Origin of the sequence: Parasphingorhabdus sp. (assembly GCF_036963805.1) — a bacterium.
In the GTDB taxonomy this organism is placed as follows: Bacteria; Pseudomonadota; Alphaproteobacteria; order Sphingomonadales; family Sphingomonadaceae; genus Parasphingorhabdus.
The window spans coordinates 1-57,671 of the sequence record NZ_JBALUN010000002.1 but is presented as its reverse complement, the minus strand read 5'-3'; the positions used below and the strand labels follow the sequence as shown (position 1 = coordinate 57,671).

General features: G+C 51.4%; 51 protein-coding genes and 2 tRNA genes (1 of these 53 running past the window's edge). 22 read left to right on the top strand and 31 right to left on the bottom strand.

Going from position 1 to position 57,671, the window contains the following annotated elements; genetic code table 11:
* Both polA and V7676_RS07020 read right to left on the bottom strand, forming a co-directional pair.
* Positions 1-1,999: the 5' portion of a DNA polymerase I gene (gene polA, locus V7676_RS07025; RefSeq protein ID WP_335658979.1), read on the bottom strand. It extends 842 nt beyond the left edge of the window; only the first 1,999 of its 2,841 coding nucleotides appear in the window; the start codon lies at positions 1,997-1,999; its stop codon lies off the left edge, out of view.
* Positions 2,000-2,079: 80 nt separating this feature from the next.
* Positions 2,080-2,919, bottom strand: a complete 840-nt coding sequence (locus V7676_RS07020; RefSeq protein ID WP_335658978.1) for a GGDEF domain-containing protein — start codon at positions 2,917-2,919, stop codon at positions 2,080-2,082.
* Between the two features lie 364 nt (positions 2,920-3,283).
* Here V7676_RS07020 and V7676_RS07015 point away from each other — a divergent pair, with 364 nt between their 5' ends.
* Entirely contained in the window at positions 3,284-3,799 is a 516-nt protein-coding gene (locus tag V7676_RS07015; RefSeq protein WP_335658977.1) for a DUF1993 domain-containing protein, read from the top strand.
* Positions 3,800-3,825: 26 nt separating this feature from the next.
* Here the strand turns inward: V7676_RS07015 and rimO are convergent, their stop codons facing one another.
* On the bottom strand, positions 3,826-5,193 hold the full coding sequence (rimO, locus tag V7676_RS07010; RefSeq protein ID WP_335659536.1) for a 30S ribosomal protein S12 methylthiotransferase RimO: 1,368 nt from the start codon (positions 5,191-5,193) through the stop codon (positions 3,826-3,828).
* Between the two features lie 138 nt (positions 5,194-5,331).
* Here rimO and V7676_RS07005 point away from each other — a divergent pair, with 138 nt between their 5' ends.
* Entirely contained in the window at positions 5,332-5,739 is a 408-nt protein-coding gene (locus tag V7676_RS07005; RefSeq protein WP_335658976.1) for a DUF1761 domain-containing protein, read from the top strand.
* Between the two features lie 19 nt (positions 5,740-5,758).
* Here the strand turns inward: V7676_RS07005 and V7676_RS07000 are convergent, their stop codons facing one another.
* From V7676_RS07000 to serS, 4 genes are all read right to left on the bottom strand, one after another.
* Complete coding sequence (locus V7676_RS07000) at positions 5,759-6,820, bottom strand: potassium channel family protein (RefSeq protein ID WP_335658975.1); 1,062 nt, start codon at positions 6,818-6,820, stop codon at positions 5,759-5,761.
* 7 nt (positions 6,821-6,827) lie between these two features.
* Positions 6,828-7,895 carry a M23 family metallopeptidase gene (locus tag V7676_RS06995; RefSeq protein WP_335658974.1) on the bottom strand — a complete coding sequence of 356 codons (1,068 nt, stop codon included), beginning with the start codon at positions 7,893-7,895 and terminating at the stop codon, positions 6,828-6,830.
* Between the two features lie 163 nt (positions 7,896-8,058).
* A complete protein-coding gene (gene surE, locus V7676_RS06990; protein WP_335658973.1) occupies positions 8,059-8,826 on the bottom strand; it encodes a 5'/3'-nucleotidase SurE in 768 nt (255 codons plus the stop codon).
* On the bottom strand, positions 8,826-10,109 hold the full coding sequence (serS, locus tag V7676_RS06985) for a serine--tRNA ligase (protein WP_335658972.1): 1,284 nt from the start codon (positions 10,107-10,109) through the stop codon (positions 8,826-8,828). The genes surE and serS overlap by 1 nt, the downstream gene beginning before the upstream one ends.
* A gap of 11 nt (positions 10,110-10,120) precedes the next feature.
* Here serS and V7676_RS06980 point away from each other — a divergent pair, with 11 nt between their 5' ends.
* The 5 genes from V7676_RS06980 (at position 10,121) to V7676_RS06960 (ending at position 14,156) form a co-directional block, all read left to right on the top strand.
* A complete protein-coding gene (locus V7676_RS06980) occupies positions 10,121-10,693 on the top strand; it encodes a hypothetical protein (RefSeq protein ID WP_335658971.1) in 573 nt (190 codons plus the stop codon).
* A gap of 12 nt (positions 10,694-10,705) precedes the next feature.
* Positions 10,706-11,122 (top strand): hypothetical protein, encoded by a 417-nt coding sequence (locus V7676_RS06975; protein WP_335658970.1) that lies wholly within the window; start codon positions 10,706-10,708, stop codon positions 11,120-11,122.
* Between the two features lie 816 nt (positions 11,123-11,938).
* On the top strand, positions 11,939-12,400 hold the full coding sequence (dksA, locus tag V7676_RS06970; RefSeq protein WP_442955415.1) for an RNA polymerase-binding protein DksA: 462 nt from the start codon (positions 11,939-11,941) through the stop codon (positions 12,398-12,400).
* Between the two features lie 222 nt (positions 12,401-12,622).
* Positions 12,623-13,033 carry a PilZ domain-containing protein gene (locus V7676_RS06965; RefSeq protein ID WP_335658969.1) on the top strand — a complete coding sequence of 137 codons (411 nt, stop codon included), beginning with the start codon at positions 12,623-12,625 and terminating at the stop codon, positions 13,031-13,033.
* Positions 13,034-13,115: 82 nt separating this feature from the next.
* Positions 13,116-14,156 carry a CaiB/BaiF CoA transferase family protein gene (locus tag V7676_RS06960; protein ID WP_335658968.1) on the top strand — a complete coding sequence of 347 codons (1,041 nt, stop codon included), beginning with the start codon at positions 13,116-13,118 and terminating at the stop codon, positions 14,154-14,156.
* Here the strand turns inward: V7676_RS06960 and V7676_RS06955 are convergent.
* From V7676_RS06955 to V7676_RS06945, 3 genes are read right to left on the bottom strand one after another with little or no spacing between them, the layout of a single operon-like run.
* Positions 14,153-14,872 (bottom strand): LytR/AlgR family response regulator transcription factor, encoded by a 720-nt coding sequence (locus tag V7676_RS06955; protein WP_335658967.1) that lies wholly within the window; start codon positions 14,870-14,872, stop codon positions 14,153-14,155. The two genes, V7676_RS06960 and V7676_RS06955, sit on opposite strands and share 4 nt — an antisense overlap.
* Before the next feature lie 8 nt (positions 14,873-14,880).
* Positions 14,881-16,044, bottom strand: a complete 1,164-nt coding sequence (locus V7676_RS06950) for a sensor histidine kinase (RefSeq protein ID WP_335658966.1) — start codon at positions 16,042-16,044, stop codon at positions 14,881-14,883.
* 32 nt (positions 16,045-16,076) lie between these two features.
* Positions 16,077-17,297, bottom strand: a complete 1,221-nt coding sequence (locus tag V7676_RS06945; protein ID WP_335658965.1) for a DUF2891 domain-containing protein — start codon at positions 17,295-17,297, stop codon at positions 16,077-16,079.
* A gap of 184 nt (positions 17,298-17,481) precedes the next feature.
* Here V7676_RS06945 and V7676_RS06940 point away from each other — a divergent pair, with 184 nt between their 5' ends.
* The 5 genes from V7676_RS06940 (at position 17,482) to V7676_RS06920 (ending at position 22,767) form a co-directional block, all read left to right on the top strand.
* Positions 17,482-18,768 carry an MATE family efflux transporter gene (locus V7676_RS06940; RefSeq protein WP_335658964.1) on the top strand — a complete coding sequence of 429 codons (1,287 nt, stop codon included), beginning with the start codon at positions 17,482-17,484 and terminating at the stop codon, positions 18,766-18,768.
* Positions 18,769-19,009: 241 nt separating this feature from the next.
* Positions 19,010-20,374 carry a cell wall hydrolase gene (locus V7676_RS06935; RefSeq protein ID WP_335658963.1) on the top strand — a complete coding sequence of 455 codons (1,365 nt, stop codon included), beginning with the start codon at positions 19,010-19,012 and terminating at the stop codon, positions 20,372-20,374.
* A gap of 119 nt (positions 20,375-20,493) precedes the next feature.
* Complete coding sequence (locus V7676_RS06930) at positions 20,494-21,867, top strand: class II 3-deoxy-7-phosphoheptulonate synthase (RefSeq protein ID WP_335658962.1); 1,374 nt, start codon at positions 20,494-20,496, stop codon at positions 21,865-21,867.
* A gap of 3 nt (positions 21,868-21,870) precedes the next feature.
* Entirely contained in the window at positions 21,871-22,104 is a 234-nt protein-coding gene (locus V7676_RS06925) for a hypothetical protein (RefSeq protein ID WP_335658961.1), read from the top strand.
* 201 nt (positions 22,105-22,305) lie between these two features.
* Positions 22,306-22,767, top strand: coding sequence for a hypothetical protein (locus V7676_RS06920; RefSeq protein WP_335658960.1), 462 nt, complete (start codon positions 22,306-22,308; stop codon positions 22,765-22,767).
* Between the two features lie 8 nt (positions 22,768-22,775).
* Here V7676_RS06920 and V7676_RS06915 read toward each other — a convergent pair whose 3' ends face one another.
* The 6 genes from V7676_RS06915 to V7676_RS06890 form a co-directional block, all read right to left on the bottom strand.
* Positions 22,776-25,052 carry a CHASE2 domain-containing protein gene (locus V7676_RS06915; RefSeq protein WP_335658959.1) on the bottom strand — a complete coding sequence of 759 codons (2,277 nt, stop codon included), beginning with the start codon at positions 25,050-25,052 and terminating at the stop codon, positions 22,776-22,778.
* Positions 25,053-25,112: 60 nt separating this feature from the next.
* A complete protein-coding gene (locus tag V7676_RS06910) occupies positions 25,113-26,486 on the bottom strand; it encodes a FecR family protein (RefSeq protein ID WP_335658958.1) in 1,374 nt (457 codons plus the stop codon).
* Positions 26,483-27,178, bottom strand: coding sequence for a response regulator transcription factor (locus tag V7676_RS06905; RefSeq protein WP_335658957.1), 696 nt, complete (start codon positions 27,176-27,178; stop codon positions 26,483-26,485). The genes V7676_RS06910 and V7676_RS06905 overlap by 4 nt, the downstream gene beginning before the upstream one ends.
* 336 nt (positions 27,179-27,514) lie before the next feature.
* Entirely contained in the window at positions 27,515-28,180 is a 666-nt protein-coding gene (locus tag V7676_RS06900) for an SDR family NAD(P)-dependent oxidoreductase (RefSeq protein WP_335658956.1), read from the bottom strand.
* A gap of 217 nt (positions 28,181-28,397) precedes the next feature.
* Positions 28,398-28,472, bottom strand: a tRNA-Gln gene (locus V7676_RS06895).
* Between the two features lie 80 nt (positions 28,473-28,552).
* The gene (locus V7676_RS06890) at positions 28,553-29,650 is read right to left on the bottom strand and encodes a branched-chain amino acid aminotransferase (protein ID WP_335658955.1); all 1,098 of its coding nucleotides are present in this window, start codon (positions 29,648-29,650) and stop codon (positions 28,553-28,555) included.
* 93 nt (positions 29,651-29,743) lie between these two features.
* Between V7676_RS06890 and V7676_RS06885 the strand changes: the two genes are divergently transcribed.
* Entirely contained in the window at positions 29,744-30,256 is a 513-nt protein-coding gene (locus V7676_RS06885; protein WP_335658954.1) for a MarR family winged helix-turn-helix transcriptional regulator, read from the top strand.
* A 171-nt stretch (positions 30,257-30,427) separates the two neighbouring features.
* Here the strand turns inward: V7676_RS06885 and V7676_RS06880 are convergent, their stop codons facing one another.
* The 4 genes from V7676_RS06880 to V7676_RS06865 form a co-directional block, all read right to left on the bottom strand.
* Positions 30,428-31,270, bottom strand: coding sequence for a pyrroline-5-carboxylate reductase family protein (locus tag V7676_RS06880; protein ID WP_335658953.1), 843 nt, complete (start codon positions 31,268-31,270; stop codon positions 30,428-30,430).
* Between the two features lie 3 nt (positions 31,271-31,273).
* Positions 31,274-31,780: a YbjN domain-containing protein gene (locus tag V7676_RS06875; protein ID WP_335658952.1), complete on the bottom strand. Its 507-nt coding sequence runs from the start codon at positions 31,778-31,780 to the stop codon at positions 31,274-31,276.
* Positions 31,781-31,941: 161 nt separating this feature from the next.
* Complete coding sequence (locus tag V7676_RS06870; protein WP_335658951.1) at positions 31,942-32,292, bottom strand: accessory factor UbiK family protein; 351 nt, start codon at positions 32,290-32,292, stop codon at positions 31,942-31,944.
* A 43-nt stretch (positions 32,293-32,335) separates the two neighbouring features.
* Positions 32,336-32,884, bottom strand: a complete 549-nt coding sequence (locus V7676_RS06865) for a TspO/MBR family protein (protein WP_335658950.1) — start codon at positions 32,882-32,884, stop codon at positions 32,336-32,338.
* Between the two features lie 311 nt (positions 32,885-33,195).
* Here V7676_RS06865 and V7676_RS06860 point away from each other — a divergent pair, with 311 nt between their 5' ends.
* Positions 33,196-35,025, top strand: a complete 1,830-nt coding sequence (locus V7676_RS06860; RefSeq protein WP_335658949.1) for an ABC transporter transmembrane domain-containing protein — start codon at positions 33,196-33,198, stop codon at positions 35,023-35,025.
* 319 nt (positions 35,026-35,344) lie between these two features.
* On the opposite strand, the gene V7676_RS06855 is transcribed toward V7676_RS06860, so the two are convergent.
* From V7676_RS06855 to V7676_RS06840, 4 genes are all read right to left on the bottom strand, one after another.
* Positions 35,345-35,797 carry an ExbD/TolR family protein gene (locus V7676_RS06855; RefSeq protein ID WP_335658948.1) on the bottom strand — a complete coding sequence of 151 codons (453 nt, stop codon included), beginning with the start codon at positions 35,795-35,797 and terminating at the stop codon, positions 35,345-35,347.
* Positions 35,798-35,839: 42 nt separating this feature from the next.
* The gene (locus V7676_RS06850) at positions 35,840-36,364 is read right to left on the bottom strand and encodes an ExbD/TolR family protein (protein ID WP_335658947.1); all 525 of its coding nucleotides are present in this window, start codon (positions 36,362-36,364) and stop codon (positions 35,840-35,842) included.
* A gap of 132 nt (positions 36,365-36,496) precedes the next feature.
* Positions 36,497-37,264 (bottom strand): MotA/TolQ/ExbB proton channel family protein, encoded by a 768-nt coding sequence (locus V7676_RS06845; RefSeq protein WP_335658946.1) that lies wholly within the window; start codon positions 37,262-37,264, stop codon positions 36,497-36,499.
* Positions 37,265-37,349: 85 nt separating this feature from the next.
* On the bottom strand, positions 37,350-38,015 hold the full coding sequence (locus V7676_RS06840; RefSeq protein WP_335658945.1) for an energy transducer TonB: 666 nt from the start codon (positions 38,013-38,015) through the stop codon (positions 37,350-37,352).
* 263 nt (positions 38,016-38,278) lie between these two features.
* Here V7676_RS06840 and V7676_RS06835 point away from each other — a divergent pair, with 263 nt between their 5' ends.
* The 5 genes from V7676_RS06835 to V7676_RS06815 all read left to right on the top strand — a co-directional run bounded on the left by V7676_RS06835 (position 38,279) and on the right by V7676_RS06815 (position 43,554).
* Positions 38,279-39,130: a hypothetical protein gene (locus V7676_RS06835; RefSeq protein ID WP_335658944.1), complete on the top strand. Its 852-nt coding sequence runs from the start codon at positions 38,279-38,281 to the stop codon at positions 39,128-39,130.
* Between the two features lie 124 nt (positions 39,131-39,254).
* On the top strand, positions 39,255-40,553 hold the full coding sequence (locus V7676_RS06830; protein ID WP_335658943.1) for a homoserine dehydrogenase: 1,299 nt from the start codon (positions 39,255-39,257) through the stop codon (positions 40,551-40,553).
* Between the two features lie 178 nt (positions 40,554-40,731).
* Positions 40,732-41,703: a class II fructose-bisphosphatase gene (gene glpX / locus V7676_RS06825; RefSeq protein ID WP_335658942.1), complete on the top strand. Its 972-nt coding sequence runs from the start codon at positions 40,732-40,734 to the stop codon at positions 41,701-41,703.
* A 3-nt stretch (positions 41,704-41,706) separates the two neighbouring features.
* A complete protein-coding gene (locus V7676_RS06820; protein WP_335658941.1) occupies positions 41,707-42,954 on the top strand; it encodes an alpha/beta hydrolase in 1,248 nt (415 codons plus the stop codon).
* The gene (locus V7676_RS06815; RefSeq protein ID WP_335658940.1) at positions 42,955-43,554 is read left to right on the top strand and encodes a uracil-DNA glycosylase family protein; all 600 of its coding nucleotides are present in this window, start codon (positions 42,955-42,957) and stop codon (positions 43,552-43,554) included.
* On the opposite strand, the gene V7676_RS06810 is transcribed toward V7676_RS06815, so the two are convergent.
* Positions 43,538-44,029, bottom strand: a complete 492-nt coding sequence (locus V7676_RS06810; RefSeq protein WP_335658939.1) for a flavodoxin family protein — start codon at positions 44,027-44,029, stop codon at positions 43,538-43,540. The two genes, V7676_RS06815 and V7676_RS06810, sit on opposite strands and share 17 nt — an antisense overlap.
* A gap of 65 nt (positions 44,030-44,094) precedes the next feature.
* Between V7676_RS06810 and recJ the strand changes: the two genes are divergently transcribed.
* From recJ to V7676_RS06795, 3 genes are all read left to right on the top strand, one after another.
* Complete coding sequence (recJ, locus tag V7676_RS06805; protein WP_335658938.1) at positions 44,095-45,861, top strand: single-stranded-DNA-specific exonuclease RecJ; 1,767 nt, start codon at positions 44,095-44,097, stop codon at positions 45,859-45,861.
* Between the two features lie 121 nt (positions 45,862-45,982).
* Positions 45,983-46,057 (top strand) — tRNA-Glu (locus V7676_RS06800).
* Positions 46,058-46,676: 619 nt separating this feature from the next.
* Complete coding sequence (locus tag V7676_RS06795) at positions 46,677-50,048, top strand: hypothetical protein (RefSeq protein ID WP_335658937.1); 3,372 nt, start codon at positions 46,677-46,679, stop codon at positions 50,046-50,048.
* A gap of 254 nt (positions 50,049-50,302) precedes the next feature.
* Here the strand turns inward: V7676_RS06795 and V7676_RS06790 are convergent, their stop codons facing one another.
* The 6 genes from V7676_RS06790 to V7676_RS06765 all read right to left on the bottom strand — a co-directional run bounded on the left by V7676_RS06790 (position 50,303) and on the right by V7676_RS06765 (position 57,575).
* Positions 50,303-53,008 (bottom strand): hypothetical protein, encoded by a 2,706-nt coding sequence (locus V7676_RS06790; RefSeq protein WP_335658936.1) that lies wholly within the window; start codon positions 53,006-53,008, stop codon positions 50,303-50,305.
* Entirely contained in the window at positions 53,001-54,311 is a 1,311-nt protein-coding gene (locus tag V7676_RS06785) for a hypothetical protein (RefSeq protein ID WP_335658935.1), read from the bottom strand. Before V7676_RS06785 ends, V7676_RS06790 begins: the two co-directional genes overlap by 8 nt.
* A 336-nt stretch (positions 54,312-54,647) precedes the next feature.
* On the bottom strand, positions 54,648-55,067 hold the full coding sequence (locus V7676_RS06780; RefSeq protein ID WP_335658934.1) for a hypothetical protein: 420 nt from the start codon (positions 55,065-55,067) through the stop codon (positions 54,648-54,650).
* A gap of 176 nt (positions 55,068-55,243) precedes the next feature.
* A complete protein-coding gene (locus tag V7676_RS06775) occupies positions 55,244-55,765 on the bottom strand; it encodes a hypothetical protein (RefSeq protein ID WP_335658933.1) in 522 nt (173 codons plus the stop codon).
* 437 nt (positions 55,766-56,202) lie between these two features.
* Positions 56,203-56,955, bottom strand: coding sequence for a hypothetical protein (locus V7676_RS06770; RefSeq protein WP_335658932.1), 753 nt, complete (start codon positions 56,953-56,955; stop codon positions 56,203-56,205).
* Between the two features lie 41 nt (positions 56,956-56,996).
* Positions 56,997-57,575 (bottom strand): hypothetical protein, encoded by a 579-nt coding sequence (locus V7676_RS06765; protein WP_335658931.1) that lies wholly within the window; start codon positions 57,573-57,575, stop codon positions 56,997-56,999.
* Positions 57,576-57,671: the final 96 nt, after the last annotated feature.

The following is a 57,671-nucleotide window of genomic DNA, read 5'->3' as shown; positions in this document are numbered from 1 at the left end:
AGTTAATCTGCTCCTGCAGTGCATCGGTATAGGTAGATTTAAGTTTGGACAACTGCCGCCAATCAACGATTTTTTGCGCAATCGGCTCACCAGTCCCCGCCAAGCGTTCAAGCACAGTGACATCCGTAGAATACTGCCCGCTTTTGCCCTTTTTTCCGCCCTTTAGGCCAAGTTTTCCAAAAAGAATCTCACCCAATTGCTTCGGGCTACCAATAGAAAAAGGCTCACCAGCCAGTTCGTGTATTTCCTTCTCCAAGACCGCCATATTTTCGGCGAAAATTTGCGATAATCGGGCGAGTTCCTCACGGTTAACCAGCACGCCGGTTTCTTCCATCTTAGCGATTACTGGCACAAGCGGCCGGTCAACCATCTCATAGACCCGCGTCGCCTGTTCCGGCACCATACGCAGACGTAATATCTCCCACAATCGAAGCGTAACGTCGGCATCTTCGGCGGCATATTCGGTCGCCTTGTCCAGCGGCACTTCAGCGAATGTAATCGCTTTCTTTCCCGTGCCGGTGAGCGATTTAAAACTGATACATTCATGGCCGAGATGAAGCTTGCTCAATTCATCCATGCCGTGACCGTGCAGGCCTGCATCCAGATCAAAGCTCATCACCAGCGTGTCATCAAACGGCGTGATTTTCAGATCATGCTGGGCAAGCACAGTCATATCATATTTAAGGTTTTGACCGATTTTCAGAATCGCATCATCTTCGAGCAAAGGTTTTAATCGCGCCAAGGCTTCTTCGGTCGGGATTTGTTTCGGCGATTCCGCAAACATATCCCCGCTACCGTGGCCAAGCGGGATATAACAGGCTTCATTGGGGCCGGTTGCCAAACAGACACCGACAACACGTGCGGTGACGCTTTCTAGGCTATCAGTCTCGACATCGACGGCAAGCACGCCCTTCGTCCGGGCGCGAGCAATCCATTTGTCCAGCATCTCCAGATCCTGCACACATTCATACAGGCTCCGGTCAATCGCAGGCGCGTCGATCGCTTTTGCCGCCGTGGCGGGGGCATTACCACCAATTCCGCCATCAATATCGGGATTTTGTGGCTCCGCCTGACCGCCACCAAGCTTCTTGAGCAGTGAGTTAAACCCGTGATGGGTAAGAAACTCCCTTAACGGACCGTCTGGAATATCTTTTAGCAAGAAACTGTCGAGCGTATCGGGCAACGGGCAATCATCTTTCAACGTCACCAAAACACGCGAAAGCCGTGCCTGTTCGATATTTTCGAGAATATTATCTCTCATCTTGGACTTTTTCATGTCCGGTGCAGCGGCAAGCACCGCTTCGATATCACCATATTCGTTAATCAGCTTGGACGCGGTTTTTGGACCAATACCGGGAACACCGGGAATATTATCAGCGCTATCCCCCATAAGACCCAGGACATCGCCGAGTTTTTCCGGACCCACGCCAAATTTTTCTTCAACCGCCGCTTTGCCCATGCGCACATTTTTCATCGTATCGAGCATATCGACCCGGCTGTCCTCAAAGGGTTCGATCAGCTGCATCAGATCTTTGTCGGACGAAACAATCGTGACTTTCCAGCCTTCCGCCACGGCCGCCTTTGTATAGCTGGCGATCATATCGTCCGCCTCGACATTTTCTTCCTCGATCATCGGGAACGAAAAAGCGCGCGTTGCATCACGGATCATCGGGAATTGCGGACGCAAATCTTCGGGAGCCTCGGGACGGTGCGCCTTATATTCGCTGTACAGCTCGTTACGAAAACTTTGCGATGATTTGTCGAGCACCACTGCCATATGGGTTGGCCCGTCGGCCTTGTGCAGCTCGTCGGCGAGCTTCCAAAGCATCGTCGTATAGCCATAGACAGCACCCACCGGTTCCCCGTGAATATTGGTCAGCGGTGGGAGGCGATGATACGCCCTGAAAATATATGCTGAACCGTCAATCAGATAAAGATGATTTTGCTTGGAACTGCTATCGTCGGAGGCCGCGGGGCCGGAAGAATCTGCATCTGTCATAGTGACTAGCACTAGCAGCGGGAAGACTATCCGTCATCGCTAATTTACACGGCAGATATCGAAATTACTCGGGAGCAAAATCAGGCACGCATCCGAACCGGAGCCGGTCGATTGCCCGCCTCATAAAAGGGCCGAGGCTTCTCTCGCATATCCGTTGTATAAAGCACACATTGGTTGCGTCCACGCCGTTTTGCCTCAAACAAGGCGCTATCCGCGTTGCGCATCGGGAAGGCGCGCTCTTCATTCGGTGATGCACTCGTCAAACCGATGCTGACGGTAATCCGGTGTGACGCACCTTTTTGCGGTTCGAACAGCGTATTTTCGATCTCATGACGGATCATCTCGCCAATAATCTCACCTTCAGCCTCACAAGTATTGGGGAGCAAAACACCAAATTCTTCGCCACCAATCCGCCCGACCAAATCACCCCGGCGCAGCATACGTTTGAATACGGATGAGAGTAGCATCAATGCCTCGTCTCCTACCAAATGACCGTAGCCATCATTGATATTCTTGAAATGATCTGCATCCACAATCATCAAAACATTACTGCTGGATTCCTTGCGCCGTTCGTCGAACAGTTTGATGAAATGATCTCGATTGGCAAGACCGGTTAGCCCGTCAATATTCGCACGGTGCTGCAATTTTTGATTTATAATTTGCAACTCTTCCTGAGTCTCTTTCAATTGGTCTGCGGTATCGATTAATTGCTTGCGCTGTTTGATAAAATAGAGATTGGCAGGAATACAAATGACCCATGGCACAATGAAGGCGATAGTCATAACATTCCAAAAATGGTCATCGACGCCGAAGAAGGTCAGATACATCAGCGCAGAAATGCCAAAAGCTGACAAAACCTCTGTTGCCGACATCATTCCTGTCTGACGCACGATAGATAATTTGGTAATCGCTTCGTTCATAGGAGGATTATAAAATCAATAGATTGCGAGCTTGTGCAGTTTCATGGTTAAGGGAATTTTGAAAAAATATAGTATTATCAGTGCGATTTGACAGAAATCTGGTTAACAAGCTGCCGTCCGTTTACCTTATTTGGTAATAGTCTCCAAAGTGCATCTTTATTATCGCGCAAGATCGCTTTCGCAAATTCCGTCAACGCCCAGATCCCGGCAATAGGGCGCAGAACGAGGAACATAGTTATCCTAGCCCACATCATCTGCATTTTGCGGCACCATATTGTTTCACTATGCTGGGTAAGTTTCTTCTTTTTGACTTAATGTGGTAGCCTGAGCCTCAATCCTTCTCTAACATTTCCAAGGACTCATCATGGCCATAGCCCTTTCCCAAATTTTTAAATCTTCTACCGATCAGGCTTTTAGGGGACTCACCAATATTTTGGAAAAGGCGAAGGACCATGCAGAAACAACCGGCACTCCCGAAGAAGCCTTTCTAAACAACCGCCTGTTCCCGGATATGCACGATATGAAATGGCAAGTGCAGATGATCACGGAATTTGCGGTGCGCGGTGCCGCGCGAATGACCGGTATCGCGCCGGATGACTTACCAAATTTACCGATGGAGGGCGACAGTTTCGATGCCCTAATCGCGCGCATTGACGATTGCGCGAAGACGTTTGCCAAAGCCGATAATGATCTGATCGACAGCAATAAAGACTTACAAATTTCGATGCCGATCGGGCCGGGCAAGACGATGGATATTAGCGGGCAAAACTATGTGTTAAATTTCTTTCTTCCCAACCTGTTTTTCCATGTCACGACAGCATATAATTTGCTGCGCATGCAGGGCGTCGCGGTCGGTAAGAAAGATTATATGGGAATGTGAACAGTCACCAAATCCGGGGCCCTGCTTCAGGGCTCCGCAGGTGCGCCGAATAGATCATGTGCATCGGCATCTTCGATCACTGCGTTGATAATATCGCCCACTGCAACATCGGCACCAACATTCCGCAAAAATACGTTGCCATCAATTTCGGGTGCATCAGCCTGTGACCTTGCTGTCGCGCCAATGTCGCCATCTTCATCAGGCTCACCGATTTCGTCAATAATAACCGGAAGCGTGCGGCCAACTTTGGCTTGCAATCGCGCGGCACTAATCGCCGCCGTTTTTTCCATCAGACGCTGATAGCGTTCTTCTTTGATTTCCTCTGGTACCGCACCGTCCAAAGCGTTGGCAGCGGCACCCTCTACCGGTTCGAAACGGAACGCACCGACGCGGTCAAGCTGCGCTTCTTCGAGCCAATCGAGTAGATATTGAAAATCTTCTTCTGTTTCGCCGGGAAAACCGACCACGAAGGTCGAACGGATTGTCAGGTCGGGACAGATATCGCGCCAGCTTTTCACCCGCTGCAAAACCTTGGCTTCATTGGCTGGCCGCTTCATGCGTTTGAGCACATTCGGCGCAGCATGCTGAAACGGAATATCGAGATAAGGTGTAATCTTGCCCTCCGCCATAAGCGGGATGACCTTATCAACATGAGGATAGGGATAGACGTAATGGAGACGGGTCCAGACACCGAGTTCGCCCAACGCTTCCGCAAGATCGGTCATATGGGCACGGACTTCCCGGCCCTGCCCTATCGGTCCGTTCCATATCTGTGACTGATGCTTGATGTCCACACCATAAGCCGAAGTATCCTGACTGATGATGAGCAGTTCCTTAGTGCCATTAGCAACCAGCTTCTCTGCCTCGCGCAGAATTGCATCGGGCCGCCGCGACACCAGATCACCGCGCAGGCTTGGGATGATACAAAATGAACAACGGTGGTTACAGCCTTCGGAAATCTTCAAATAGCTATAATGGCGCGGGGTGAGTTTTAGTCCCGCATCTGGCACCAGATCAACAAACGCGCCGCGCGCTGCAGGAGCAGCCTCATGGACCGCGCTCACCACATCTGCATATTGATGCGCCCCGGTTACGGCTAATACGCCGGGGAAACGGGCCCGGATAGCTTCGGCTTCATTACCCATACAGCCAGTGACAATCACACGGCCATTTTCGGCCATTGCTTCACCGATGGCTTCGAGTGATTCTTCCTTGGCGCTGTCTAGGAAGCCGCAGGTATTAACCAGCACGACATCTGCACCGGCATAATCCGCTGACATTTGATATCCATCGGAACGCAATTGCGTCAAAATGCGTTCGCTATCGACGAGCGCCTTTGGGCATCCCAAGGACACCATGCCGACTTTGGGCGGAGAAGATATTATTGTTGCCATATTGGCAGCGCCTTTACGCGCTATTTTCAGGGGAGTCACGCCATGTTTGGCAGACATGGCTGATCAGTCGGCGCAACATCTGGTTTTTCCATCCATATAAGTGTAAAATCAATCTGTTCGCACATCTGGGAGGATAATATGGATTTACTAGAGATAAACTGGCTCGCCATCATATTGGCAGCCGCATGCGGCTTTTTGGTGGGCGGCATTTGGTATGGCCCCATCATGGGAAAGAAATGGATGGGCGCCGTCGGCCTGACCGAAAAAGATATAAAAGGCGGCAATATGGGTTTAATCTATGGCGGAGCCTTTGCTTTCAGCCTGATCTCTTCGGCTATGCTCGCCCATATGTTCTTCCGGCTCGGTCAGCCGCCCGTTCATGTGAAGATGATGATATCCACCGGAATTGCCTTGGGCTTTATTATACCCGCCATCGGCACCAATTACCTATTCTCGCAAAAGAACAAGACCCTGTTCTTCATCGACGCGGCATATTGGCTGTTATTTTATGCAGCAATGGGGGCTGTGCACGCGCTATTGATCTAGTCTAGCGAGCACCATAGAATTAGCTGGCGTTATCGTCGCTTTTTCCGGCACCGTTGCCCGGTATTATCTCAACTATAATATCACCGGCTTCAAGTGTCTTGGCTTCTTCCTCCCAAAAACCGAATACAGCATTTCCACGATAGATCCTGACGCCTAATCCTTCATTGACGACGTCGTTCAACGACATTCCGACTTCCTCGTCACCAATAGTTCGCTGCGTTAATTTTACCCGTCCCGTAGCCGATGCGAGATCACTAAGGTAATCGGAAATTTTGGCGCCTTCACAGCTTCCGGCCAACAATAAGCCAGCGAAGCTCACCGGATTAATAACAGTCGTCGCGCCCGCTTGCCGAGCGAGCATTTCATTGTCGGAAGCCTTAACCGATACGCTAATCGGCAAATGATAGGCAAGATGCCGCGCTGTCAGCACAATCAATATGCTCGTATCATCACGCCCTGCCGATACGATCATCGATCGGGCGCGGGAAATTTTAACGTTCATCAACACGCCGTCCCGCGTGGCATCCCCGTTAATGACTGCACATCCCATTTTTTCAGCCGCTGCCAAAGCCTCGTCAAATGGGTCCACCACGACAATTTTCTCGGGATTGGTCCCGCGTGCGATTAATTCCTGCACGGCTTCCTTACCGCTGGTTCCAAAACCTGCGATCACGATATGATCGTGCAAATTTCTCTGGATGATTTTCATGCGCCAATTGTCCCAGGTTCTTTTGAATACAAAATTATAAGCTGTGCCAACAAATATAAGCACAACGAAGATACGAATGGGAGTCACAACCAGAGCGTCGAACATCCGTGCCCGCTCGGTCACTGGCGCAATATCCCCGTATCCGGTCGTCGTAATAGAAATCATCGTAAAATAAATGACATCAAGAAAGCTCACATCACCGTCATAGTTATCCTGCAAGCCAGTCCGGTCAAACCAGTGCACGGCGACCGCAGCGGCAATCAAAGCCAATACGAAGAACACCCGCCAAGTGATGTCTAGCCAGATCGGCATGCTCGATTGCCGTCGTAGCGTCACATAATCCGAAATATTGCGGTTGTTGCGCTGTGCCATCAGGCGATCAGACCCGCTTTGGCAGATGGGATGCTGGGTTTACCGGTTTACGGTCTTTGCGGATTTCAAAATGCAATTGTGGTTCCTGTACATAGCCGCTGTCGCCAGCCACACCAATGATATCACCCGCCGTGACCTTTTGTCCACGCGTAACATCCAATTTGTCTGCATGGCCATAAGCAGTGACCCAGCCTTCGCCATGATTGAGCAGGATCAAGCCGCCGAAAACCCCGATTTCATCGCCGCTATAAGCGACCACGCCGTCGGCCGACGCGCGGATGGGGGTACCCTTCGCGACAGCTATGTTCAGTCCGTCATTGACCTTTCCCCCACCTTTGCTGCCAAAGCTGGAAAGCAGTTTGCCATCGATCGGCCAAACAAACTGACCTGAAAAACCCACAGGCGGCGCGGCTGCGACCGGTATTTTGGTCGATGTAACGGCCTTGCGCCAGTCAGACACTGGCGCGCCACTATTCGCAAGCGCAGGTTCACTGCCCGTAACGATGTCATCAATATCGACATCAAAGGCGGCTGCGCGCTGTTCGATTGTCATGTTGCTAGATTCAGCGAGTAATGCTGCCGGTAATAGTAGCTTTTGCCCGACCCTCAAAACAAACGGGTCTTCCAAACCATTAAACGCAATAACGTCACGCCATGACACGCGATATGCGCGGGCAATAGCAATGCCGGTTTCACCGCTACCGACCTTGTGATAGCGGCCTCCCGTTATTTTAAGCCGCTGGCCGGGTTGAATAACATAGGGCGCTGTGAGGTGGTTAGTCGCCGCAATAATCTGTGAGCTTGCCCCGGTACGATTGGCAATACCGCGAAGCGTATCACCGGATTGCACAACATATGTACTGTTATTAATCGTTACCGCATTGGGTGTGACCGGCCGTTCAACCCATGTGGCCAGAGGAACATCACCGGGTTTTTGACCAAATATAGAATTGTCGGTTTCAAGTTTGGGCGACGCACTATTTACCGCCTCATTTTGCGGCCAACTATAATCTCTACCGGGCGGAATACAGGCCGACAGGCAAAGCACCAGACAGAATATGGCAATCTTACGCATGATCAGGCCCCGTTTACTCGCTCTCACCCCAATGAGAGGGCCTTATCTAGCAGCAATTCTTGAGGTTGCCAGCCCTGCGTCGCCGCAACGGATGTAAAACATTCAACATGAAAAGGAGCACCGTCGGTATCAGTCACCCCTTCATAGGAAGAATAAACCTAATCTAATTGTTATAAAGCTTGTTCAGACTATCCATCGACTCATAATGGGTGAGATCGAGATGCAGCGGGGTGATCGAGACATAGCCGTCGGCAATGGCTTCCAGATCGGTGCTGTGGGCCGGGGTCTCAACCATGGGCCCAAGTCCGAACCAATGATATTCAAAGCCGCGCGGGTCGCGATTGCTGACAATCTGGAGCCGACCATAATCTCGGATGCCTTGTGATACCACGCGGACGCCCTTGACTTCGCTCGCCGGCAACGCCGGAAAATTGATATTGACCAAAGTCCGGTGATCCATGCTTTGCTTGATCAGTGGGCGGAGCACGCGTTCGCCCCATAGCGAAGCCGCTTCAAACGACACTTCATCACCCAAATCACCGCGCGCATAGCTCTGACTGAGCGCAATCGACGGGATACCGGCCAGCGCGCCTTCCATGGCGGCGGATACAGTTCCCGAATAGGTTACATCTTCACCCAGATTGGCTCCGCGATTGACACCGGACAGGATCAGGTCGGGAGGACCGTCTTTCATGATCTTCGCGACGGCCATCATCACGCTGTCGGTAGGCGTACCATCAACAGAATATTGCTGATCCCCGCGCTTGTGGACGCGCAACGGGCGGGTGAGCGTCAGTGAATGGCCAGCACCCGAATTTTCATCCGACGGCGCGACAATCCAGATATCGTTGGAAAAATGCTGCGCAATGTCGAGCAGTATTTTCATGCCCGGGGCGTCAAATCCATCATCATTGGTCAGCAATATACGCATCAGTTTGCAGGCTCCAGTTTTTCAATCCCACCCATATAAGACTTTAACGCTTCCGGAATTATGACAGAACCATCTTCTTGCTGATAATTTTCAAGCACAGCAACCAAAGTTCGCCCAACCGCGAGGCCAGAGCCGTTGAGCGTATGGACAAATTGTGTCCCCTTGGTCTCGCCTTCAGGGCGGAAACGGGCATTCATCCGCCGCGCCTGATAATCGCCGCAGTTTGAAATACTCGAAATCTCGCGATAAGCATCCTGACCCGGCAGCCAAACTTCCAAATCATAGGTCTTACGCGCAGTCGCACCCATATCCCCGGTACAGAGCAGCATTTTACGATAGGGCAGTTCAAGCGCTTTAAGGATTGATTCCGCCGCCTCCGTCATCCGCAGATGTTCCGCATCGCTCTTATCAGGATGGACAATCGCGACCATCTCTACTTTTTCAAACTGATGCTGGCGGATCAGGCCCTTGGTATCCTTGCCCGCTGAACCAGCCTCGCTGCGGAAACACTGCGTCAGCGCCGTCAGCCGAATCGGTAGCTGCGCTCCATCCAATATCTGTCCGCTCACGCTGTTGGTCAGGCTGACCTCCGCGGTCGGGATGAGCCAGCGGCCATCGGTGGTCTGGAACAGGTCTTCTGAAAATTTGGGGAGCTGCCCCGTCCCGAACACGGCCTCATCGCGTACCAGCAAAGGCGGCGCGCATTCTTGAAAGCCGTTTTCTACTGTCTGCTGGTCCAGCATGAATTGACCGATAGCGCGTTGCAGCCGCGCCATTTGACCGCGCAGAAACGCAAAGCGCGCACCGGACATTTCAGCAGCCGTTTCAAAATCCAGCCCTAGCGGCGGGCCGATATCGCTATGCTCCAGCGGTTTAAAGTCAAAGCTGCGCGGCGTGCCAAAGCGTTCCAGCTCAACATTATCCTCTTCATCCGCGCCTTGCGGAACATCTGCATCAGGAATATTGGGTAGCGCGGCCAGAGCATCGCGTAATTTTCCTGAAACTTCACGCTCCCGCTCTTCCATCGCTGGCAAACTACTCTTCAGTTCCGACACTTCGGCCATTAACGCCTGTGCTGTTTCTTCATCGCCCTGCCCCTTGGCTTTGCCAATGGCTTTGGACGCTTCGTTACGGCGGGCCTGTCCTTCTTGAAGCTTGGTCGCGATATTGCGATTCTCTTCATCCAGCGCCAATATTGTTGCAGCAACCGGCTCCACACCGCGACGCGCCAGAGCGGCATCGAAATCGGCCGCGTTTTCTCTGATATATTTTAGATCATGCATGGGACAAGCCTATGCCTAGACACAGCGTGCGGTTCAAGTGCCGAGCTTCAACGACGCAACAAAAAAAGCGGCGGGATCGCTCCAGCCGCTTCTTGATTTCTATCCTGCCCGTTGCCGTTTACGCGGCCAAAGCCTTTTTCGCTTTACGGCTGCGCGCGAACAAAGCTGCTGCCGCTGCGCCAAAGAGCAGAACTACTGGCGGGGCTGGAACCGGCGTGCCTCCGTTAGAACCGCCGTTTGACCCGCCACTGCTTGAACTGGAACTGGAGCTGCTTGAAGAACTGGAACTGGACGTACTGTTACCGCCAAAGCTTGAAGAAGTGCCGCTTGCGCCAGAGGAGGTCGAACCTGACGACCCGCTGCTACCCGAAGAACCAGAACTTCCGTTGGAACCACCACTACTGGACGAACTGGAACCGCTCGAAGAAGAGCTTGAACTGCTTGATGAGCCACCGGAAGACCCGCTGCTTCCAGATGATCCGCTACTTCCGGACGATCCAGAACCGCCTGAAGAAGTACTGTGCCCCCCGGAACTGTGGCCTCCAGAGCTATGCCCACCCGAACTATGGCCACCGGAGCTATGACCGCCGGTCGACGTGCCGCCTGAACTGGAAGAGCTAGAAGAACTGCTAGATGAGGAGCTGGAGCTGCTTGATGAACTGGACGAACTGCCACCAGTGGATGTGCTCACGCCGCCAGTGGAGGTGCTCACACCACCTGTCGATGTACTCACGCCGCCTGTTGAAGTGCTTACCCCGCCGGTCGACGTGGAGACGCCGCCAGTGGAAGTACTAATGCCACCCGAAGACGTGCTAGTCGAACCACCGGTCGAGGTGCTTGAAAACCCTCCGGTAGAGCTACTGGTCGAACCGCCGCTAGTGGAGCTACCACCTGACGATGTACTGGTTGAGCCACCGCTACTAGTCGAAGAAATGACGACAGAACCGCCGCCTGATCCGCCACCGCCAAAAAATCCGCCGAAAAATCCGCCACCGAAACCACCGCCGCCATAGCCGCCGCTACCACCAATCACGACAGGAATAGAACCCCCGCCGCTTTCAAGCACGGGAATTTCCGGCAATGGGGCAGGATAATATGCTGGGGCCGGAAGGGGAATGGGCTGTGCCTGTGTGATAGTGACCACGCTTGGCGCGCATGCCGTAACCGTCTTCGTCACTGTCCGCCGGATGCGTTTCACTTTGCGGGCCGGTGCGCCACGTTTTATAACGCGTCCGCGGATCTTTTTCTTGTCGATTTTTTTGACATAGGGAGCTGCTGGCGCTTCAGAGACATGCACCGCGCCGCCGCCAATTAACGCTCCGCCACATGTGCAAGCGCATAATTTTGCTAAAGCCATTCTTACCGACATATTATATTCTCTCTTCCGGTTTGGGCCCCACAGGTTGGCTTGCGTATATGTGCCAACAGACTCTTAGGGATTCCGACTGCCACCAAAAGCGCAGAATGAGACGGTAACTACAATTGCGTTAACCTTGTTTTGGGAAGAAAAACCGCAAATATACCTATCAACCCTTCTCCAATGAGAGTTAATGTCCCGAATTGACACCGTTTCCAGTCCAGATCTTTAACAAAGTACTAAAATACGCGACGCAAACAAATATGACCTGAGGTGCTGAATGCTTGAAATTTCACGATATAAATGGTGATTCTGTCGAATCGAAACCAACATTGCCCTTAAACAGCGCTATTCCTTCACCCCCTTGCACATTGCATCTTGTCTAAGACCGAGGCCGAGTTTATAGGGCCGCTGTTAGCGTTCCTTTACTGACCCGAATCTAGGGTTGGGGGACAGATGTTGGAGAGTATAATTGGCATCCTCAGCGAAAAATTCATCCTCATCAAGTAGCTCAACAGGCGATATCATTCTGGAAGAAGGTTATCGCCCTAGTGCCGACGAAGAATTTATGAACGAACGGCAGCTTGCCTATTTCAAACGTGCTTTGGAACAGTGGAAACAGGATATTATTGAGGAATCCAAGGAAACACTGGCCCATTTGCAAGATGGACCGATCCAGGAAGCCGATCCGAACGACCGCGCATCAAGCGAGAGCGATTGGGGTCTGGAACTGCGGACACGCGACCGGCAACGCAAGCTGACATCAAAGATAGATGCGGCCCTGCATCGAATCGAAGAGGGGGAATATGGATATTGCCAAGTTACTGGTGAGCCTATTTCGTTGGAGCGTCTGGAAGCCCGCCCAATCGCAACTATGAGTGTCGAGGCTCAGGAAGCCCATGAACGCAAAGAAAAAATCTCGCGCGATCAATAGCTTACGCTGACCTAAAGACCTAATAATCGCAGCTTGAAATCATAGACATCAGCCTTAGCGTTATACACGCGGGTCAAACGCTTATCCGCGACTGTTTAATTCCGTTATTTTTCGGGATCGCGGAGCAAAAAAACTCACGACGATATTAACCAATTTTCCATCTTTTCCGGGCAATTATCCGCGCCAAGCAACATTAATTTACATTTAGAGCGCGGGATGCACATGAGAGAACCTTATGACGAGAATTTGGGAAAAAATGGTCAAACCAGCGGCCTGCCCAAACGCGAACTCGACCGCGATAGCCTATTCCTAAAAGCAACATTGCGCTTTGTTGACGGCGACGATTGCGGCGAAGTACGCATTCGCAATTTATCAGCCGGCGGTTTGATGGCAGAAGCTCCAGTCATCGCAAAGCGCGGTGATAAAGTACAGTTGGAACTGCGCAATATTGGCCGTGTAAGCGGCTATGTCGCCTGGGTTGCGCAAGGTCGGCTTGGCATTGCTTTTGATCATGCAATTGACCCCAAACTGGCACGGAAGCCTGTGGGACAGAGTAAAACCGAATTGCCTCGCTATCTAAAAACCCATGGACAAATCAGCAAACCGCTACGTCATGGTCAGCGCCCGCGCTAAACGCCACTAACAAATTTGCTTGATTATTTTCCCGCGTCTGCCGTAAGGCCTTTTAATCATCTGATTAAATTAGGAGTAGGGTATGGCTGGACCGTTAGCAGGAATTAACATCGTCGAATTTGCAGGCATTGGTCCTGGCCCGTTTTGCGGTATGATGCTGGCGGATCAAGGCGCAACAGTAACCGTTCTCCACCGCCCCGGCGGCGCACCTGATGGCCGCCTCGCCCTCTCCCGATCACGCAAACTGGTTGAAATTGACCTCAAATCCGAAGCCGGAATTGAAAAGGCACGTGATCTGGTTAAACAGGCAGATGGACTGATCGAGGGCTTTCGTCCCGGCGTGATGGAACGGCTCGGCCTCGGCCCCGATATTCTTCTAAAAGACAATCCCAAGCTGGTATATGGCAGGATGACTGGTTGGGGCCAATATGGACCTCTTGCCCATGCCGCTGGCCATGATATTAATTATATTTCGATCTCCGGCGCACTCCACGCTTTCGGCCGAGCGGGCGAAAAGCCGACCCCCCCGATTAATATGGTTGGTGATTTCGGCGGCGGCGGAATGATGCTGGCATTCGGTATGGTATCTGCATTGCTTCACGCCAAAACCGGCGGTGAGGGTCAAATTGTGGATTGTGCGATGACCGACGGATCGGCAGCATTAATGGCGATGGTTTTCGACTTTAACAATATCGGACAATGGCAAGACGAGCGCGGTGTCAACATGCTTGATACCGGGGCGCATTTCTATGACAGCTACAAAACGTCGGACGGAAAATATATCTCAATCGGGTCGATTGAGCCACAATTTTACGCACAATTACGTCAAGTTGCCGGGTTGGAGGAAGATGCCGATTTCGATGCACAAATGGACCCGAAATCATGGGGACCGCTAAAAGAAAAACTGACGAGCTTGTTCCTGTCAAAAACCCGCGAACAATGGTGCAGCCTAATGGAAGGAACCGATATCTGCTTTGCCCCGGTCCTATCATTGGCCGAAGCAAAGCTGCATCCCCATAATGTCGAACGGGAGACATTTGTCGATGTCGGCGGTCACATGCAGCCTGCGCCAGCACCCCGTTATTCAGTTACGAAATCAGACAAACCGAAACCGCCCGCTTAACGGGCCAATCTGTTTATCACGGCTTTGGTAAACGTCCGGCCGATGGTGAATTCCGTATCATCTTTGAGCGCAATGAATTTACGCCGCCCCTTACGCTGAACATTTCGAACAAAATCTACGCGAACTGCAGCCGAGCGGTGGATACGGATGAACATCCCTGCAGGCAGGCGGTCCAACAGAGATTGCATGGGTTCGTGCACCAGATAGCTGTGCTTCAGCAAATATATGCGCATATAGTCACGATCGGCAACTATCGCGCTGATATCGGCGCACCTAATCTGAACCGCACCATTGCCATCTTGCACCCACAGCCGATGATCCGCCGTCGGTTGTAGCTCAATCGGAGCTACCCACCTCTTTTGCGCAACCTTTTCAAAGGCCTCTTTGAGTTGCCTTTCTTTGACCGGTTTAAGCAGATAATCAATGGCATTAAGGCGAAAGGCTTCAACGGCATATCTACTATGAGCAGTAGTGAATATAACCTCCGGTGCTTTTTCAAATTGCTTACATTGCTCGGCGACTTTCATGCCCGAAATATCCGGCATATCAATGTCCAGAAAAACTATTTCCGGACAATTTTGGGCAATACAATCTAAGGCTTCCCGGCCACCACTCGCGCTATTAATCTGACCAACATTGTCCATACGGCTGCACAGAGATTCGATCCGAGATCTGGCCAAAGGTTCATCGTCGACTATCAGGATATTCAGCTTCATATCCCCCCTCATCTAACAGAATCGCTGAACATCTGTTTTTCATCGGGAATGATAATCGTCGCAACCACTCTATCGCCTGAGCCATTCCCAATAAACAAAGCAGCCTCTGGACCATAAAATCCCTGTAGACGTTCGCGAATATTAGCCAGTCCGGTCCCGGTTCCGTATGTTTTGGAAGCAACCGCCATCATCCGGCCATCATTGGCGACCACGAGTTTCAGGCGACCTGCTTCTCTCGTCGCGCAGATAGCAATGCAAACCGGCGCGCTAGAACGGGCGACACCATATTTAATTGCGTTTTCAATAAGTGGCTGGACAATTAGGACGGGTATCTTCCATTCACGCACGACGTCATCTTCAATATGCACATCGAACTTCATACGATCGGGGAAGCGCACCTGCTCAATCTCAAGATATCGAACCTGCTGTGCGATTTCTCGCTCTACGGTGATTAAATCACCGCTATCATCTTGCAGAACCCAACGCATATAATCCGCCAAGCTATCCACAAGTTGCCCTGCCTGTTCATTTTTGCTGTCAATGACCAAGCTACTGACCGAATTGAGGGCGTTGAATACAAAATGAGGGTTTAGTTGATAGCGTAAAGCCCGCATTTCGCTTTCCCGGTTCGCGCGTTCCAAATTCTGCCTATGGGTCAATGCGACTTGACTGTTACGACTATTGACCATGGCCAGATAGAGCCCGCCCCAACCAACCAAAATAAGATAATTGACGAAAGCCATATCGGAGAAATGGGACAACGCGGAATTCGGTGAGATCCCATGGGCTATACTGATATAGTCCAGCACCGGCATCGGATAGGCTAAAATCAAATTGGTTAGATAAACCGTTCCGGTGGCCATAAAAATCGTCGGAATCGTTAGTATAAACACCGCGCCCGCAGGGCGTTCGCCTATCACCGCAAGCAACCGGTATAACGCCCAGGTAACCGTAACCGAAATAATCGCCGTTACCAGATAATCCTCTAGTGTGTGGAGGTGATCCGAAGCCCCCCATAAGACAACCCGTAATGAATTGACGACAAAATATCCGGCCCAAACACCGAAAATACTCTTTATCGCTAGATCAATATTGACCGGAAATATCCGGTACCAAAAGGGTGACAGAGCAAAAGAGAAACGATCAGAGGCCAGTATGATTCGCGAATCCATGATATTTATTCCGTTGGAGCGGCCGTTTAACCTCAATCACTATTTTTTACCGCATCGCTTTTTACAAGAATCCGATTAAGACCGCGTTCGGTGCGCCAGTAGGTGGCAAAGCTGGCTAGCCAATGGCTGCCGGAATAATGCGGAGTACTTACCGACTGTTCCCCTGTCTCACCGTGCAATTTTGCAGCGGCCAGCAATGCCGCTTTTCGCTTGTCGCCTTCGGGCAGAGCCGTCGCTATACCTTCCAAAGCCCAGGCGCGCGACAGATTAACGCCGTCTAGATGGACCAATTTCCCATCGGTCGGGTCGTTTACAATGCCCACCGCCAGCCAGTCACTATTGCCGTCTTCTGGGATTTCGGGCAAAAAATGGGTCAGCCAATCGGCAAATTCCGTTTCAGACATTACGCGGCGCATCAGGTCTGCCTCCATCAGACACGGAGAGAGGAAATCTTCACCGGACGGTTCATAGCCTAGCGGACAATTGCGATCATCCCGATGAAAGGCGAGGCTTTTATCAACAATTAGACCCTCCATCTCCTTATCTTTGCTAATCCGGGCCCAATCCAAAAACAGGCCAAAGGCAAAGGCCGATTGATTATGCGTACCCAACCGGATCGGATAAGCGAGCTTTGGAACCCATGCCCTGATTCGATCCACGATAACCGTTTCCAACGGCGTCAGCCGATCCAGCCATATTTTTGCTTGCTGCGCCTTAGCACCCTTACCCGCTGCGATTTCCTTTAATTCCGCCGTCAGTTGCAAAAACCATGCAAGACCATAAGGGCGTTCAAAGGAAGCTCGATCTGCACCATTGAAATAGGCGACTTCCCCGGCGATATTTTCAGCGGTAAAATTATTGGACAGAGCGGCCGCGATCTCGTCTTCCATTTCCGGAACAGAACCTTGCCCCCACAAACGTGTCAGCAACCAATGGCCGTGGACAGAGCTATGCCAATCAAAACAACCGTAAAAAACCGGTGTCAATTGTGCTGGCTCACGCACATCTTCGGCGCTGCTTAAGACGTGACTGATCTTATTAGGATATTGTCGATTGATACAATCCAGCGCGATCCGTGCATAAGCATGTTCCGGTTTGCGCGGGGACTGGCCATTATCGGCGGGATCGGGAGCAACATTTTTGCGCTCGAAATAACCCTGTTCTGACTTTTCCTGTTGCCCATTATCGTCATTGACAGAACAGGCCGAAACCATTGCTGCGGCTAGAATTACGGCATGAAAGCGTTTAAGCATATATCACTCCCTCAATAACTCCCCCCGCTTAGAGAGAATTTGACCAGATAGCAAAACGCTATAGTGCAAATATCCAATAGTCATTTCCCGGTTCCAACTCCGATTCTCATTATTTTAGGACCGACTTATCGCAAGTTCACCAGCAATATTTCTGACCGGCAGCCCCATACGGCATATTACAACGATGACACTCACGGCGAGCATCGGCTTGCTGACAATGTTCATCGTTGATTTTGTCGATCTGCTCTACATCGCCCAATTAGGTGACAACGGCCTGACTGCCGCGATGGGCTTTGCGGCCACCATCCTGTTTTTCGGGACTGCTTTCAATATCGGACTGATGATCGCCGCAAGCGCGCTGGCAGCACGCAAAATCGGTCAAGGTGATTCCGACTATGCACGCCGGTACCTTACCAACATATTGACACTCAGCATGTTGATGATTGTCCCACTGGCAGTCATATTCTTTGTTTTTGCGCCACAAATATTAGAACTTGCGGGGGCAAGCGGAACAGTGAAAACCGCAGCTACCGGTTATATCCGGATCGTCGCTCCATTTATGCCGTTCAGCGTAACTGCCATGGTGTGTTCAGGCTTTTTACGGGCGCATGGTGCCGCGCGGCGTGCAATGAATGTTACGCTGAGCATGGGCATTGCTAATGCAATACTCGATCCGATTTTTATCTTTGGCTTCGATCTCGGTATAAATGGCGCCGCAATGGCCACTGCCTGCGCAGCGATCGTATCCTCAATTCTTGCTGTTTTTCCGATCATCAAATTTTATGGCGGCTTTCATCGGCTCTCTTCCACTCTGTTTCGTGAGGATTTGAAGCCGGTAATGGCAATCCTGTTGCCATCGATTCTGACAAATGTGGCAACGCCCGTTGGCGGCTTTATCACTTATCGTTTTATCGCCAATTATCCCGATGAGGTCATAGCCGGATTTGCGGTCATGGGTCGGCTAGTACCCGTCGCCTTTTGCCTGCTTTTCTCGCTTTCCGGCGCGGTCGGGCCGATTATCGGGCAAAATTTTGGAGCATTGCAATTTGACCGTATTCGCCTGACTATCAAGCAAGCCATAGCCTTTGCGCTCGGTTACACCTTTCTGGTCTGGCCGCTATTGCTTGTTTTAAGTGATCCGATTAGCGACCTGTTCCACTTGCAAGGAGAAGGGCGAGATGTCTTCTGGTTTTTTGCTGCCTATCTGACACCATTATTCTTTTTCAATGGTTTGTTGTTCATTGCCAATGCCGCCTGCAATAATCTGGATCGCCCTGCATGGTCGATGATTACAAACTGGTTGCGCAATACCATTGGGATACTTCCCTTTCTGTGGATTGGCGGTTTGCTTTACGGTCTTAAAGGTATTGTGATCGCTCCGGCAATTGGCGGCGTAATATTTGGGCTGATCGGCTTTGCCATGGCCCGCCATCTGGTAAACATTCAGGAAGCGAATCACATTTCACGCTAATTTAAACACTTTCGCAGATTTTTTGGCGACTTGACTGTAGCTTTTCAACAGGCCCATTTTATTAACTATATCGACACTTTTTTGGTTAAATGACGGAATTGCTGCATTAACCAATTAACGGTCAGCTTTACCATGTCCCATCTTGAAACAGGTTAGTTTTGCTCCGCGATAAACCTGAATAAAGGCTGTATTTCAGTGCTTCCAGCCCGATTGGGTCTATTCAGGTGCTTCAGAAATTACATTGCGTGTTCCTCCTCCCTACGTCCCGCAGCTCGGCGGTGGTGGTTTGGCTGTTGCCGGACCTGCAGGATATCTATTGTCACCGTCTCCCCATCCAGAAGCCGCGCCGATTAATACAGACACACAATATCAGCCAAAAATATCGGAGCAAGATGCAAAGGAACCATGCATTAATGCTGCAAAACAGGCTTCCAATGACAAACCCTCTTGGCACCTGCCACGCTGGCTGATGCTGAATGTTCGGGAACGCATCTTGCTAGGGGTATTACTACTCTGCACGATACTCGTTCCCACAACTCTACCGCAAGCAAGCGTCGATGCGCATCAAATGAGTCTCAGCGATCCAGACCTGCAACCGGTAGAGCGAGCGGAAGAAAATTTCGCTGGTTCCGCATTTTATTTTATCGATCCCGGCTATGCGATCCCACAAAATTACGGCGCACTTGCCATTGATCCTCTCGCGGAACCGGGAGATGGTTCGCTGAACGACAGCGAGAGTGCCCTGACTGCCGGCAGCGATCACACTGCTTCCGCCCATTTAATCCAGCCCATTTCTTTTAAGGCCTCCGCAGTCGACAACGGACGGGCGCTGCAATGCTTAACCTCTGCTATCTACTACGAAGCAGGGCTAGAGCCTGATGCCGGCCAACGTGCGGTTGCACAGGTCGTGCTGAACCGGGTGCGCCATCCCAGCTATCCACGCACCGTTTGCGGTGTGGTTTTTCAGGGAAGCGAACGGACAACCGGATGCCAGTTTTCATATACATGTGATGGGTCGCTACGCCGCACGCCCTCCAGTTTCCATTGGAAACGGGCCCAGAATGTTGCCGCATTGGCGCTCGCCGGCCGAATCGCATCGCCTGTTGGCACTGCAACCCATTATCACACCACCGAAATCTATCCTTATTGGGCGCCGAGCCTGCGGTTTCTGGGTACAATTGGTGCCCATCGCTTTTACAGCTGGAAGGGCAACGCGGGCAAAGCCAGCGCATTCAACCAAAGCTATCTCGGCAATGAACCCCTTCCTGCACCCAAGCCGCGCAAATATGATATTGCTACGGCATCTTCGCTCGACCCCATTACTCTTGAAAAAGCCTATGAAGCCGGACGACTTAAGGCTCAGGAAGAAGCCCAGAAATCTGAGAAAGCGGCTGCGATCATTGCAGATAATGCCCGTCGGCATAGCTTGCCAGTGCCGGCGATTAACACAAGCGCGCCGAAAAGCTATCAAGCGCCTAGCTACAGCAAAGAAGCGCTCAAAAAAGGTGGCGAGAAAGCCTTTGCGGGTCAAAAATTACCCGATATGAGCCAAATCAAACCCGAATATCGCGACGCCGGTAGCTGGAAAGAAAAGACCGGGAGCTAACGGCCTCAAATAAGGGTTGAGTAGTTTCGCGAGCAACCAAACGGTGCTTTTTCTTGCCATTTGCCTTGAAACGGGCCTAAGGCCACCCGATTTTAAGTGAAAGATATTGGAGTACGCTCATGGCGACGAATTGGACGCCGAACGGTTGGAGAAATTTTGAAGGGCTGCAAATGCCTGATTATCCCGATGCTCAAAAGCTCGCGGATACTGAAGCGCTGCTTGGCACTTATCCACCGCTGGTGTTTGCCGGCGAAGCTCGAAGCCTGAAGCAAGATCTTGCCGAAGTCGCAGAAGGAAAAGCATTTCTGCTGCAAGGCGGCGATTGTGCGGAAAGCTTTGCAGAATTTCATCCTAACAATATTCGCGACACGTTTCGGGTCATTCTACAAATGGCAGTCGTACTCACCTATGCGTCGAAAATGCCAATCGTCAAAGTTGGCCGCATGGCCGGGCAATTTGCCAAGCCACGTTCTGCACCAACAGAAACGCAAGATGGCATTGAAATGCCTAGCTATCGCGGTGACATTATCAACGGCATTGAATTTGAAGAAAACGGCCGTCAGCCGGATCCGGACCGTATGGTTCGTGCGTATAACCAAGCTGCGGCAACGCTTAATCTGCTACGTGCATTTTCAACGGGTGGCTATGCCAACCTGAAAGAAGTCCATGGTTGGACCCATGATTTTATGAGCCGTAGCCCTTGGGCCAAAAAATTCGAAGAAATGGCCGACAGGATTAGCGAAGCGCTTTCCTTCATGGAAGCGTGCGGTATCAACTCTGACACCGCACCACAATTGAAAGCGACCTCTTTCTACACCAGCCACGAAGCCTTGTTGCTCCCTTATGAGGAAGCATTGACGCGGCAGGACAGCCTGACCGGCCAATGGTATGATACAAGTGCTCATTTCCTCTGGATTGGTGATCGGACCCGGTTTGAAGGTTCTTCGCATGTCGAATTTCTTCGCGGCATCGGTAACCCTATCGGCATGAAATGTGGGCCATCCTTGAAAGCGGATGATCTGTTGAAAATGCTCGATACGCTTAACCCAAACCGGGAAGCGGGCCGTATGACACTCATTTCCCGCTTTGGTCATGACAAGGTGGAAAGCGGACTTGCTCCCTTGGTACGCGCCGTCAAACAGGAAGGCCATCCGGTTATCTGGTCATGCGACCCGATGCACGGTAATGTTATCAAAGCGGATAGCGGTTATAAAACCCGGCCCTTTGAACGCATTCTTGCCGAAGTTCGCGGATTCTTTGCTGTCCACCGTGCCGAAGGAACATTTGCGGGCGGCATCCATTGCGAGATGACTGGGCAAAATGTAACTGAATGCACCGGTGGTGCCGTTGCGATTACCGATGCAGCACTAGGCGATCGTTACCATACGCATTGCGATCCTCGTTTAAATGCGGCGCAATCACTGGAACTGGCGTTTCTATTGGCAGAGATGCTCAATCAGGAACTTTCTGAACGCGCTCGCGAAGCAGCCTAAGCAATGGCCGAGAAAATCAAACCGGAACGGATGCGGCCAGAAGATTATGCAGGGGGAAGCTCAACGATGAGTCGCGGCGCGACCTATGTTCGCAAAGAAATTGTCAGCAAGGGTGTCGGCTTCGGCAGCGCCCTTGCCATAGCTATTAGCTTTACGACGCATAAATCGATATTTTGGGCGATAATCCATGGATTTCTTTCATGGCTCTATGTCATTTATTATGCGCTAACTCGCTAAAAGTGTCGAAACATAGAAGGCGGAGCAGTTTGCGTACAGGCGGCCTATTATCGTGACATTTTGAGCCGATGCTATTATTGACATAACAGGTCACTAACGAGCCTGAGGACTGTTATGCGTCGTCTTACCATCCTAATGATCCCAATTGTTGCAATAGCCACTGGTTGCAGTGGCCCAATCGAAACCCGGATTCAAACCCAGGTGGGTGACGCTATTACAGCGCAAAAAATATATAGCTTCGCTGCCCAGCCCGAACAAAATAGCGAAGCTTATATTAAGGCGCGAAAGTTGGTAACCGATGCGCTAACGGCTAGAAGTTTTGCGGTCGCCGACCAGTCCCCGATATTGGTGAATATTGCTCTGGCAAGCCGCCCCGCATCCATTGCATTGTCGGCGGGTGAAGGTAGTGATCTTAGCAAAATCGCAGAACCAAAGGAGCGTAAACCGCTACAATTCTGTGAAGATATAGAGCATCGCCTGACCCTAAATATGGTCAACACTGCTGACGGTTCAAACCTCTATTCCGGCACCGCCGCCGAATATCATTGCAAGGGGACCATCGAACAATCTCTACCGTATCTGATCGACGCCGCTCTATCTGATTTAGGGAATGGAAACCAAGGCAATAATATCAAAACCCACACACGTGGGGGCATCGAATAGGTCCCTTATCAGACCGTTTCTGCCGGATCCGGGGCCAGCGGTAATAATATCGTGAACCGCGCACCTCCCCCCCTAATATTTTCTGAACGGATGGAACCGCCATGGCGCTCTATCACCGCCGCAACAAAGCTAAGCCCCAATCCCGCGCCTTTTACGGCCCCTTTTGAATCACCATCATTACTCGCAAACTGATCAAATAAATGATCCACCATTTCCTCTGCAATTCCATTGCCTTGATCTGTAATAGTCACAGAAACAAAAGGCTGTTTATCCAAATCAATATTGCGCAAAAGGGTGACAATTTCGCTATTATCGGGACTATATTTGATAGCATTATCAATCAGATTGGCGAATGATCGATACAGGCTAGATGGCTCCCCAATGATAAAGGCGCCATCAGATTGATCAATAACCGTGGACTTAATGCCCCGTTGTTTGGCTAGCGGCCACAAGCTGTCATTGGCCTCAATCACCAGATCGGACAGCAATATTTCTTCACCGGAAAAATCGCTCGATTTTATCCGCGCCAATCCAACAAAATTGTCCGCCAGAGCCAAGGTCCGGCGTGCATGACTTTCGATACGCTTATTGGTATCTGTCACATCCTGACTATCAAGAAGGGCCAATATAGCTGCCTGCGGTGATCGCATGTCATGTGACAGCAGTTGAAGCACCTCTTCGCGTTCCTGCGCTGCATTGGCGACCTCGGTGATATCAGCAAGATAATGGATATGACCGCGTAATTCCCCTTCGTCTGTAACGACCCTAGCCCGGCGCATCGCGAAAACCTCATCGTTCAGCGAGGTAAAATCGACATAATCATGCTCTCGCATTTTCTGATCAAGCGCCAGATAGTCTTTCACATCGTTCAAATCATCCGGAGAAACAAAACGGTTCAGCATGTCATCAAGAGCCAGATCCTGTATGCCATCGTCGACACCTGTCTGCGCCAGCTTATTGACGAATTTCACTTTTCCATCGAGATCCGTGATGAACATCGGATCCGGAAGATTGGTCAATGCGTCAGAAATGAACCGGCGTAGATCACGCATATGTTGTATTGCATAGGCCAGTTGTTCTGCTTGTTCCGTGATCAAATCAGCCGGACCAACTTCCCTCCGCAAGACTGGTACATCAAGCGTTTCCGATCGGTAGCTTTTCAGTTCTTCATCCATAAAATCGCTTGTCGCTTGCAACCGCCGCCATCCCCAAATCGGATAGACCAGACCAAGACCAACGAGCGCTGCGCCGGGCGCAAACCAGATTTGGAAGGAAATGAGAGCTGCGCTGGTGACTAATATTGTCACGATCAATCCGACCGAGACGAAAATCGTCGTGCGGGGACGTAGGCGCCAAAAACCGATTAGCAATATCCAAGTCGGTATCAGCGATAATATGATTTGTGTGCTTAAGGAAACAGGCTTGATAAAATTATCGGCCATGATGTCATTCAACATATTGGCCATAATATCGACACCGGCCATGACGCCCCCGTCACCCAATGGCACGGGATGCTGGTCACCCAACCCTTGTGCTGTTGCTCCTACTAATATGATCTTGCCCTTCAAAAAGGCTGCCGGAATTTCCCCGTTCAGGGCCGCAGCATAAGAGATTTGGGAAAAAGCGCCCCGCGCTGCATAGGGCATGAGCAAAGGCTGCTGACAATTTTCCTGACGTCCATAAACAGCAGAATTACTACCATTTGCCGCGCGGTAAGCCTGCTCCATCAAATGCGGCCATGTGCTGTGGCTGCCATCAATAGTCCCCACGAAGCAGAGTGATGTCCGGCGCACTACACCATCGCGGTCAAAAAGCAGATTGACGTGACCCAAAGCGCTTGCGGCCTCTTTAAACAGTGGGATTGGCTCCTTGATGTCAAAATCCGCGCCATTCCTGCCGGGAAAGATAAAGTGGAGCGGCAAGAGCAGATTCTTGTTTTTAGCTGCTGCTTCAGCCAAAGCCATGTCATCCTCTTCAGCGCCAGGCTCGCTCAGCAAGATATCAAAGGCCACTGATTTTGGCTGTGCTTCAGCTAATATATTCAGCAATCCGGCATGAATATCCCGTGGCCACGGCCATTTTCCAAGAACCTCCAAGCTGTCTTCATCAACCGCAACGATTAGTATTTCTGCGGATGCCTCTGGCCGATCATATTCGGACAATCGATCATAAAGTAAATTGTCGAAACCAGACAGGCTATTCCAATAGGTCAATGCCGCAACGATTAGGGACGCCACCAGTGCTACACCGGCCCATTCTATTCCCAGACGTTGGCGTAGTTTCATTGAAGTCGGCTCTCCAAATATGGTCAAAGGCGGCCGAGCATAGCCTTAGCAACCAAATCTTTAGCCAGCCACCGTCAGTTTTTCGAAATCGGTCCATTTCTCGAAAACTTCACTATCGGTCGGGTCTGGTGAATATTGGGATACACCGACACGCCAGTAATATTCACCGTCGGGAAGGTCGGACAGGGTTATGGAATCCTGAGTTAATCCCGCTTCATCAACCATCGGCAAAGCATTTTTATTGCCCCGCACTATCTGAAAACGATAAACGCGCTTTCCCTTACCTGCCCCGGCCCATTTAAACCGATAGCCAAAATCGCCTTCACCAGCGCTGCCGCTCAATGTGCTCAATTGACGCTTGAAAGAATAGGTCGCTGGCATGCCTTCAAAACCATCTTGACCGATAGCAGTTGCTTTCGCAAAGTAGCGGCCATCTTCGATGCTCGGTAAACTAATATTCGCGCTATCACTAAGCTGTTCCGTCACCACATCAACAAAGCCAGCATCTGAAGAAATGATTATACGATAACCGGAAACCGCAGCTCCCGATGCCACGGTAAATCGCAATGTCTCTTCCGATTGGACCTTGGCTGGATCAACCAGTTCAGGGGGCGCTAGCAAATTTGCCGTTGCCAGATCGCCCGTAACCGTTGCCGCCGCGCCAGTGCCTGCCGGAACCGATACCATCTTGGCGCCGTCAATGCTGGCCCCCGCAGCGACATCCACTACACCCTCGACAGTTTCGGAATAAGTAGTTCCTGTCGTTTCATCAACCCGGGTCCGGTAATCTGTGCCCCGGACAGCTGAAACGGCGACCGGTGTCCGGACGCGATACCGGTCATGTTTCTTATCAAAGGGAGTGATTTTGGAACGCATCCGGCCGCCATCAACCGCAAGCTCATAATCCACACTGTCAGTTAGTAGAATATGCCGCAAACGGGTAATACGCATCTTGCTATTGGACGGCATGGAAATACGCGATCCATCCTCCAGTTGAAGCGTCAGGAAACTCCCAGCCGCTGTCGCCAGCCGGCTACCCTCGGCAATTTCCAGACCTTGCACGGGCGTTAGGGTTCGCTGACCAGAAGCGATGGTAATATTACCCCGAAAAGCACTTAAGCTGGCTTCGCTCGGGCGGTATTTCAACAACCGGAATGGAAACACCACCGATTTTCCGACGGGAATGAAACGTGGATTCGCGATGCGATTGAGCCGCTGTACCGCGACATAGTCGGAAGGTTTACGCATATATTTTGCAGCGAGACCAATCAGGGTATCGCCGCGCTTGAAAACGTAGTCCACCCGGGCATTATCCGCCGAAGATTGGGAGAAGGCAGCGTTAGGAAGGACAGCAACAGGTACCAATAAAAGGAATGTTGAAATCCGTAAGCAAGTGAAATATTTCCGCTTCGTGATTCCAAAGTCCATCTTCATATCCCGTTGCTAAGTGTCTCCAATCTGTAGCCATAACCGAAAACTGTGAAAATCCGAAATCCGTTCTCTGGCGTCAGTGATAATTTTGAACGAACACGAGATACATGCATATCAAGTGTGCGAGTCGCAAGGTGCGCGTTGGTGCGCCACACCGTTTCCATGATATACCGGCGCGACAAAGTGCGATCACGGTTACGGAACATCAAATCAATCAATTCAAATTCTTTAGCGGTCAATGCCACTTCATTTTGATTATATCGAACTTTTTGCTCAATCCGATCGAGTATATAATCCCCATATTGCGCGGTTGTCTCCATCGCAGTAGAACCACTACCCCGCCGAAGCAGCGCATTTATCCTTGCAGCGATCACAGCCGGATCTTCCGGTTTCGTGATATAGTCATCGGCCCCCGCATTCAAGGCGTCGCTGATATCTTGCTTAGCGGTTCGGCTCGTCATCATAATGACGGGTGGACGATCATCAACTGCACCATCAATCCATTCGAGGATTTGCATTCCGGTTTTACCTGGCATGTTCCAATCAAGAATGACCAAATCAAAAGTGTCCCGCAGCAAAGCAGTAGTCAAAGCATTGCCGTCAGCAAAACCGACAAACACATGCCCCTGACCTTCTATAATTTTGCCTAAAAAATCGACGATCTCTCGATCATCATCTGCTATCGCAATGCGCATACATGTTCCCCGGTAACGAATAGCAATTCACCAATTGCTGCCGCTTTTTATAAATTTCGAACCCCGGAACTGTTTACCTCTTTGTTTAGGGATTTTACCAGTCCCACAGTATCTAATTTACATACCTTTACATAAACGGCCACAAATTTAGTCGGAAATGCAGGGAAATAATGAATGACTTAAGGAATAAAATCTTCATTTCGAAGTCAGCAGGCAGGGAACTATCATATTAAGCTGACAATATCTGTCCTACTGAATTGCTATATCCCCATTAGTCGGCAGTGCTCTAAATTACGAGTACCCGAGCAAAAACACGCCGCCGCAAATCCGAGCCCTCTAACAGCGGCCCGTTACAGGCAAACAGGCACCTGTAACCGCATTGGCTTTGTCCGACAGCAGAAACCCTATCACGTCCGCTAACGATTTTGTTGATACCCAGTCACTGAACTTCGCATCCGGCATATCTTTTCGGTTCGCCGGTGTATCTATAATAGATGGCATCACGGCATTCACCCGAATGCCATTGTGCAGTTCTTCTTTTGCCAAAGCTTCTGTGAGCCGCATAACGCCAGATTTGCTAGCTGCATAAGCCGCCATTCCGGTATCCGCCCGTACAGCCCCGTTTGCAGCAATATTGACGATCGCGCCGCCGTCTTTTCTCAGATATGGCAATGCAGCAGCACATCCATTCACGGCAGTCTGTACATTCATAGCATACATTCTGTCCCAACTATCCAGACTACCATCGGCTATAGTTTCCCAAATAAAACCTCCGGCGACATTGACCAACCCCGACAAACTACCTGCTTCTAATACGATAGCCTCAAACGCAGTCCTCACAGCATCAGCCCGAGTCAAATCAACGCCCGTTTTCGATAGGCCCTGACCAGCGTCGGCAATCTCGCTCGCCAAATCGACGGCAGCAACACTGTACCCAGCCGCACTCAGTTCCTTAACAACTGCTTGGCCCAATATTCCAGCTGCGCCTGTAACAATGATCATTCCAACGCTCCAATATAGATAAAAAAATCAAGGCCTGCCAATCTCACAAACCTTAGCCTTGCCTGCAGATAACAGGCCGTGCTGAAGTCCTATAAATCAATAGCGATAACTACAACCACAAATGACATGGACAATACGCTATTATCCCGTGCGACCGAGCACAAACGACGATGTCGGGACAGCTTTGGATATTGCATTTAGATAATTTGTTGAAAATTGGTTGGGGTGGCAGGATTCGAACCTGCGCATGGCGGCATCAAAAGCCGCTGCCTTACCACTTGGCGACACCCCAATATTGACCGCTTCATTCGTCAGCGAAGGGGCCTAATATCCAACTTACCTCAAAGGAGCAAGAGGCAGTTACAGCTTATTTTAGAAGAGCCTTTTTACCCAGCCATGCTTATCTTCGGTAAGACCGCGTTGAATATCCACTAACCGCATCCGTAGTTTTTCCGTCAATTGCCCCGGACCACCGCTGCCAATGGTAAATTCTCCGCTTTCCGAACGTACCGTTCCAACAGCAGTCACGACCGCAGCGGTGCCGCACGCAAAGGTTTCTATTAATTTTCCACTTGCCGCATCTTCGCGCCATTGATCGATGGAATAGGGCTCTTCACTAACGGTTAGACCTTCTTCACGGGCTAAAGTTATGATTGATTCCCGTGTGATTCCAGGCAAAATCGTGCCGCCTAACGGCGGAGTGATCAGACGCCCATCATCCATGACAAAGAACAGGTTCATTCCGCCCAGTTCTTCCACCCAGCGCTGCTCTGCGGCATCGAGAAATACTACCTGATCGCAATTCTGTTCAATCGCCTCAGCTTGGGCCACCAGACTGGCGGCATAATTGCCCCCGCATTTCGCAGCACCGGTACCGCCAGGAGCGGCGCGAGAATAATGTTGCGACACCCAGATCGTAATTGCCGATGCTCCAGCCTTGAAATAGGCGCCAACGGGGGATGCTATAACCATGAACAGATATTCTTTTGCGGGACGCACACCCAAGAACACTTCGCTGGCGAACATGAAAGGCCGCAAGTAGATAGACCCGCCTTCGGCAGAAGGAAACCAGTCGCGATCAATCTCGATTAGTGTCTCAACCGATTTCAGAAAAATTTCTTCCGGCAGTTCGGGCATCGCCATCCGCCGGGCTGACGCCTGAAAACGCCGCGCATTTTGTTCGGGACGGAATAAAGCGGTGGTGCCATCGGCAAGCCGGTAGGCTTTCATACCTTCAAATATTTCCTGTGCATAATGCAGCACCGAAGAAGCCGGGTCCATCGGAATGGGGCCGCGTGCCTGAACCTTTGCATCATGCCAGCCCTGCGCTTCATTAAAGCGTATCGACACCATATGATCGGTAAATATATTGCCAAAGCCCGGATTTATTAAGACCTGAGTCCGCTCAGCCTCCGGCACGGGTGCGCTGTGCTTTTCGACCAAGATTTCCAGACTATCATTGTGCGGCATTTTTAGTCACTTTCACGGGGCTTATGGGACGGCTGTGATACCGTTTTCAGTTTAACTTGCAATCACCTAAACTGCATGTCAAGATACGTCAACATGGCTGACATATCCCGCTCATCTGCTTCTTCTGGAGCCTCGCCGCTTTTCCTTCGCGAGGACGAGATCAGGCGTGGGATAGAACTTCTATATTTCGGCTATACTCGTCTTACCAATGCGATAGATCAAGAGCTTGCGAAACAGGGTCTCGGACGGGCGCATCACCGCGCGCTTTATTTCATTGCGCGCCAACCCGATTTGACAGTCGGGGAATTGCTCCGTTTACTCGCAATAACCAAACAATCTTTGGGACGGGTATTAAAGGAATTGCATGATCGCGGTATGGTCGTGACTAAAACTGGTCCGGTGGATCGACGTCAAAAGTTGCTGAGCCTGACAGACAGTGGCGCGGCATTGGAAGCAGAATTATTTGCGCAACTACGAGTGGGCCTATCAACGGCCTATGTGACAGCAGGACAGGAATCCGTGTCGGGTTTTTGGCATGTGCTCGAAGGCCTGATCCCTGAATCAGACCGCCAGATGGTGTTTGACCTCCGCAGCGATAAGGGCTGAGTTTCAAGCGAAGCTTACAACGCTTATGGTGCACCAAGGCTCCAAAGTTCACACAAACCACACCCTATCGCGCGCCGGTGAAAGCAATGTTTGGCAATCCTAACCATATCGATATTCAAAACTGAGAAAGAGCGCTGCAATCCTATCACAGCGCCCTTATTGTAGGAAAGCTTAGGCCTTTGCTTCTTCCGCCATTTCGCGGTTCCGCTCCATCGCAGCCTTCAACACATCATGAAGCAACGCATTTACCCGTCCGTCGGCATCCAGCACGTCAAGGCCTTTGCGCGTGACACCATTGGGGCTTGCCACCTGATCCGCAAGCGGGCCGGGGCTGACGTCAGATGCTGCGGCAAGCGTTGCCGCCCCATCCACCATTGCCACCGCAAGACGCGCAGCCTGTTCCTTGTCCATTCCTAGCCCCGCAGCCGAAACCGCCAACGCATCGATGAACCGAAACACAAAAGCAGGACCAGAGCCCGATAATGCGGTTGCAATATGCATCTGTCCTTCATTCTCTAACCATTCGGGCTTCCCCAAAGGAGAGAATAGCTCGTTCATCTGATTCTTCAAATCAGCATCATCGGTTTCGCTAATCAGGATCATCGGTGACTTGGCAACTGTAACCGCCATATTAGGCATTAACCGGATGACTTCACCGGCCTTCGGGAATGCTTTCCGCAAAATGCCGAGTTCTGTTCCCGCCAATACCGACACGATGCGGCTATTGTCGCTAACTCGCGGTGCAAGCTCCGCCGCCACATCATTTAGCTGATAGGGCTTCATGGCCAACAACACCAGATCAGGCGATGGCCCTTCGGGATAATCGGTTTGGGATTGCAATCCACCGGGAAGCTTGGACACATGTGGCTTAATCACTGTGACCTTGGCAGGGTCCAATCCCTGGTCGAACCATGCTTGGAGAATCGCTCCACCCATATTGCCGCAGCCGACAAACCAGATGCTGTTAAGACTCTCTCCAATCACGCTATATTCTCCATTTTGAGCTTCACCCACATTTCAGGCTTCGCCCTGTGTATCAATCATCGCATGTTCTATGGCATCCTGCGGACTTTTGTCGCTCCACAGAACAAACTGAAACACCGGATAAAAACGTTCCCATTCGTCAATGGCCATATCGACCACGGTCTGTGCCTGATTGAGGCCAAGCATCCCGCTACCACCCAACATGATCGCGTGGCGAAATAATAATATATTATCATTGGACCAGAGATCGAAATGCCCCAGCCAAAGTTGCTCGTTAATCAGCCCGAGCGATTCATATATCGCCATTTTCTTGTCTTCAGGCACACGGATATCGGGCAGCAGCAACAATTGCAGGACATGATCCTCATTGCGCCAAACCGCACGCAATTGATAGCTGGTCCAATTGCCCTTAATCTCTACCGTGATTTCTTCTTCACTGACATGATTGACCGACCAGCCACGGGCTTCAAAAAAAGCAACCAGCATATCAACCGGCGGCGCTTCCTCCTGATCAAGCTCAGACCACATATCGTCAAGCATCACGGTTCCAAATCATTTGCATCATTGGCGCCTGTAGTGGCCCACCCCATCATGCAGGGCAAGGCAACCCTATGCTTTCACAGATATTGTTTGTGGGAAGACTGTGGATAATCGGCCGAAATGTGCACGACCAAAGCGGCCGTCCCGTCATCGCGCGAAAATTAGTTCGCGGATTTTGGCGGGGTCACTTTCTTTGCAGCCGACTTCCGTACAGCAGGCTTTTTCGCCGCTACATTTGCGGTGGTCACCTTACTCGCTAACGGTTTCGTCGCACCGGATTTTTCTAGAGCATCCAAGCGTTTTTTCAGTGAATCCGCTTCGGCGCGAGCCTTTGACGCCATTTCCTTGACCGCTTCAAATTCGTCACGCGAGACAAAATCCATCCCGCCAAACCATTCCTTCGCGCGCTCGCGTGCGCCGGCTTCCGCTTCACGCCCAACACCGGCAACAGTACCTGCAAGCCCGTTCAGGACTTTGGAAATATCGTCGAAAAATCTGTTCTGGCTTTGCATGTCTTTACTCCATACTGGGGATCTGGATGTGGTTATTACAATATTATATTTGGGTACTCGCCGCCGGCACGACAAGAGTTTCGGCACCGGGATTGAGATCAACAATCTGTTTGTTCAATATTCCGGCGAAACATAGCCACGCCAGATAAGGAACCAGCAACCAGGCCGCCGTTTTGCGAATGCGCCCGAAAACCAATGTAGTTACAAAGGCGAGCGCGAAGATTGTGATGAGAAGCCAGAATGCGGCAGATATTTGATGCATGCCAAAAAATAAGGGCGACCAAGCGAGGTTCAGCGCAAATTGGGCCAAAAATAAAATAATAGCGAGACCGCGCAGCGGCGCCCCGCGCGCGTGCAATATCATCGAAAGGGCGATACCCATCATGATATATAAGATCGTCCAGGCAACGCCAAACATCCAGCCCGGTGGCTGTGCATCGGGTTTTACCAGCGTTTGAAACCAACGATTTTCTTCTCCTGAGCCCGCGATTTGGCCAGATAGAAATCCTAATAAGACGACCACCGGAACAACAAATAAAATCCAGCGCAATAATGACATGCGCAATTGGCCTTTGGATGCGATTTGGTTCACGGCACATTCCCTTAACCTAATAGTGCCCGGGGCCCGTCTGCAGACGTTCAGGCGAATCATGCAGCAGAAAACTGATGCAATAACCTCGGTTCTTAAGCAATGTTAAGCCCCTTTGCCAGAGCGTTAGCCATATGATTACGGGACTTACGGTTATGATTCCCGATATGGGTCGTTATCTTCGCCTGATGCTTGGCATTGACCAATTAAACCCCATGTTAGAAACACGGCTTGATAGCGCGCGGAAAATTCGTTGTGCGCACAGCCTCCAACAGGATTGTCGCCCCTAGATCGGGCTGCTAAGGGCATTGCTTATGAGTGAAATTACCAACGATAATGCCTCTGAACTGACGCCTTCAGAGGCTGACAAGCCTTCGGCCAAGAAACTCGGAAATTTGCGGATGGTTTGGGATCGGGCCATTTGCTACCCGAAACAGATTATATTAGCAGGCTTGGCGCTGTTGATCGCAGCAATGGCGACTCTGGCTATTCCTTGGGGCTTTAAGTCGATCGTCGATGAAGGTTTTTCCGCCGAAGGCGGGGATGTAGCGCCTTATTTTCAAACACTTTTGGTTATTGTTGCGATATTGGCAGTTGCGACCGCTTTCCGCTTCTATTTTGTGAGCTGGCTTGGTGAGCGGGTGGTTGCGGATATCCGTCTGGCCGTCCAGCGGAATTTGCTGCGCCTAGCGCCGGGCTTTTTTGAAGAGAACCGGCCATCGGAAATTGCGTCACGGATGACATCCGACACCGCGATTATCGAACAAACCGTGGGAACGACCGTATCGGTCGCCTTGCGCAATATGGTTATCGGAATAGGCGGGATTGCGTTCCTGTTCACCTTAGCGCCGACGTTGACCGCAGGATTATTGCTGGGCATTCCGGTTGTTATCTTGCCGATCGTTTTCATTGGCCGAAAACTTTCAAATGTCTCGCGATCCAGTCAGGACCGCGTCGCCGATGTCGGTGCAATGGTTTCAGAAACATTGGGCGCCATGAAAATTGTCCAGGCTTTTGGTCAGGAATCGCGTGAGGCGGAAAGATTTGGCGGTGCCGTTGAGAGCACATTCGATACAGCAAAACGCCGGATTCGGCTGAGAGCCGCCCTAACCGCTGTCGTCATTGCACTCGTCTTTACGGGCATTACTCTGCTGATGTGGCGTGGAGCCATGGGCGTAGCCGACGGAAGCATTTCCGGAGGTACTATCGCTGCCTTCGTTCTGACCGGCGGACTAGTGGCCGGTGCCTTTGGTGCGCTGACCGAAGTTTATGGCGATTTATTACGGGCCGGCGGTGCAGCAGGACGTTTGGCCGAATTACTATCCGAAGAACCGGGCATTGCCGCGCCGACTTCTCCGATTGCCTTACCCGAACCACCGCGCGGACAGATTTCTTTTGATAATGTGACATTTGCTTACCCCACGCGCCAAGATACGGCAGCGCTCAAAAATTTCTCATTGACGGTATCGCCCGGAGAAACCGTTGCGGTTGTTGGGCCGTCTGGCGCAGGCAAATCAACTTTGTTCCAGCTCGCTCAGCGTTTTTATGACCCACAAGGGGGCACCGTGCGGATAGACGGTGTTGCGCTACCATCTGCTGATCCCGCTGATATTCGCTCTCGCATGGCGCTGGTGCCGCAAGACACAGTGCTTTTCGCTGCCTCTGCACGGGATAATCTGCGCTACGGCAAATGGGAAGCCACAGATGACGAGATTTGGGCCGCAGCGCGCGCAGCCAATGCCGAGAAATTCCTGCTCGAGCTCCCCCAAGGACTGGACAGCTATATGGGTGAAGCAGGCACACGGTTATCGGGTGGCCAGCGCCAGCGGGTCGCGATTGCCCGCGCACTTTTAAGGCACACGCCGATATTATTGCTGGATGAAGCAACATCGGCACTGGATGCTGAAAGCGAAAAACTCGTTCAGGATGCATTAGACCGTCTGATGCGGGACAGAACGACTATTGTCATAGCGCACCGCTTGGCCACCATCAGGTCGGCTGACCGGATCATAGTGATGGATGACGGTCAGATTGTCGAACAAGGCGATCACGACAGCCTGATCACCAAAGGCGGACTTTATGCCAAGCTGGCCGAGTTGCAGTTTAACGGCGGTGAACTGTCCAAGCCAGCCATCGCTCTGTAAAGACGGATGATCCATCCGCCAATAAGCGGGGCTGCGTAAATGCTATGCGTTGAGGTTAGACGCCGAGGAGTAAGATTATATGCTTACCCAAAGCCACCGACAGCAACGATGGGTGCCTGACCGGCTGCCGGTGGGCCAGCCATATTGACCAACCCGCATCGAAACCGATAGATTTCGACCCATTGAATTCACGTTGAATCCATTATCATTTCGTACCGTGAAGCGACAAATTCTCTGACCAAATAGCTTCCGGTGGGCACCACAAATAAAAAGGGCGACGGATCGCTCCATCGCCCTTTTATAAAGACTATCGCAACTACTAGTTCGGCAAACGTGCTGCCTTACCGAAGTTGCCATATTGTTCATTACCAACAAAACCAAATTTGCTGACACCGCTATGCTTAATTTCAGCTAACACACGGTCCACCGTCAGATACGCACTGACAGGATCGGGCTGGAACTGAAGTTCAGGTTCAGGAACCATTGATTTGGTTTGCGCCAAATAGGTTTTTACCTGATTAAGGGTTACCGGCGATTCATTCCAAAGGATCTGGTTGGTAGGCGTGATGCCCAACCGGTTTTTCACAGGATCAATCGGTGGTGGATCTTGGTTCGTTGGATCATCCACAGGCAAGTCCAGTTTCACCGCGTGGGTCTGGACCGGAATTGTAATGATGAACATGATGAGGAGAACGAGCAAGACGTCGATCAACGGCGTCGTGTTCATTTCCATCATCGGCTTACCATCATCGCTGCCGCCGCTCATGGCCATTATTGCGTCTCCTTAAAACTCTAAAAAATATGCCGTATCAGGCTATTCAATTACAACAGGTGTCGACAAGAACCCAACCTTGGCAAAGCCAGCGCGTTGCATGGTATAAATAGCCCCGCCAATGCACCGGTAAGGTGTGTTAATATCGCCGCGGATATGCACTTCAGGCATATCTTCGGGAGTCATATTTTCGACACCACCAAAAGATTCAATTTGATCTTCCAACTGCTTCACAGCTCGCTGCACCAACTCAGTTGAATCAACCGGAGTTGTGTTCCAATAGATCCGGCAATTACCGCCGGGATTAGCACCTGAATAATCAGGATCGCCAGGGTCGCGCCCTGCGGAGTCCGTGGTCGTAACTGCGAGCAGAACATTTTCCGGTTTTGTTGTCGTCACTTCAAACGGCAGAACCGGTAGTTCCAGCTCCACTGTCTGGATCACAACTGGAACAGCGATCAAGAAAATGATCAGCAAAACCAGCATGACGTCCACCAGCGGCGTCGTGTTAATGTCCGATAGAGGAGTATCTATTGCTCCACCGCCGTCCCCAACATTCATCGCCATAAGCTTCAATCCTCTCAAAAATATACTTCATCGAAAAGCAGGTCAAACCTGCTCGTTCGAAAATCAGGAGCGGCCAAAGCCGTTTGCAAGAGCCATTTTCAGAACTCCGGCAAACCGGCTTTGGCTAAAGTCCTATTTCTTTACGGCTGGCTTCGCAGTTGCAGCAGCGGCTGGTTTCGCTGGAGCAGCTTTCATGGCTGATGGGCGAACAGCGCCGTCAGATGAAATATAGCCAAGAACGTCATTTGAAAAGTCGCTCAGATCTTCTGCGATACGTTTGTTGCGGCCCTGCAACCAGTTATAGGCGAGAACGGCAGGAACAGCCACACCAAGACCCAGTGCGGTCATGATCAATGCTTCACCAACCGGACCAGCAACAGCATCGATAGATGCCTGACCAGCGATACCGATTTTGATCAGCGCGCGATAAATACCGATAACCGTACCGAACAGACCGATAAATGGTGATGTTGCGCCAACCGTTGCCAACCATGGGAGACCAGTAGCCAGTTTCGAGTTGATCAATCCTTGCGAACGATTCAGCGAACCGTGGAGCCAATCATGCGCTTCGACAGGGTCTGTCAAACGAGCATGATCTTCTTCAGCTTTGATGCCATCATCGACGATTTGACGGTAAGCACTATTCTTGTCGAGCTTCGCTGCGCCCTCTTTCATGCTGTTTGCTTTCCAGAAAGATGCACGTGCAGTTGCACCCTGCTTCATAACTTTGCTCTGCTCGAACAATTTAGAAAACAGAATGTAAAAGGAAGAAACCGACATAATAGCCAGAATAACAAGAACGCTCCAAGCAATGACGCCACCTTGTTGCATGGATTCCCAAAAACCAAATGCGCTTTGCGGTGCCGTTGATCCAGCAGCAGCTAAAATTTCAATAAACATTATATATTCCCCTCAAGGATAGATTAAATTTCGACAATAGGTTTTGCAGCGGATTGGGCAAAAGTCCGTTCCGCCGCAGATTGATTTATTTAGGTATCTGCCAACGGACCCGACTGGACCAAGAAGCAGCGACCGGATTGCCTGCGTTATCGAGAGCTGGACGGAACCGGGCTCTACGCTGGATGTTCTTACAGGTTGCTTCATCAAGATCGCTGTGGCCGCTAGACCCAGTAACTTGACAATTATCCACCCGGCCATCTGTACCAACCGTAACCCGGAAACTGGTCGTACCTTCGCGTTCCTCACGCAGAGCACGTGATGGATAATCGTTAGCATTTGCCCAGTTGCCTGGATTACCACGAGGCTCAGGGTCCGCCCGCTGCGGCGGAGCCGGTGGGGGCGGCGGTGGCGGTGGCGGTGGTGCAGCAACGACTGGCGCTGGCCTTGGCGGTGCCGTAGGACGCTGCGTTATCACTGGCCGCGGTGCCGCTGGTGGCGCCACGATCGGAGGAGGCGTCACCACTGGTGGCGGTTCAATTGGCTGCTCTGGCGGTGGAGGTGGCTCCTCAATCTCTTCCGGCGGTTCGTCTTCTTGGATATCGATCATATCGAGCTCTGAGGCCACTTTCTTGACCGCATTATAAGCCAGCCCGGTAACCAAAGCATATCCAAACAGCGCGTGAATCAGCACGACAAGAACGATAGAAACTATCTTGCTCGAACTCATAGGTTGTTGGTCAGCATAAGCCATTCAGAAACATAACTCCTTTTCTTCCCTCAGGAATCGCGACCTCGTAAAAGGCCATGTATGACAACTGTTGGAAAGTAACCCACAGCGATCCCTTTGATTCCCCTAACAGCTTTTCGTATCAATGAAAGCTGTCTTAAAAATGTTTTAACGTGGTAGTTCAAGACAGGCAATCGGTTTATGAGTTCAGCATTGATTAAGCTGTCAAAAACGCAAAAGAACACCTATGAACCGGCGCCTAAGATGCCCAAAATTACAGGAAAGTCATGCACAAAATCCCGATCACAATCAGCGCTTTATTCTTTATGATAACAGCAGATTTTCCAGCTTTTTCTCAATCTGATACACCCGCTGATCCATTACAATATGCGGACCTTGCTGACCTAAGTGTTAATGCGCCGGTCATTGCCCACGTTACGGTTAAAAATGCGATCAAAGTCGCCCCCGAAAGGGCTCTGAACGCGCCAGCGGGGACGAGAAGACATTATATTATCGCGACAACGAACGCGTTGATTCGCGGACAAGGCGGGATTCCGGACACGATTCGCTATATTATTGACCTACCTCTTGATGACCGCGGACGCGCGCCTAAGATAAAAAAGAAGTCCTTCATTATCTTCGCCCGCAACCTGACCACGGCCAATGGAGACGTACAACTCGCCGCGCAGGATGCGCAGATTATATGGACTCCGGAAAGGGACCAGCGGGTTCGCTCACTGGTCCGCGAGATTGTTGCGCGCAACGCACCACCTGCGATTACGCGTATAGGGAGTGCCTTTCACGTTTCTGGCACCATTATCGGTGAAGGCGAGACCCAGATTTTCATGGAAACCAAAAGTAACGACCCCGTTTCGATCACAGTGTTGAGCCGCGATGGCCAAAAAAAGGTCTGGGCCGTATCTCTCGGCGAGATTGTTGACGAGGCGGCCCGCGCGCCAATACGAAACAGTTTATTATGGTATCGACTGGCGTGTTTCCTGCCCAAATCGCTGCCGAACGAATCTTTAGCCGGTGTTTCAGGCGAGAATGCGACCCAAGCCCGCCGAGATTATGGTCTGGTGATGCAGGATCTGGGCGATTGTCCTCGCTCCCGTCCGGCAGAATATCGACCAAAATAGGCTATTTCCGTACGAAATTATTCCGATAGCAAGAAAGACAGGCTGGCAATATGATGCCACAGCGCTATTAACTGGGCTCTAACGTCCCATCATATGGCTTATCGCCCGAATTCAAGGCTTCATCATGACAACACCTCTCCGCATCGCTTTGGCTGGCCTCGGAACCGTCGGTTCCGGCGTCATTCGTCTAATCAATGAAAATGGTGCAATGATCGCACAACGCGCGGGGAGGCCTATTTCTATCGTAGCGGTCTCCGCACGGGACCGCGCCCGTGATCGCGGCGTTGATCTCAGCCCGTATAAATGGGTCGATGATATGGGCGACTTTGGTTCCGACCCTGATATTGACTGCGTGGTTGAAATGATTGGCGGCTCTGAAGGCCCTGCTCTCGATCTCGCTCGCACCAGCCTGAAACAAGGCAAGTCATTTGTGACCGCAAACAAAGCCATGGTTGCTCATCACGGTATGGAACTTGCCGATCTAGCGGAGACTAAGGGTGTTGCCTTAAAATATGAAGCAGCTGTCGCTGGCGGCATCCCGGTTATTAAGGGCCTGCGCGATGGAGCCGCAGCCAATCGCATTGAGCGGGTTTATGGCATTCTTAATGGGACATCCAATTATATCCTAACCACGATGGAGAAACACGGCAGCGCTTTTGATGCTGTATTGAAAGATGCACAGGATCTTGGATATGCCGAAGCTGATCCGAGTTTTGATATAGACGGCGTCGATGCAGCTCATAAACTTACGATTTTAGCTGCCTTATCTTTTGGTACGGCGATCGATTTCGAAGGCGTCGAGATTGCCGGTATTCGAAACATCATGGCCGCAGATATCGGACAGGCAAAGGCATTGGGGTATCGCATCCGCCTGCTCGGCATGGCGCGGATTGATGGCGGAAAACTGTTCCAGCGGGTAAATCCTTATCTTGTGCCGGAAAATCATCCGTTGGCGCATATTGATGGATCCACCAATGCAGTGGTCGCCGAGGGCAATTTTTCCGGACGGCTGATGTTCCAAGGTGCTGGTGCTGGCGACGGCCCCACGGCTTCTGCCATAGTGGCTGATCTAATCGACATCGCACGGGGGGATTGCGGTACTGTTTTCTCGATGCCCATCGGTCAAATGGGGAAAAGCGCACGCGCCGAAAGCGGAAATCGCACCGGAAAAAGCTACGTCCGTTTCGTTGTCACTGATAAACCAGGTGTTTTAGCAGAAATCACAGCGGCCATGCGCGATGCACAAGTATCCATAGAAAGCCTTATCCAGACTGAAAAAGCTGAAGAGGGATCAGTATTAATCTCAATGGTAACGCATCAGAGCATGGAGCGTGATGTAGTCCAGAGTCTGGACAAGCTTTCAAACTCCAGCAGCTTGCAAGGCGCGCCTGTTGTCATGCACCTGTTGAGTGATGAGGACTAACAGACGTTTCGGCGCCCTGTTGCTGTTAAGGCGCGAATTATGTCGAGAAGAACCGCCTGCGTCAAGGTTAAAGACAGGGTTACAAGGCTTCTCGACTTTGTCATATTGCTCCTCTATCTAGAGTTTAAGATCTACCCCTAAAAGAAAATCTGCCCCTTAAAGAAGGACTAGACATTCCATGCCTAAATCAAGTGATATACTCGAACGCGTCCTCGTATTGGAAATGGTCCGTGTGACTGAAGCAGCAGCGGTTTCCGCTGCCAAACTCATTGGTCGCGGGGACGAAAAGGCCGCAGATGCTGCCGCCGTCGAAGCGATGCGCGCTGCGTTGAATGAACTTGATATTTGCGGCACGGTGGTAATCGGCGAAGGCGAACGCGACGAAGCACCCATGCTCTATATTGGCGAAAAAGTGGGTCGTGGCTGTGCGGGCGAATCACCTGAGATAGATATTGCGCTCGACCCGCTCGAAGGGACGACCATAACCGCTAAAGCAGGACCTAACGCGTTGGCTGTGCTGGCTATCGCCGAAAAGGGTAACCTGCTCAACGCGCCCGACGTCTATATGGACAAGCTTGCGGTCGGCCCCGGCTATTCGGACAATATTATTGACCTCGACAAATCGGTCACCGAAAATGTCACCGCGGTTGCCAATGAAAAAGGCGTTAAACCGGCCGATATTATCGTCTGTGTCCTTGACCGCCCGCGCCATGAAAAAATCATCGCCGAGCTTCGTGAAATCGGCTGCGGCATCATGCTTATCCCGGATGGCGATGTCGCCGGTGTCATTGCAACGACCGATGAAGAAACCACGGTCGATATGTATATGGGCAGCGGCGGTGCACCGGAAGGCGTGTTGGCAGCAGCCGCGCTGCGCTGTGTGGGCGGACAGTTTAAGGGCCGTTTGACCTTCCGTAATGATGATGAACGCAGCCGTGCCCATAAATGGGGCATTACCGACCTCGATAAAATCTATGATTTGAAAGAACTCGCCAAGGGTGATGTAATTTTTGCCGCAACCGGCGTAACTGACGGCTCCCTTTTAGAAGGTGTCAAGAAACTGCGCAGCGGCGTTATGACGACCGAAAGTGTAGTAATGCGCGCATCATCCGGAACTGTGCGGTGGGTTAAGAGTGAGCATCGCGTCTAAGCGATGAGGCGCGGTGTCCTGAAATTATTCGCGGGTCGTCTGAAACTAACGATATTGGGCCTTCCGCTATTTGCAGCGGCCTGTATTTCACCCGTCGACTATGGCAAAATTCGGCATTCTGATTATGTCGCCAACGGGCGCTGTGACGTAACCGACAACGGTACTCCCACCGGCAGTTTGGATACTACGGATAAGCCATATTTTGTTGTCACCAGCCGACTACCTGATTGTCTCGGAGACGAGCTGAAGCTGCTCAACCATCGCGGCGATAAGGTCCGCTTTGGCCGCTTTGGCGCACCAGAAGACGTACTGGATGAAAAAGGTAAAGTTGATAAACGCCACATTCCCTTTGCCATTTCTAATGAAACACAATGGTGGGCGGACCTGTCCAAAACCATGGCCAAACGCGACGGACGCGTCCTGCTTTATGTACACGGTTACCGCGAGACATTTTTCACCAGCTCTCGTGATGCCGCTCAAATTGCGCGTCTGACTGATTTTTCTGGACCCGTCATCCAATATAGCTGGCCCTCGCAAGGGCAGTTGCTGAAATATACGGTCGATGAAACGAATATGTATTGGGACGAGCGTAATTTCCGCAAATTCCTGACCAAACTAGCGCAACAAACGTGGACCAAGGAAATCGTGCTGGTTTCCCATTCCCTAGGAGCAAGACTGATTTTGCCCGCTGTGGAATTTGTCGATCGCAATAGCAGCAATGCTGATTCAAGTAATATTTCCAATATCATCCTCGCATCGCCTGATGTTGACCGTCAGGATTTTGAGCGAGATATAGCAGAAGAAATACTCTCCGCTCGCCGCGTCAATAATGACCGGCGGATTACTGTTTATGCATCATCCAAAGATTCTGCACTGTCTCTTTCTGACGACGTGCATGGCTATCCCCGGCTTGGATTTCCGCGTTGTTTCGATCCGTTCGAGGCGGCCGAGTTAAAAGCAAAAGGCCTTCCTGAACGCTGTTATGCTGCAAAATCGGAATATGATGTACCGCCCGAAAAAAGCGGTCTAACCATTATCGATACCACCGCCGTAAGCGGGGACCGTGTTGGCCACGGAGACTACTTGCGCAGTGCCATTGCCTGTCAGGATTTTGCCGCCGTGGTAAACGGAGAACGCGGGGCTATGAAAGGACGTGAAGCGACACGCTTATCCTATGTATTTGCACTGGCCGCCCCGCCCAAAGATCAAAAGCTGGACCATGTGGCCATATGCCGACGCGAAGCAAAATGAATGGCCGAACAGACTGACAGTCTTGAAAAACTGCTCAAAAAGATCCGGGCCTGCACTATATGCAGCGATCTGCCGCTTGGCCCCGACCCTTTGGTGCAAGCAGGAACATCCGCGAAAATACTGATTGTCGGACAAGCGCCAGGCCGAAAGACCCACGAACAAGGCCGCCCCTTTGGTGATCAAAGCGGAAAGCGCTTACGCAACTGGCTCGGCGTAACCGAAGACCAATTCTATGACCCGTCGCTTTTCGCGATCATTCCCATGGGTTTTTGTTTTCCAGGGACCGGAAACGGGGGAGACTTGCCGCCCCGCGCGGAATGTGCCCCGCAATGGCGGACACCGCTTCTGGATCAATTACCCAATATTGAGCTCACATTAATCCTTGGCCAATATGCGCTTGGCTGGCATCTCGCAGATGCTCGATCCAAAACGCTGACGGAAACGGTCAAGCGGTGGGAAGAATTTTGGCCGACCGCCCTGCCCCTTCCCCACCCCAGCCCGAGAAATATCCGCTGGCTTAAAGCAAACCCATGGTTCGAGGCTGATGTCATTCCGGTTCTGCAACAGCGCATCGCTAAATTGATCAAAAAATACCCATAGCCAATCCTGCCGCCAATGTCGCACCGATCTCGCCACACTGCACCCTGTCCACTTCACCAATCGTCTTTGGCGCTAATATAGCCTCTTCAGTCTGGGCATGGGTGCAGATTATCGGTGTATCGATGACTTTCTTAAGCCGCCAGCCGGTCGCTATCCGTTCGAGCTGCTCGCGGGCATTTTCACCATCCGATCCTGCGCAAATCATGGCCGCATAAGGCCGCCCTTGGATTTGTCCCAATAACGGATAATAGCAGCGGTCAAAAAAAGCCTTCATAACTCCGGCAAGCGCCGCGAGATTTTCCGGCGCCGCAAAAATATAACCGTCGGCAGCCAAGATATCCGCCGGTTCACAATCTTCTGCGCGCAGCAACCAGGTTTTGGTGTCTTTTTCTTCACGGGCCGCCCGTGCGGCGGCTTCCGCCATTTGCTTTGTGCCACCCGTATAGCTGTAATAGACGATAAGCAGTTTTTTCATGTTCGTGGCTTTAACAGCGATCAAAGCAATTGTCAGCGGACCATGGTTCGCGCATAGCTGCGGGCATGAATGCAGTTCTAAATGTTACCCACTCGCTGTCCGGAAAATCATGGCAATGGCGCAGCACCAGCGCTGACGCCCGCGATCCCGGTTTTCAACCGGATGATCTGGTCACCCAATTATTGCTGGCTCGCGGCGCAACCCGCGAAACGCTGGAAATCAACCGCGATCCCACGATCAGGGGCTTCATGCCTGATCCATCAGTATTTCAGGATATGGATGTGGCGGCAGAAAGGCTGGCCTGCGCCGTCGTAAATAGCGACAAAGTGACTATTTTCGGGGATTATGATGTTGATGGTGCAACCAGCGCTGCCCTTCTCATCCGCGTGCTCCGGGATCTGGGGTTAGAGGCTGGCTTTTATATTCCAGACCGCCTGATGGAAGGCTATGGCCCCTCTGGTGAGGCATTGGTCAAACTGGGTGCGCAAGGATCAGACTTGGTCGTAACCGTGGATTGCGGCGCAATGGCTTTTGATGCGCTAGAAATGGCGCAGGCAGCGGGCGTCGAAGTAATTATTGTCGATCATCATAAATGTGCTGCAGAGCTCCCCAAGGCCAGCGCTATGGTCAATCCCAACCGCCTGGACGAAAGTGATGCGGGGGCCGAACATGGTCATTTGGCGGCTGTCGGCGTCGCATTTTTATTGGCGGCGGCACTGGTCCGCAATCTTCGCGGCAAAGGTTTTTTCAAAGGACGGCCCGAGCCGAAATTACTGGAGCTGCTAGATATCGTCGCGCTTGGTACAGTGGCCGATGTCGCCCAGCTTCGCGGACTAAACCGCGCCTTTGTTGCACAAGGCCTTAAAGTACTCGCCGGACGCCAGAATATAGGCCTAGCCGCCCTGATCGATGCCAGTCGTCTAAAACGCGCACCGATTTGCTCAGATCTCGGTTTTGCCTTGGGCCCGCGCATCAATGCCGGCGGGCGGGTCGGCAAATCTGATTTGGGTGTCCGATTGCTGACAACCCAAGATCCCGAAGAAGCCCAAAAAATATCGGCAGAGCTGAATCATCTAAACGAAGAACGACGGGCAATCGAAGCGCATGTTCTGGAAGAGGCAGAGGCCATGTGCTCCTCGCAACAGAATCAGGCTGTGGTGATCTTATCCTCAAAAGGCTGGCATCCCGGTGTGATCGGTATTGTTGCCGGTCGCATAAAAGAGAAACTGGGCCGCCCTGCGATCATCATCGCCGAAGATGAAGACGGTCTGGGCAAAGGATCGGGACGCTCCATTTCCGGCGTAGATCTGGGCGCAGCCATTATTGCTGCAAAAGACCACGGCTTGCTTATTGCAGGCGGCGGTCATGCCATGGCGGCCGGTGTCACCATCAAGGCCTCTCAAATAGATGCGTTTAGCGAATTTCTTAACGACCGGCTGGCCGACATTGTCGGCACAGCGCAGGAAGGAAAGGCTTTGCTGCTCGACGCGGTATTATCGCCCAAAGGGGTCAATCCGCTCTTCGTAGAGGCTATGGATGGCGCAGGGCCCTATGGCATGGGCTGGCCCGCACCGCGCATCGCCGCCGGGCCGGTTCGGATCGTTAAATGCGATATTGTGGGCAAAGACCATGTCCGAATGATCGTGGCGGGTGATGATGGCGGCTCCATCAAGACCATAGCCTTTCGCGCCGCCGAAAGCGATTTGGGCCAAACCCTGCTCCATGCACCAAAAGGCCGGAAATTATGGATCGCTGGCCGCGCCAAGATTGACGATTGGGGCAGCCGCCCTGCCGCAGAAATCCATCTGGAAGACGCAGCCTGGGCCGATTAATCGGCGGGGTTCAACGCAATAAAAAAAATATCTAATAATAAGGCTGCAAACCGCCATTAAAGGGTTGACCAAAGTCCCTGATACCCCTAATCGCCCAATCTCGCTGGCCAAGCATTGGTGCGGCCCCTTCGTCTAAGGGTTAGGACGCGGCCCTTTCACGGCTGAAATACGGGTTCGAATCCCGTAGGGGTCACCATAATTTTCAATGACTTAGCGTCGTTGAACAAAATTATGTCAAATATACGTCAAATAAGCACTGGTGATATTCAGCGGGCAACTACTGTCGTGCGCGCACTTGCTAGCACACTGCTAATTTTTCGTTCGAGAAGCACCCCTTACCAAGTTCCGTTGCCGTCTCAAAACTGAGCCCTCACATTCTTAGTTCTTAAAAACTAGAAATGTCCTTGCAAAATCGTCAAATCTTCATCTTGCATGGGTTCGCGATGATTAGGTTTTTCATTCCCGATCGCTAAGCCTAATATAGCTAAGCCTAATATATATGTCATTTGCAGATTACGTTGGCTATCAATCAGCGGATCGTGGATTCACTCCCTTAGCTTCTGCCATATTTTTCGCGACTCAATTTAGGATCAGCACGCAGGAGTATTTCGGCAGATTCATGGGAGAACATAGAGCACAACATCCGAGCAGTTGACCTAGCAATGGTTTTTGGATTTTTAAAAACTCGCTTCGCTTCTGCGAATTCCGGCGAAGCCACGGAGTCCGAACAAATTAAATTTTTGGCGCGTTAGATTGTGTTCTGATGGATTGCATGCAACGTCCTATTTCCGTAATTATGGAAATTGGGAACATAAATGGTTCAAAACTCAGACCACCCGAAAATTGATAGAGCATGTCGCGAACTGAAGTTGGCGCTACAAATAGTGCAGGCAATATTTCGCCAAAGCCTCGGACGAATTGTCAGTAGTATAGTCACGACCCACCTCAACTGCAGCAAGATCGCGCGCGAATACCGCTATCATTTTCTCAAGCGGTCCATAATTTCTATCTCCCGCAACCCGAACGTGACTATCATCCTCGTCATTGCGATTTACAGCTCCGCAATAATACTGGGCGAAGGCAGCTATATTTTGGAGCCGAAACTATCGGATGAGACCCTTGGTGATTTAAAAAGCCTAAACTTGGGGATTCTGGGTGTTCAAGCCGCATTGGTGGGGCTCGTTTTTCCTTTCGTAATTGCGTTTGTTGGCCTTCTCAACCAAAGCCGTTCGTCTTTTGCAACTCGGCTCACTATTTTTATCGAATCAACAGACGCGATCTTTGTCGGCCTCAGCTCTATTTTTCTTTGCCTTGTGATTGGAATACAATTGCCATTCACTTCAAAGTTAACCCCCAGCGTGGCTGCACTATTCTCAATTCTTAATTTGGTATGGTTTGCTGCCAACATTGTCGCACTCAGTTATTTCGTCCTCCGGACAATTGCATTTATGCATCCCGCGAGGCGAGCCCCGCTGATGAGAGCCTATGTCACCAATGTCGTCTGGCCACGTGAGCTTACCAAAATCGTCACGAGAAATCGTTGGGATCAAGCAGCAACCTATGAATATCTACCCGAAGTGGATGACAAGAATGATATCTTTGAACCAAGGCGTAGAGCTCGGATTTGGTATGGGCCTGTCGACTACGGCGAACCACAAGTAATGCAACAACTTTGGCGGAAAAAATCTCTTGTCAACGTGCGCATGGCAATTCTTAAACCGATCATTCAGAACTGGATGGATAAGGTCAATCAACTTGATACTGAAACGGAGCCAGACTTCGTCATCGCCGTTGAGCCCGGTCGTGAATATGAAGGCGATGTGGCACTTGCCCGGGCGACTACCAGCCTCGGTATAATCTCGATCTTCGGAATCTGGTGCTCCTTCACTTTCCGCACTATTCCCAAGGACCATGGCGCAGTAACGTCCAGCGCCGATTTACTGCATGAAATGGTTGCAGATTTGATTTCTCTTGTGGACGGGCGCCAAGTAGAAGAATTCTCCACACAACTTAGAGAAGTTATAGATTTTCATTTTTTCCTATACGGGCTTGCGCAATCCCCCGTCGAAGATTTCAACTACGCCTTAATCGGGCCGAATTCAGATTTCTTTGGATCCACCCAAAAGCTTGGCCGCGATTGGGTGACAGCTTATCGTGATCTTGTGGTTCGTGCGGCGGAACGCTTGTTTGATGAACCAGGGTTTTTTGGTCGGCTCGCCCATACGCCGGCGAGTATTATGAGCCGTGCAAGCTCGACTGTTACGCCAAAGGCCCTGCAACCTTTGCTTCTCTTAGCTTATCAGCTTTTTCACCAGCTGATGGAACAAAATATTGGCCAGAGAAGCGCAGTCTCGGCCGCGCGCAGAGAGGAAGCCTCAACTGCTTCAAGCTCCAACCGCGACGAAATCTTAGACGGGGCATGGCGAGATATGGCGGCGGGCTGGGAACGTTTGCTGCAGGAAATTGCCACTAGAAATGAAAAAACCTTTTGGGTTTGGAGCGATTTTCAACGCATCTCAGGAAATGTAGTAGAGCATTTGAGCCTGACGACGGAAATGATTGGTCGCGCGGTCTGGCGGGGCGACGAAATCGCGACGCGCTGGACCAGTGATTTATTGCTACACTGGCGCCATCAGTCGAAGCGAGCTTGGGAATCTCGAGGATCCCATGCGTCTCTTGAAAGCGAGGTATTAACGCTCACGGCATTCGATAAGCCGTGGGACGAAGTTCAGGCACCGCCACTCGGCCTAGAGGAAACGAATCAAGTGCCCGCTCTTGTCTTCGGTGCAATTATACACAACGCATGGCTAGACCATCTTATTACAATAGCAAGCCTATCTATCCATTGGGCCATTTACGGCGCGCCCACGAATACGACGCCGGCACTGGCAGCACGAATGCTGCTTCAGGATCAACCACTTGACCAAGGGGATATTGGGCATCAAGGTCCTCAACCTCTAACCAGTGCAGACGTGCTAATGTCAATTCTCAGAATTACAGGGACAGATGCCCATTTCGAAAACCAAAGTTATTCTGGAGTTTTCGACAATCTACTCGAGAGACTGGGAAGGCTTGGTAGCCGTCCATCGGTGTCGATGCGTATTTACAGTTATGGTGGTGGCCTTTCCTTTGATGCGTTGACCCTTGCGCAGGTCCTAACGATCATGGGAACCATGACAGGCCCTTCGGCTCTGAACGGAAGCCTGCGTCGACAATTAACGCAACGTGACCATGACGCTCATCTTCGCCGAAAGAGATGTCTCAAAGCATTAATTGAGGCAAGTGATGCAATAGACGAACAACAGCACGGCACGCTGCTAGGCGACATCTGTGATCTTGAAACGGTGTCATTCGAGATGCGCCTCGCCGATGCCAGGCAACTATTGGGGAAGGCTTTGGAAGTTCTTTTGGAACACCGTGTGAATGCGATCAAGGAAGCGCAAATTGATCCCGGACGCATCCGAGCGGTTACGCTCGCTGCAGCAGAGGCCGCCTTCAAGCGCACTCGTTTTCCAATAAATTTGTTCGACAAAATCCAGGGCTCGGCTCACGAACTCGAGGCTTTCACTCTACGCGTCGAAGGGCAAGACAAAGGCAGCTATACCGACCCCCCTATGGGGAACATAGTCATCAACGAAGATGACTGGTGGAGCGAAACCATGTCGGAACGGATCGCCAGCATAGTTTGGATGGATTCGGTCAAGAGCGCGGAATTTCAAGCTCTAAATGGACGAAATCCTGAGGACTTTTGGCGTGCTGTCCGTGATGGAAGTGCGCGAATAAAGGAGAATGGCCATGATCCGGTATTGGTCGTTACAAGCACCTCATATCCAAAATGGCTGGATAGTTGGCGCTGGCCTTATGGTGTAGACGATGTTCCAAAGCCAAATGATCTTACGATTACACATTTATCCGATCAGGTAGAGGGTTATGCCTTTTCGATGAATGACATCCCTGTTTTTGAGGCACCGTCCCCCTTGGGGCAGGCATTCCTTTTTCCTAGACAGATGCTCGCTCAATTGCGCTATCATGACTACGGCGATGAAGTTCCCTTAAAACTCGAATTTCTGGAGGACGAAGATGACCCTTTGAAAGGCACGACGGCTGCAACATTCCAGCGGTCCGTAGAACTAGTGAACTTGGAAGCTTTTAGTATTCGCTTTGCCGATAAATTGGAGAAGAACTGAGTCAAAATGTGATATCTTCGTGCTCATGTGACAGTGCAGCATTCTCAAGTTTCTGATATCATTGGTAATTGACCTGCCGACGCTCGCGTCAAGTTACAAGTTACAAGTTATGCGCTAAAGCAGCGTTCTAGGCGGAATACGGAAGGTCAGCTTTTAGTTGGAAAAACTATCGGTTATCACTCACCCCATTCACATCCTTTTTCTACTCATCTGTGATGGATCGGGTCCTACACGAGAAAGACGATGCCAGTAATTCAATCCTTGTCGTCCTCACCCATCACAACCACGTTTGCGAAAAGCGGCATAAGCGCATGGCGCAGTTCCGTATTTGCGCGCATTCGAGCCCGATACCCGTCCGTTTGTGCAGAACAGGGAATATGAACACTACATTCGATGGCTGCCACGAAAGCTCCAGCATCAAGTCCTGTCGGACCAGTCATTAGACAGCGCTTGACTAACGCGCAGACGGCCTCTGCACGCTGTTCTGCAGCGAACGTAGATGCAAGAACCAAACGACCACCAAGCGCCGCATAAAATGAGTCACGCGGCGCATCCGCCACAGCGTAAAAATCAAAGCCCTCCTCGTCCGCCTCGATCCGCACCGCACGTGCGCTCGTAATGCCGTTCTTAAGAGCATCCACCGTTTCGGCACGTGCAAGGACCTGTGCTATCGCGCGATCTCGATTAATGACCTTAGCAAGATCGAGACAGGCGAACGCCCAGTTGTGGACAATGGTCCGATTCGGTTGGGTAGGCCGCGGCAGCTGGAAACCATTGAAAATTGCAGGATCCTGCATAGCCCGAGTCCATAATGCTACGATCGGCGCCTCCAAGGCAGCCATGCGGTCCAGGAGATCTGCATCGTTTAGGCCGGCCTTCTCTGCTATTTGCTCATGCTCCGCGCTGAGTAACAGCACCGGTTCATATGCGTCGGCAAGAGCGAAGCCGTGCCCCTGATTGGAAGCTGCACTTAAAATCTTGTCAAGGCCATCGAGAGCAGCGAGAACTCCTGCCTTGCCCGATACAGCTGGAGCTTGAAGCAAAGCGTGGACGCAATCCGTGGCGTCACTTGAATTAACTCGGCTGGCGCCGATGGCCAGTTGATCGAGGATGGTCTGCAAGCGATGTCGATCGATGTCATCGATTAGAGCCGGATCTAGGAACCTCAGCAAATATAGCAACCGACGATTCTCAGCTCCGGTGTCCAGCGACACCCGCACCATGGTTCGCGCCAGTCTAACGCCCAGTGTATTGCCTGCGTCACGAGTCAATCCGAGGATCTGGTTATGCGACAACAAGTCCAAGGCACTGCGGAGCATTAGCGATCCGTCCTGATCGCCGGGTAGATCGTCAATCATCGTAAGAACGTGTTCTACTACCGTATTTCGGCTCTCTGGTGATAGTTCGGAAATGAAGGGCGAAAGCGCACGCAGCGCTTCGCTAGCGGATAACCAGCCATTCTCAGCCAACCGGACCAGTGCAATCTCAGCTACGCGCTCGGCCACACATGGAGCGAACTCCGGACGTTTTTTACCGACTTCCCCCAGCGCCTTCATTGCGAGGCCCCCAACCCCGACACCTCCGTTCGCGGTCGCAGGCAAATCTTGAGCAATTTGACTCAGCAGGCTCATCAAGACCGAAGCGGCCTCGTAGGACTCGGCTGGCATAACCTTGAGCCAGTCACGTAAAAGCGACACTAGCACTTGATTTCGCTCAATCTGTGCGCCCTCATGTCGATTCGCGATATCTTGCGCGGCTTTCGCGAGATCAGTCGTGACGTATACTGCAATAAAATGGGCGTCCCAATCCATTGCATCAACAGCTCTTTTGCGCCCGCTCTCCAACAGTAACCGTATCCCAAGGAGAAAGTCGACCGTCGATTGCTGAGACCCAAACTCCTTGGCCAGCTCAGTAATAAGCGAGCGACCGAAGGCCGCTTTCGTATCACGACTGAGTGAAGCTGAACCGAGCGCCACTTGTCGACGTAAAACCGCCCAGAACCAGCGATGCGCGTCAGAGAAACGGCCATCGACCATGTTCCCAAGGCCATTGCTTGGAATATGGGCACTGATCAGCTGAGGAGCAAGTAGAACCGAGCCTCGTTCAGTCCCTAGCGCGCCGAAATTACCAGCCGCCATATGAGCCCCTAGAACGTCGTATCCAGCGTTAAGCATTGGCAGCGGATCGTCGTTTTTTCGATGCTCAAGCAATGAATCCAGCATAATGGCGGATACAGCCGGACTATGCGTGATATAGGCTGCAGCAGCGCGTGATTGCATGATGATGGTAGTCATGGATCGCTCAAATAGAGCCCAAGCCGGATTTTGAAGGCAAGGAAGTAACTCTTTCGCCCGGCGATACAGAAGCTCTGCGGATGACCAGTGATCGATGTCGCCAGCAAGGTCGCCAAGATGCTTAAACAAAAGAGGTAGAACCGGACTGTCGTGATATTCTTCGAGCAGACTTTCAAGAACGTCAACATCAGCCTCTCCGTCCTTGAGCTGCATTCGAAGCGCGTTCATTGCGGCAACTATTGAGCGTAGCGATGCAAACTCGGGGCCTTCCTCATCCTCGACGCGCAGTGTCGACAAGTCCCGATTAGACAGCTCGAGAGCGCTTTCTAGTAACCCAACGTTTCCGGGCTCAGTATCGGCCGAACCACTAGACAGACCAGGCGTCTGGTCGCCTTGCCAAACCACCACTTGGATCAAATGCCGCAAATAGCGTGCCAATGGCTCAGTCTGCCCACGCGGTTGATAACCAAGACTCGCCAGCACCGGATCCCCTGCAGAGACGTCCAAACGCCCGATCGTATCGATATCGATCTTGCCATCACCCCAACGCGTAACAACGGCTGAGCACAGCTCGTGCACAAGATCCGCAGACAGAAAGTGTCGCACAACCAACCAAACGGGAGCGTTGCGTTCGAATTCCTCGCCGCGCATATCTAGATTATTCATGGGTAGCTCCTCGTCGCGGAAAAGTTAGAACTCCAGTATCATCCCGCGCACCTTGGCGTATTTCGACACTCGTCAAACGAGCCGCGTTTTTTTCCCAAGGAGATGCCTCTCGTGGAAGTCGATGAATGGTAAAACCAAAGATACGCCCAATCGCATCGTTCGCAGGTTCGAGCATCGCGATGAATCCCCGTGACCGCCAACCCGTGAAATCACGCTCACCCGGCAAAGACCAGCGAGTGTCGGGCTCCTCTTTGCTTGCGCTCCCCCAAACTGACGTCATGGTGCCGACACCAAACTCGGTAGGATTTGGGGGCACGGGGAGGAATACTCCTGAAAGGCCGCCGACTTTTGTTGTCTCGATCTGACGAAAGTTGGAAAGAACGATCGCGGCAAAATGGTGACGCGTGCAATCGGGGCTCCGCGCGGCGTCAACAAACGCGTGGCGGAATTGTTCGTGCCAGCTGTGCACCGTGGTAGTTGGATCCAAATTGGTCCTTGGTTGAGGAGTGCAGGTCGCGACGGAGACGATATCAACATGATCCGGTGGATTGGCTCCGAGGCAAGCAGCATCGCGATTAACTGCGTGTATGGGAGGCTCACGACCCGAATCGGATTCTAAATGGAGTGCATCTGAGCAAATGAGCGGCTGAAGCGTGATCGTCCCAAACTTTTTGTCCGCCGGTTCGAGCGTCACAACCGTGAGAAGGTTGGCTTCGCACATCATCTCTTCGCGGACGTGACTAATCTCAAATTTGGACCGGACCTGCTTGGGGTGGAGGCAAACACGCATCTGAGAATTTGCATCGTTGAGGAAGATGCAGCCGAGATTGAACATTCCATCCTGATCCTGTTCGTCAAGCCAAGTCGAAAAAGGCCCTAGATCCACCTCTGCAAAAGGCAGCAGCGCCTCTAGTTCATCCCTGAGCTTTACCATTTCGTCAAATTTGAACAGGTGACGGCTGGCATCTGCGGCGCTTGCTCGCAGGCCAGTATGGATGCATCCAGAAGGTCCCAAGTATTGGAAAATACTTAGCGTGGCGCACAAGGTTGTGCCGTCGATAAACGCTTCCGGGAAAGTTATTAAATCGAATTGGCGCGGGTCAGCAGGGTGGGAGGAACGATCATATAGATCGACGGTCCTGCGGGAACGCTCAACCAGTGATGTGACAGCCGCGTTGAATATTTCGGCGTGATCAACGGGCCGGTATTTGGCCGGTTCCATGACGCGCACCACAAAGGGACGCTGCCGCCGATCGAACGGCCAACGCAGATGAGCGCCTTGAAAATCCTGGGTAGTTGTCATGAACGCCTGCTCGGATGGAGCGATGAACGCCTATTACATTGCTCATCAGCTTGTTCTCGCAATCCGTTTCTCCCTTGGCAATGCCAATATCCTCAGGACTAACCGGACATGCGTGTTAGCACAACAGTCCCGTTGACGGTCGAAATCAATCGTTCCGCAACCATCTAACGTGTTACCCCGAAGTTGCCACACTTGATCGATACACCAAATAAATGACAGTAAATACCCGTAAATCAGTAAATTAGCTACTGGAAACCTTTGATCAACGATCAGTGCTGCCTCGCGTGCGCAACTAATGTTCGTGGCGATCGAACAATGTCAATTCAACAAGCCGCATCATATCGTTCGGCAATGCGCTGTTCGAGCATATTGGTGTAACCCATTCCGGCCCAGCTGATCCCGCAATTGAAACGGAAGCGGCATTTCATAGGCGATCGCGGCTAGAACAAGCACAGGGATATCTTTCCCAAGCCCACCAAAGGTCAGCACCGGCAGATTCTGATGCTGGCTAAGATAGTTGAACAGTTCGGCGACCACCGCCTGCTCGTCCCCCCATTGATGCTGGTTCCACGATGAGACAGCGCCTGCCGAAACCTCACCGTGATCACCAGCCGTAAATTCTAATACTGCAGCAGCAGATATACGGTGGGCTGCCGTAGCGCGGCGATTGGATTTGCGGTCAAATGCTCGATGATCTCCACACAGCTTTTCGTCCCAGGCAAATTCCGGGTCGACGGCCAGATAGGTATTGGTCACTAACCTAGCCATACATTCTAACGTCCGCTCTTCGGACCAATTCGTTAACCATGCTTGGAGACGTGCCAGTAACTTTTTTACTGTAGACAGATTACACTGGAGCGAAATTACCAAAGGCGAGGAATAACGATTTGAAAGCCCGGCGCGTGTTCGCTACCGGACTTCCAAACCTGTCTTCATGCAGCTCTTTTATGTTCCGGCAATGGAAAAACATCGCCTTGGATTATCTGTTGATGTTGGATTTCGCGCAACTGTTCGCACGCGTTCGCAACGCCATCCGTTCCACTTTTCCAACATTTTCTAGGGGCTTTTTCGCGGTAGGTGAGTTCAAGCTTGCTGTTAAAAGTAAAAACACCTAGATCGAAGTCACTTGGAACAAGCCTGACTTTGGATTTCCTCGAGGAAGCCCAGATCAAGCATGTGTCGATAATATAAATGTTACCTTTTATGCTTGCGACCAAGCTTATAGTTGGCATGTTATTCAATTGTTCATCAAGACTTATCCATAAGATCGGAATACCGTCGTTCAACACTCGCGGCGCGAATTGATGAAGAGTCTCGAGGGTAGGCCGGTGACCGGTGACCACTATTCGTGTCTTCGAAATAAATTCCTCAACCCTACCGGCCTTGCCGCATAGTGCGTGGGCTAACGCACCGACGAAATTACTAACAGCTTTTAGTTGATCGTTATCGTTCATATCAAATACTCCTTTGGGCTGCGGTGGCCGCATGCCATTTTCCACTCTCATCATTGAGAGATACCTTTCCCTCCCATTTCAAAGGCCCTTATCGAGTTAGGTTTATATCGGCGCAGCGCAAAAAAGTTGCTGCCCACATCGCCAGCCTTGGGGATATATGTCTCCAATATTAGATCGTAATATCTCTGCAAAACGCGCTATTATGCTATTTTTGGGAACTTCAGCTCAGCCAAATGCGCTTTGGCAGGAGAATACCCTCTTTAGGCAAAAGCCCGCCGTCGTGTATTTGCATTTAATGGCAAGATGCGGATGTGGCTCAATAACCAACATTTGGTGTCGGCATTTATCCGTAAGTTGTAGCCCCCAACTATGGCTAACCAATATGTCAATTGAGACACAAAACCGTAGCTGGGGACATCGCAGGATCTAAACTGAACTTATGCCGCCTCTGCTTCAGTGCGGCTGATGTTATCAACGAAACAAGCCTGCTCTCCGCGCAAGACCGGTGCAGCTATGGCCGCTGGCCGCTGCCGCAGATATCCTTCAATCAACACAAAGGTGGCTTCCGGAATCCGAAGGCATGGATCGCCCTGAATTCGCCGCCACGCAACAAGAGCAATCGCCGTCAGCAAGGTGTCCAACTCGCAATGCTGGCGTGCAAGGTCCCAGTTCCCGGTTTCAAACGGCAGATCAGGATTGGCCTTGTCGCGGATCAGTGCAACTGGAATACCGATCCTGACAAGCACCTCCGAAAGATGATGCCAGGTTTTGCCAAACCCTTTCATCGCTGCGTTGATATCCAGATGGGCAGGGCGCACCGTCCGCGGCCCAAAAGCCTGGACAAGCTGCGGGGGCAGGGCGAGATCATGCGACATAGCGGCCAGTTCGATAACTTTGGCGTCCATCGCTGAGCCTCCATAGGTGACCAACGTCCGATCGGCAGAGGAGCGCAAATCGTCGAAGGCAGACGTTAGCATTGCCCCTTCATCCTGATGTTCTGTTGTCCAGCTGCGCAAACGCCCAACCGATATCCGGCCGAGTTCATCAATGCTGATATCAAGCAGTGCGATCATATTGAGTTTGCGCGCAGCGATACGCGTCTTCTCACATTTCGGATTAATTTCCTGATAGGCTTCGGTAAGGTAACGGTCGAACACCATTTCAGTGTCGAGAATTGTATATTTTTGCATGGTTTTTCTTTCTCCTGCTGACGTGCAGCAGGTTCTTGTTGTTAAAAAGTAACGGGACGGAGGTCGTCAACACGGCGCCAAGCCTGGAAGGCCGCTACCAAGCTGGCCTGATCCGGATCTTCAGCTAGACAATTGAACACCCAGGACAGCCACAGCGCCTGAGCGTGATCTGCTGCTCGCCGGGATTTTTCCGATGGCCCGGCCATCTCGGACGCCAAAGTTATGCCGAACAGTTCGGCGCTGACCCGGACATATTGATCTTCCGTTCGGTGAACATGGATCTTGCGGTGGAGGCCCAGATTGAAAATCGGAAGAGCTTGAAGAATATCATCAGCAAAGTCGGCTTTGTGTTTTGGCCGGTGAGACCCGCCCGGAGCTTCCAGAATTGCGCAAACGCAGTCGGTTTGTTGGTCCAGCAGCTTCGTCATATCCAACAAAGGAGCGGTTCGATCCTTATCTGGATAGATATGATGATGGCGCGTGAACAACACGTCATCACCAGGCTGCAAGTTGACTTCAAAGGCTCCAAAGGCGCGAACGAAGCGTTCGGTATTGCGGCGGTAGGGATGGTAGATGACGGAGAAGGTAACGATCCTCTCCGAATATATGGGAGGTTTCATAAAAATTGTCCTGAAACGCCAAACGGGCGGTCATCCGAAGATGCCGCCCGTTTGGCTGGTGAATAAAAATGTGGTGCGAAGATTTAGTTGTTATGG

Coding starts and splice junctions, on each gene's coding strand:
- V7676_RS06955 (WP_335658967.1), bottom strand. CDS start 14,872: ATGAAGCTGAATATCCTGATAGTCGACGATGAACCTTTGGCCAGATCT.
- V7676_RS07020 (WP_335658978.1), bottom strand. CDS start 2,919: ATGAACGAAGCGATTACCAAATTATCTATCGTGCGTCAGACAGGAATG.
- V7676_RS07015 (WP_335658977.1), top strand. CDS start 3,284: ATGGCCATAGCCCTTTCCCAAATTTTTAAATCTTCTACCGATCAGGCT.
- V7676_RS06840 (WP_335658945.1), bottom strand. CDS start 38,015: ATGGCTTATGCTGACCAACAACCTATGAGTTCGAGCAAGATAGTTTCT.
- recJ (WP_335658938.1), top strand. CDS start 44,095: ATGAATGCAGTTCTAAATGTTACCCACTCGCTGTCCGGAAAATCATGG.
- V7676_RS06915 (WP_335658959.1), bottom strand. CDS start 25,052: ATGAAACTACGCCAACGTCTGGGAATAGAATGGGCCGGTGTAGCACTG.
- V7676_RS06855 (WP_335658948.1), bottom strand. CDS start 35,797: ATGGCCATGAGCGGCGGCAGCGATGATGGTAAGCCGATGATGGAAATG.
- glpX (WP_335658942.1), top strand. CDS start 40,732: ATGCCTAAATCAAGTGATATACTCGAACGCGTCCTCGTATTGGAAATG.
- V7676_RS06945 (WP_335658965.1), bottom strand. CDS start 17,297: ATGCTTAAACGCTTTCATGCCGTAATTCTAGCCGCAGCAATGGTTTCG.
- V7676_RS06940 (WP_335658964.1), top strand. CDS start 17,482: ATGACACTCACGGCGAGCATCGGCTTGCTGACAATGTTCATCGTTGAT.
- V7676_RS06860 (WP_335658949.1), top strand. CDS start 33,196: ATGAGTGAAATTACCAACGATAATGCCTCTGAACTGACGCCTTCAGAG.
- V7676_RS07000 (WP_335658975.1), bottom strand. CDS start 6,820: ATGGCACAGCGCAACAACCGCAATATTTCGGATTATGTGACGCTACGA.
- V7676_RS06815 (WP_335658940.1), top strand. CDS start 42,955: ATGGCCGAACAGACTGACAGTCTTGAAAAACTGCTCAAAAAGATCCGG.
- V7676_RS06835 (WP_335658944.1), top strand. CDS start 38,279: ATGCACAAAATCCCGATCACAATCAGCGCTTTATTCTTTATGATAACA.
- V7676_RS06890 (WP_335658955.1), bottom strand. CDS start 29,650: ATGCCGCACAATGATAGTCTGGAAATCTTGGTCGAAAAGCACAGCGCA.
- V7676_RS07005 (WP_335658976.1), top strand. CDS start 5,332: ATGGATTTACTAGAGATAAACTGGCTCGCCATCATATTGGCAGCCGCA.
- V7676_RS06795 (WP_335658937.1), top strand. CDS start 46,677: ATGGTTCAAAACTCAGACCACCCGAAAATTGATAGAGCATGTCGCGAA.
- V7676_RS06765 (WP_335658931.1), bottom strand. CDS start 57,575: ATGAAACCTCCCATATATTCGGAGAGGATCGTTACCTTCTCCGTCATC.
- V7676_RS06785 (WP_335658935.1), bottom strand. CDS start 54,311: ATGACAACTACCCAGGATTTTCAAGGCGCTCATCTGCGTTGGCCGTTC.
- V7676_RS06775 (WP_335658933.1), bottom strand. CDS start 55,765: ATGAACGATAACGATCAACTAAAAGCTGTTAGTAATTTCGTCGGTGCG.
- V7676_RS06820 (WP_335658941.1), top strand. CDS start 41,707: ATGAGGCGCGGTGTCCTGAAATTATTCGCGGGTCGTCTGAAACTAACG.
- V7676_RS06910 (WP_335658958.1), bottom strand. CDS start 26,486: ATGAAGATGGACTTTGGAATCACGAAGCGGAAATATTTCACTTGCTTA.
- V7676_RS06905 (WP_335658957.1), bottom strand. CDS start 27,178: ATGCGCATTGCGATAGCAGATGATGATCGAGAGATCGTCGATTTTTTA.
- V7676_RS06850 (WP_335658947.1), bottom strand. CDS start 36,364: ATGGCGATGAATGTTGGGGACGGCGGTGGAGCAATAGATACTCCTCTA.
- serS (WP_335658972.1), bottom strand. CDS start 10,109: ATGCATGATCTAAAATATATCAGAGAAAACGCGGCCGATTTCGATGCC.
- V7676_RS06830 (WP_335658943.1), top strand. CDS start 39,255: ATGACAACACCTCTCCGCATCGCTTTGGCTGGCCTCGGAACCGTCGGT.
- V7676_RS06870 (WP_335658951.1), bottom strand. CDS start 32,292: ATGCAAAGCCAGAACAGATTTTTCGACGATATTTCCAAAGTCCTGAAC.
- V7676_RS06950 (WP_335658966.1), bottom strand. CDS start 16,044: ATGGATTCGCGAATCATACTGGCCTCTGATCGTTTCTCTTTTGCTCTG.
- V7676_RS06995 (WP_335658974.1), bottom strand. CDS start 7,895: ATGCGTAAGATTGCCATATTCTGTCTGGTGCTTTGCCTGTCGGCCTGT.
- V7676_RS06885 (WP_335658954.1), top strand. CDS start 29,744: ATGGCTGACATATCCCGCTCATCTGCTTCTTCTGGAGCCTCGCCGCTT.
- surE (WP_335658973.1), bottom strand. CDS start 8,826: ATGCGTATATTGCTGACCAATGATGATGGATTTGACGCCCCGGGCATG.
- V7676_RS06790 (WP_335658936.1), bottom strand. CDS start 53,008: ATGAATAATCTAGATATGCGCGGCGAGGAATTCGAACGCAACGCTCCC.
- V7676_RS06875 (WP_335658952.1), bottom strand. CDS start 31,780: ATGCTTGACGATATGTGGTCTGAGCTTGATCAGGAGGAAGCGCCGCCG.
- V7676_RS06980 (WP_335658971.1), top strand. CDS start 10,121: ATGCCTAGACACAGCGTGCGGTTCAAGTGCCGAGCTTCAACGACGCAA.
- V7676_RS06845 (WP_335658946.1), bottom strand. CDS start 37,264: ATGTTTATTGAAATTTTAGCTGCTGCTGGATCAACGGCACCGCAAAGC.
- V7676_RS06960 (WP_335658968.1), top strand. CDS start 13,116: ATGGCTGGACCGTTAGCAGGAATTAACATCGTCGAATTTGCAGGCATT.
- V7676_RS06965 (WP_335658969.1), top strand. CDS start 12,623: ATGAGAGAACCTTATGACGAGAATTTGGGAAAAAATGGTCAAACCAGC.
- V7676_RS06900 (WP_335658956.1), bottom strand. CDS start 28,180: ATGATCATTGTTACAGGCGCAGCTGGAATATTGGGCCAAGCAGTTGTT.
- V7676_RS06930 (WP_335658962.1), top strand. CDS start 20,494: ATGGCGACGAATTGGACGCCGAACGGTTGGAGAAATTTTGAAGGGCTG.
- V7676_RS06770 (WP_335658932.1), bottom strand. CDS start 56,955: ATGCAAAAATATACAATTCTCGACACTGAAATGGTGTTCGACCGTTAC.
- V7676_RS06810 (WP_335658939.1), bottom strand. CDS start 44,029: ATGAAAAAACTGCTTATCGTCTATTACAGCTATACGGGTGGCACAAAG.
- rimO (WP_335659536.1), bottom strand. CDS start 5,193: ATGGCAACAATAATATCTTCTCCGCCCAAAGTCGGCATGGTGTCCTTG.
- V7676_RS06925 (WP_335658961.1), top strand. CDS start 21,871: ATGGCCGAGAAAATCAAACCGGAACGGATGCGGCCAGAAGATTATGCA.